Origin of the sequence: Pseudomonas sp. GL-RE-26, assembly GCF_019956275.1 — a bacterium.
In the GTDB taxonomy this organism is placed as follows: domain Bacteria; phylum Pseudomonadota; class Gammaproteobacteria; order Pseudomonadales; family Pseudomonadaceae; genus Aquipseudomonas; species Aquipseudomonas grandcourensis.
Window position 1 is genome coordinate 110758 of the sequence record NZ_JAHBDI010000003.1, and the last position, 57671, is coordinate 168428.

A 57671-nucleotide genomic window follows, 5' to 3' on the forward strand; every position below is an offset into this window, starting at 1 on the left:
CCACTGACGACCGGTGGCGGGAAAGTTGGAACGGCAACCAGAACCGGCACCTCGAATGCTCAGAGACCGATGTTACGGCTCTCAACGAGGTGCCTCATGACCCAGCCAAAATATCCCGGTGAACAACAGCGGTGAACTCAGGAAGGGGGACCGCTCATTGCAATGCCTTGCTTAACGGCAATCGCACCATGTTCTGCGCTTTCAGCGAACCGAAATACAACCAGTCCCCATACTCGCGCACCGTAGTGATCGGTGAGTAATTGTCGCTGCTGCCGTCCTGCAGGTTTGCAATTACTTTGCCCTCAAGGTCCAGGCCCAGGGCAAATCCGCGTTTTTCCACTGGCTTGGGCAAGACGGTCATGGCCCGCACGATCATCTTGCGCACGAATGGATGCGCCGCCGTGCCATCAAGCAAGGCGTTCCGCGGGGCATAGAGTGCCACCCAGAAGCGGTCGTGACCATTGAACGACAGATTGTCCGGCAGCCCCGGCAGGTTGTCGATGAACAGGTCATGGGTGCCGGCCTTCGGACCGCTGAGCCAGTAGCGGCTGATGCGGTAGGCACCGGTTTCATTGACCAGCACATAGGCATCGTCCGGTCCCAGAGTCACACCGTTGGCAAACTCCAGCTTATCCAGCACAACCGATGTCTTGCCGGTCTGGAAGTCGTAGCGCAGCAGTCGACCGTCGCCGCCGTGTTCGATCACGGCCTCACCGTCGTGGCCATAGCCGAAGCGGCTCGAAGCATCGCTGAAATAGGCGTAGTGACCCGGTTTATCGATGGCCACATCGTCGGTAAAACCGAAGGGAACGCCATCGACCTCTGTGGTCAAGGCCACCAGACGCCCCTGGGCATCGAGGGACAACAAGCCTTTGACGGCATCGGCGATCACCAGCAGACCATTGGGATGCCGGGCCAGGCCCAGTGGCCGGCCACCGGTATCGGTCAGGACTTTGGTGGTCTTGCCATCCAGGCTCGTGCGGATCAGGCGACCGTCGTGCAGGCCGGTGATGAGCGTGTCGTTTTCCAGCAACAAGGCTTCCGGCCCGTCGATGTTGGCGGCACCGACGCGTTCCACCTCCTTGAGCCGCTGATTGTCGGCGTAGATTCCGCTGGTGAGGGACGGCGCAGGTTGTGGCGTCCAGGCCACCGGTCGCACCTTGGTCGGCATCAGCAGCAGGAAGGCGCCGACGGCGACGATGGCCAGCAACAGACATTTGGAGGTTCTGCTCACGCGCCGACTCCTGTCGCCGCCAGAGACTTCTGCGCCATGTCGCGCAACGCCAGCATCGATACCGCCGATTCCCGATCGATGCGCCGCTTGAGCAACAAACGGTTGGCAATGCGCATTGCCAGGCCGCTGAATTGATATTCCAGGGTGCGGACGAAGCGTGTGTCCTCGCCTGTGGCATCGCATTCATAGGTCACCACCAGCGACAGGCCGTGATCACCCCGGGCCTCGGCGCTCCAGCGCCTTCCGGGCAGGTACTCCGCGACCTCCCAGCGCAAGTGCCCGTCGCGCCCGCCGGCACGGATGTCCTCCTTGAAACGTGCGCCGGCATGCAACGGCCCTTTTGGCCCATCGATGCGCAGCGACGACGGATGCCATTGCGGCCAAAGGGTCACGGTGCTGGCGTAGGCAAGTACCTGGACCGGGTTTCCGGCAATGACAATCTGATGCTGCATGCGGGTCATGGGCGTTCTCGTCGGGTTGAGCGGCGCAGGTTCCGGCTCCCAATAGAGGGTGCCGAACAGGTAGTCCATCAGCGGGAAAACGATGTTGAAATTACGCTCCTGCATCAGTTCGCGGCGGTGGTGCAGTTCGTGCAGCCGGCGCATCTGGCGGATCCACGGCAGCCGTGTGAGCGGGTTGTGCGGCGGCAGATGCTCGCAGGCATGAAACACTTCGTAAGTCAGGTAACCGAGGACAAGAAGGCCGCCGACCAATCCGGCGACGTTGGTATTGATATGCTTGAGCAGCCACCAGAGGGGCAGGGCGACGGCGAGGGTGTGCAGCACGATCAGCCACGCCGGAAACAGAATCACCCGCCAGTCGCGGGCGTTGTCGTAGGTCATGTGGCCGGGGGTGAAAAAGCTGTGGTGGTCGACTGCGTGACGGGCATAAAACAGCCGGGCGAAGGTCTTTTTATGATGCCCCAGGTGGCGATGCACCATGTACACACCGAGGTTGAACAACAGCAGCGTGACGGGCACCGCCAGCCATTCCGCTGGCCGCACCTGATGTACGTTGCTCCAGAAGACGCTGATCGCCAGTGCCCCGAACACCAGGACAAACGCGCCGTGCAGCCAGGGGTTGTAGAGCGGATGAATGTCGGCGCGGTAACGGCTGCGGAATCCTTCGGTGGTCTGCCTCACTGCAATCACCTGTCGTTTTTGTTATCTCTTTCAGATTAGCCGATCCCGGTGACTTGACGGACCGAACCTTGAGGACACAACGGCCATGATCCGGTGCAAACCGGTCTCAGGTCAGCGGATCCCAGCGCTGCGACCAGTCTTCGTCGGAATCGATGACCTTGCGCAGCAGATCGAAGGCGCGTTGCAGCGTCGGCGAGTCACGATCGCGCGAGTAGACCAGATAGGTCGGGTAGTTGAATTCCGGCGCCTTGGGCACCCGTTCCAGGGCGCCGCTTTGCAGATAACTCTGTACGACGCGGGTGCGGAAGTAGCCACTGCCGCCGTTTTCAAGAAGGTACTGCAAGCCCAGCGGACCGAGATTGAAACTCAGCGCGGCCTTGGCTTTTTCCGGCAGCGCGGCGTCGTGCTGGCGTCGGAATTCGCTGCCCCAATCGATGTACACATAAGGGTCGGGCTTTTCGGCCTGGCGCACGAGAATCAGTTTTTCTTCGAGAACCTGCTCGACTTGCAGACGCGGCCAATACTCGGGCTGATACACCAGCGCGGCATCCAGAACGCCCAACTCCAGTTGGCGCAGCAGGTTTTCGCCATCGCGGATTTCCATGCGCAGGGCGTGGCTGGGGATATTCTTGCGGATTTCACCGGCCCAGCCGAGCATCAGCGGGTTGCACAGGCTCACCTCGCCACCGATGTGCAGCACATCGTGTAAACCCTCGGGCAACGGCAAATCACGCCGCGCGGCTTCCCAGGTTTGCACCAGCTGATTGGCGTACACCACGAACGCTTCGCCGTTGGGCGTCAGGCGGGCACCGGCACGATTGCGCACGAACAGGGTGCTGCCCAGCTGGCTCTCGAGTTTTTGCACCCGTGCGGTGATCGCGGTCTGGGTGACATGGAGTTTTTCCGCGGCGGCAGCCAGGCTGCCATGGCGGACGATTTCGAGGAAGGTGCGGGCGAGGTCGATGTCCATGGGGTGGCCGGTGTGAGAGGTTCAGGCATTGTAAGAGCGGATACCTCACTGGCACCACTCATACCCTGTGGCGAGGGGGCTTGCCCCCGTTGGGGCGCGAAGCGGCCCTTGGCGTCCTTCCGATAAGTCGAAATCAATGGTGGGACGACTGCTTCGCAGCCGAACGGGGGCAAGCCCCCTCGCCACAGGACCAGCAAAAACGACGAATCCCGCCACTAAGGGCGGGATTCGTTTGTAGCAGGCACGCTCCCGAAGTTCGGAAGCCCAGTGCTTACGACGGGAACAGCTCGGACAGTTTCATCGCCAGCATCATGTCGCCTTCAGCGCGCAGTTTGCCGCCCATGAACGCTTGCATGCCGTCAGTCGAACCGTCGACGATGCCTTCCAGGGTTTCGCCGTCCATCACCAGGGTCACCTGGGCGTCCGGGTTCTCGCCTTCCTGCAGTTCGCAGGTGCTGTTCTTGACGATCAGCGAGAAGTTCTTGGTGTCGTCGATGCGGAAACCGAAGACCAGGTCCAGACCGGCAGCAGCGGCTGGGTTGAACTTGGCTTTCATTGCTTGTACGGCATCAGCTACGGAGGTCATGGTTCGATCCTTTCTTGGGTAATAAGAGCTGGGTGATTACAGCCAGGGTCACAATAGTCCGGACTCAGCGAAACGTGATGAGTTCCGGGGCCTTCAACAGTTGCAGGTGCGCATGACTGTTGAAGGAAGCCAGGGACACCTCGCGACCACGAAACTTAAGCTGGTTGAGCGAGGTGTTGACGATTTGCCAGTTCAATTCAAAGGCCTGCCGGGCAGGCATTTGCGTAATCAGGTGGAGCAGGGCGGTGATGGTGCCGCCGGAGGTGAACACGGCGATTTTCTGGGTGTTGTCGGCCTGGTCGAGGATGCGATGCAAGCCGGCCTGCACCCGCTCGACAAACCCCAGCCAGCTTTCCAGGCCCGGTGTGTCGTAGGTGCCGGCCAGCCAGCGCTCGATGATCAGGGCGAAGATACGCTGGAACTCACCACGGTTTTGCGCGGCGTTGCGCAGGATGTCCAGGGCTTCGGGTTCGTCCGGCAGCATGGCCGGCAACAGCGCGCGGATTACCGCATCGGCGTCGAACTCGTTGAAGGCGGCGTCGGTTTCCAGCAGCGGCACCGGCAGGCCCGCCGCGGCGAATTGCTCCAGCGCGCTGTTGGCCGTGTGCTGCTGGCGGCGCAGGTCGCCCGCCAGGCAGCGGTCGAAGCTGATCCCGAGTTCGGCCAGGTGGCGGCCAAGGATTTCAGCCTGAAGAATACCGGTCGGCGACAGGACGTCGTAGTCGTCTGCACCAAAGGAGGCCTGGCCATGTCGAATCAAATAGATGCTGCCCACGTCCGCGTCTTCCCGGTACGTTGAAGGTTTGGCGAGGTTATGAGGATGGCGGTGTGCTGTCAATGAAAAAACATACGCTTGTTTGAAATGCCCGTTGCAGGCCTGTTGCCAGCGCTTTCACGGCTGGTCGCAAGGTCGGCGCATGGGTATGCTGGAGGTATCCCGCGCGCGTTCAAGCCGCGCATCGTTTGAGGAGTCCCTGTGGAGTTTTTTTCCGAGTACGCCATTTTTCTGGCCAAGACCGTGACCCTGGTGATCGCCATTCTGGTGGTCCTGGCCAGTTTTGCGGCCTTGCGCAGCAAGGGGCGGCGCAAGTCGTCGGGCCAGTTGCAGGTCAGCAAGCTCAATGATTTCTACAAAGGGCTGCGCGAACGCCTGGAGCAGACCTTGCTCGACAAGGACCAGCTCAAGGCCCTGCGCAAGACCCAGGCTAAAACCGACAAGAAACAGAAGAAAAAGCCCGAGGCCAAGCCCCGGGTGTTCGTGCTGGATTTCAACGGCGATATCAAGGCATCGGCCACCGAAAGCCTGCGCCACGAAATCACCGCCTTGCTGACCCTGGCCACACCGAAGGACGAAGTGGTGCTGCGCCTGGAAAGCGGCGGCGGCATGGTTCACAGCTACGGCCTGGCCTCCTCGCAACTGGCGCGTATCCGTGAGGCCGGCGTGCCCTTGACCGTGTGCATCGACAAGGTCGCGGCCAGCGGTGGCTACATGATGGCGTGCATCGGGCAGAAGATCATCAGCGCACCGTTCGCGATCCTTGGCTCGATTGGCGTGGTGGCGCAGTTGCCCAACGTCAACCGCTTGCTGAAAAAGCACGACATTGACTTCGAAGTGCTGACCGCCGGTGAATACAAACGCACCCTGACCGTGTTTGGCGAAAACACCGAGAAGGGCCGGGAGAAGTTCCAGCAAGACCTGGACATCACCCATCAACTGTTCAAGAACTTCGTCTCGCGCTATCGCCCGCAACTGGCGATCGATGAAGTGGCCACCGGCGAAATCTGGCTCGGCGTCGCGGCGCTGGACAAACACCTGGTCGACGAACTCAAGACCAGCGATGAATACCTCGCCGAGCGCGCCAGCAAGTCCGAGCTCTATCACTTGCATTACGCCGAACGCAAAAGCCTGCCGGAACGCATCGGCATGGCCGCCAGCGGCTCGGTCGATCGCGTGCTGCTGAGCTGGTGGAGCCGTTTGACCCAGCAACGCTTCTGGTAACGGGCCAGGAGATACAACAAAACATCCAGCCGGGGCATATGCCCCGGTTTTCTTTTTGCCTGCGAATGCTTGCCCGATGTCCTCCACGGCCCGGCGAAATCTCTGTAGGCAGCAGGCGACCGTTCCTGCTTTCGGCAAGGCAGTGGCTGGTTATGTTGGTGTTCCAAAAAACAGTTGCCATGGAACGCACATGAATGACCATCGGACACCGCTTCATGCCGAACATATGCCGCTGCGCGTAACACTGGAGTCTGTGGTGAGCGCGGCTTTGCCGCAGTCTCCCGCGCAGTTCGCTGCACAGTTGATCAAGGAAAAGTGGGGGCAAGACATCGACCCGCAAAACGCCCTGTTGGTCACCCTGGATTACCGCTACCGCGGGCACCCGCCGCAGGACGGTATCGAGCAAGGCCAGGTGGCAAACACGCAAACCCTGGTGCAGGCGTTGCTGGCAAACTACCAGAGCGTCGGTGACGGGCGTTTTGCCGAAAGCCTATTGGGCTTGTTCACACCGCCCGATGTCGGCCCGTCCATACGTATCGTGGAGCATGTCGATGAATTCGCCGACCACGGCAACGGCAACCACCATACCTACGAAGGCATCTATCGCCAGACCACGCCTCAGGTGTATGGGCCGGCAACGCAAATTGCCCTGAGGCCGGCGGCGTTCAAACAGTGGGTATGGGATCTGGATCTGCAGACCCACTATCAGGCTTACCTTGATCGCGCCTGGCCGTCCGATAAGCGAATCGTCCAGGCGCAGCCTTACGATCTGAGAACCTCGGCCAAGGCCGCCTTTATCATGAGCGCCTGCCTGCAACATCAGGAGGGCAGCTTGAGTCAGGAGGGCCTGGCCCTGGCCATGCAGGCCGCCGGTTTGCCAGCGGAGCAGGTCTGGGGTGCGTTGACCATCGATCAGGTGCAGGCGCCCACTCGTGTCAGTGCGCCGATCGAGGTCGGTCGGCTGACGATCTATCGCTACACATCGGACGATATCTGGTGTTACCGCCACCGTCACAGTGGCCGGGTCTTGCTGAATATTCCCGGCAACTCCTCACCCTTGCATGAATTCGCCGATTTGCCGCACCTGCGCCAATGGATCGTGGCCCAAGCCAGGGGTGCCGCCACACGGCAAGCGCTGGTCGCGCATTTTGCCGAGGACGATCGTGAAGACGGCACCTTCCATGCGGGCGTGTTGACGGCGTTGCAGGGCATGGCGGTTTACCCGAAGGAGCACTGGCTGAAAAAGAACGCAGGGTTCTTCAATAACGACGGTTTCTGGGACTCGCAGGACTATATCGACCTTGAGCGTGTGTCGACCGACACCGATCCGTTCGCGCAACTGGTACTGACCATGAAGCAGGCCTCCATGGCCAGCGTCAAAACCATCCGTGACGATGCCCAGGTCAATCGCGACAACCTGAGCGCGGTGGTGCAGCCGCTCGTGCAGTGGATCAACCGGCTGGGGCCTTTGGCATTGTTCATTCCGGGAGGTGAGGGCGTGCTGGTGCTGGCCGGCCTGATCGACGCCGGTTACGGCCTCGATCAGGCCATCAACGGCAAAGCGCCGGAGCAGCGCTCCGAGGGCGTGACGCGCACGGTGTTCGGCTTGCTCAATGCGCTCCCGCTGGCCGGGGCGGTGGCGGCACTCAAGGGTGAAGAAAAAATCGCCGGAACGCTGCACGATTCGGGGGAGCCGGGGAGCGAGCCGCATCCCGAAACGCCGGTCGAACCCATACCCGGATCGGTATCGGCGCCGGTGTCGACACGTGTGGAGCTGATGCGACGCGTTTGCGCACCGCTTGCTGTCTTCAGCGATGAGGTATTGGCGCAGATCGCCCGGATCAGCACGGTCGACGACGACATGTTGCGCCTTATGCAGGCCGGCCGCGCCCCGACACCTTTGCTTGCCGACACCATCACTCGCTTCAAGCTCGATCAGGAACTGGAAACCGTCACCGATCCGCAAGCACGGGCCGGATTGTTCAACGCCCGCTATCAGGCGCTTCAGCACTCGGACCAGGACTGGATTCGCCTGTTTCAGCGCGAATACCAGGGTTTGCCGAAAAATGCCGTGGAGCAGATCCTCGACCGTTCCGGGGTCGACATCAATCGGCCTGTCGATGCTGACGAGGCGCTGCAACTGTTCAAGCGTCTGGACAGCAAGGCACGCGAGTATCAGCAGCATGTACGACTCAACCGGGCCTATGAGGGCCTGCACTTGCGTTCGGTCAGTCATCCCGATTCCGATGTCCTGGCGTTGCACTCCCTGGAACGCCTGCCCGGTTGGCCGAAAGACCTACGCATTGAGGTGCTCGACGGGTCAATCAGTGGCCGGGTCCTGGACCGTTGCGGCCCGTTCGATTCCGCGGATTGCCGGCGCTTGATCAAGGTCGGTGATCGCTATCGGTATGCCACAGTGGCGGCTACCGACGGCGAAGGTTCGGATCTGTTTGCCGCGCTGGTCGATCTGTTGTCTGGGGAGGAACGCGCGGCGATGTCGCTTAACTCGCCAGACGCGGCCAGCCAGTTGCGCCTGCGCATTGGCGGGCGCGCCTTGTCTCGCTCCGAGCTGATACTCGGCTTGAATCGAATGGATTCGCGGTTGCCCTTCGAAGCCAGGGGGTTGCGCGGCGGCGGCTTTCCGAACACGCCACAGGGCGCTGTGCTGGCTCACGAAATCATGCGCTTGCAGGTCAAGGATCTGTATCCGGAATTCACCGATGCCCAGGTGGACGAGTTGCTCCTGACGGCGGGTGCCCGGGCGCAAGCGCTGGTGGATCGCCTGACGCTCGAGGCGCAGCAGTTGCATGCCGATCTGTGCCACTGGGCCGACCAGGCCTCGCTGGATGCCGATGACATGGATGTGGATTTTCTGGCGGTGGGCGATGATGCCGCCGCAGGCATGAGTCCTCAGCAGGTGGCGGCGTACAATGTCGAACTGCTGCAAACCGTGATCGATTGCGAGCGTGAAGCGCGAAATGAATTGGGCGACGAGCTGATGAGCATCTGGCAAAAATGCCCGCCCCAGATCAATCGAGTCATGTCCGGCGAGGTGTGCAGCGGTTACAGACTGGACCTGGGGTACGAGGACTTCCATCGCTTGCCGACAATGAACGTTCGCTTCAATGAAGTCGTCGAGCTATCGATGCAGGGCCTGCATCTTGTCGAGCGCGAGAGCCTGAACGCTTTTCTCGAAAGTTTCCCCAATCTGCACTCCCTGAACCTGGAACGCGTGGATCTGCGTCGACTCAATGCAGACGACGTGCTGGAGGGGGTATTGCCTGCACCGGTTCGGCAAATGACTCGACTCACAACGCTCAACCTGAGGTCCACCTTTCTTCAGCTCCGGGAGAACACGGCTTCGCAGTTTCGTGATCTGGTGAGCTTGCAAACGCTGGACCTGAGTGACAACCCGTTGACTGTCCCGCCCGTGGTACTGGGGATGAATGAGTTGCGTGTGTTGAATCTGAGAAACACCGGGATCAGCCGTTGCCCGATTGGCATCGCCGATCAGCCGTACCTCACCGCGCTCGACTTGCGAGGCAACCGGATCAGCCGGGTTCCCTTCGCGATACTGATTCAGGCGGTCTCCCGGGACCGGGTGAAACTGTGGGGTAATCCGCTGACGGATGAAGAGACCTTGTTGCGTCTGGTGGATCATCGCGAACGCACCGGTATCAATCTGTGGCTGAGTGAGCCGGGTGCCGATTATGGCAGTGCGACGCCCTGGCTGGAGGAGGGCGATGAAAGCGTGCGCCTGGCGCGACAACAGATCTGGCAACGATTGGCCGTCCTGCCATCGGGCAGTACGTTGCTGCGGGTCATGGATGGATTGAGCCTGACGGCGGATTTCCAGGTCGGCTATCGGTCGCTGCAGGCGCGTGTGTGGCGCTTGCTGCAGGAAGCAGATGCGTCAGAAGAGTTGTGGGGCTGGTTGCGTCAGTGTGTCGAAACGCGGATGGCGGATGCCGAGAATCCGTTTCGGTTGTTCGTGGTGCTGGAGGATCGAGTCCGGCTGTACCGCGATTGGGTCGCCTTGGGGCGGCCGATGCCGCTGGCCGACTATCCGTTGTTTTAGCGGGGAGGGTGAAAACGCCTTGAACCCCGCGCCGGGGTTCAAGGCGTGACGGTCAGCGACGACGGAACAGCGGCAGCGGTTCGTCAGTAGCGGCCTGGTAGGTCACCGAGAAGTCCTTGAGGCCTTCAAGGGCTTCGTGCGGGTCTTTGTCGGCGCGAATGGCGAACGCGTCGAAACCACAGCGATGCATGTAGAACAACTGGTCACGCAGCACGTCGCCAATGGCCCGCAATTCGCCCTTGAAACCGTAACGGTCACGCAGCAAGCGGGCGTTGGAGTAGTTGCGGCCGTCGGTGAATGCCGGGAAGTTCAGGGCAATGACCTGGAACTGAGCCACGTCTTCGCCGATTTCCTCGGCTTCTTCATCGGCGTCCAGCCAGATGCCCAGGCCGCCGTCGCGGGCCAGGAGCATACGGCTGTGTTCGCGCCACAGCTGCAACGGCACGATGAGGTCGTCGCAGTTGCTGATCTCGTCGATGTTGAAATCCTTGGGCAGCAGGTGCCAGGTTTCGTCGACGACTTCGTTGTTTTTAATTATTCGCTGCATAGACGCGCTCCTTGAAGAGGTCGATACCAATACGCTGATAGGTGTCGATGAAGCGTTCGTCTTCGGTACGTTGTTCGATGTACACGTCGATCAGCTTTTCGATCACGTCAGGCATGGCTTCCTGGGCAAAGGACGGGCCGAGGATCTTGCCCAGGCTGGCGTCACGGCTGGCGCTGCCGCCGAGGGAAACCTGATAGAACTCTTCGCCTTTCTTGTCCACCCCGAGGATACCGATGTGGCCGACGTGGTGGTGACCACAGGCGTTCATGCAACCGGAGATGTTCAGGTCCAGTTCGCCGATGTCGAACAGGTAGTCCAGGTCGTCGAAACGGCGTTGGATCGATTCGGCGATCGGGATCGACTTGGCGTTGGCCAGGGAGCAGAAATCGCCGCCCGGGCAGCAGATGATGTCGGTCAGCAGGCCGATGTTCGGCGTGGCGAAGCCTTGCTCGCGCAATTCGCCCCACATGGCGAACAGCTTGTCCTGCTCGACGTCGGCCAGGATGATGTTCTGCTCGTGGGAGGTACGCAGTTGACCGAAGCTGTAGCGGTCGGCCAGATCGGCCACGGCGTCGAGCTGTTTGTCGGTGATGTCGCCCGGTGCAACGCCGGTCGGTTTCAGGGACAAGGTCACGGCCACATAGCCCGGCTTCTTGTGGGCCAGGGTGTTGCGCACGCGCCAACGGGCGAAGCCCGGGTGCTGCTGGTCGAGCTCGGCCAGTGCGGCTGCCTGGTTTTCCAGGGCCTTGTAGTCCGGGTCGACGAAGTGCTTGGCGACGCGCTGCACTTCGGCTTCGGTCAATGTGGTCTGGCCACCGCGCAGGTGCTCCATTTCCGCATCGACTTTCTGTGCGAAGACTTCAGGCGTCAGCGCTTTTACCAGGATCTTGATCCGCGCCTTGTACTTGTTGTCGCGACGGCCATAGCGGTTGTAGACCCGCAGGATGGCGTCGAGGTAGCTCAACAGGTCTTGCCACGGCAGGAATTCATTGATGAATGCCCCGACCACCGGCGTACGGCCCAGGCCGCCGCCGACCAACACACGGAAGCCCAGTTCGCCAGCGGCGTTGTGCACCGGCTCAAGGCCAATGTCATGGACTTCGATGGCGGCGCGGTCGGAAGTCGAACCGTTGACGGCGATCTTGAATTTGCGCGGCAGGTAGGCGAATTCCGGGTGGAACGTGGTCCACTGGCGGACAATCTCGCACCATGGGCGCGGGTCGATCAGTTCGTCGGCGGCGACACCGGCAAACTGGTCAGTGGTGACGTTGCGCAGGCAGTTGCCGCTGGTCTGGATCGCGTGCATCTGCACGGTGGCCAGTTCGGCAAGAATGTCCGGAATGTCTTCCACGGCCGGCCAGTTGAACTGCACGTTCTGCCGGGTACTGATGTGGGCGTAGCCCTTGTCGTAGTCGCGGGCAATTTTGGCCATCATTCGCGTCTGGCGCGAAGTCAGTTGGCCGTAAGGCACGGCGACTCGCAACATCGGCGCGAAACGCTGGATATAAAGGCCATTTTGCAGGCGCAGGGGGCGGAATTCTTCTTCGCTCAGCTCGCCTGCCAGATAGCGTCGGGTCTGATCACGGAACTGCTTGACGCGGTCCTCGATGATCCGCTGATCGTATTCGTCGTATACGTACATATAAGTCCTGTTCTCAGGCTTGGGCCGGTCGGAAACAGCGGCATTTTTTGGCTTGCTGGCGTCCGATAAAACCTCGGCAATTCTGCGCGCACGGCCGCGCACTCCCTACGGAGCCGGGGCAAGATACCAGTTTGCAGTTATGCGTAAAAGTGATGTTTGAGCATATGTAAAGAACCAAATCGCCTAATGAGAATCGTTGTTGCAAAGACCCTGTTTGTGATGCGGGCAATCGTCGTCTTTACTCTGCTCGTGTCTTTATGCAATCACCGATAAAACCGACAAGAGGCGATGCAATGAGCAACCCAACCAAAGCAAGGAAAAGCGATAGCACCGTTGATGCATGGGCAATTTTGTTCCTGATCATTCTGGTCGTGGGGACGGCGGTATTCTGGGTCAGTCATCAGTAAGCGACCCCGTCCGGGCCCGGTTCCGACGATTGTCTGACAAATACCGGAAAAATCGCCGTTTTACGGTCGTCCGCTGGCTATAATGCGCGGCGAATTTCCGGGGGCTCGGACGACCAATGTTGAAGTTTCTGTGTGGCGTATTGCTGACGCTGGGCATGGTCGTGGGACCCTGTGCCCAGGCGGCGTCAGTGCTGTTCCTGAATCCGGGAACCCCCACGGAAGCTTTTTGGGTGAGTTATTCGCAGTTCATGCAGGCCGCGGCGACCGACCTGGGGATGGACTTGAGCATCCAGTATTCCGACCGCGTCTCCGAAAACACCCTCCGCCAGGCTCGCGAAGCCCTTCAGGGCCACCATCGTCCTGACTACCTGGTCTTCGTCAACGAGCAATACATCGCCCCCGAAATCCTGCGGCTGGCCAAGGGCAGTGGGGTAAAACTGTTCATGGTCAACAACGCCCTGACCCCGGATCAGACGAAACTGATCGGTGCCCAACCTGACAAGTACCCCGATTTGCTCGGCAGCCTGGTACCCAATGACGAGGAGGGCGGCTACCTGATGCTCAAGGAACTGATCCGACAGCATGGCCCGGTGGCCCCCGGCCAGACCATCGACTTGCTGGCTTTTTCCGGTTTGAAGATCACCCCGTCCGCGCAGTTTCGCGAGAAGGGCTTGCGGCGTGCCTTGGCCGAGCACCCCGAAGTGCGTTTGCGGCAACTGGTGTACGGCGGTTGGACCCGGCAGCGTGCCTATGAGCAGGCCCGGTTGTTGTTCAAGCGCTACCCGCAGACGTCGCTGGTCTGGGCCGCGAATGACGAAATGGCGTTCGGTGTGATGCAGGCGTATGTCGAAGCGGGAGGTGTGCCAGGCAAAGGCGCGTTGTTCGGCGCGATCAACACTTCACCCGCGGCGTTGCAGGCACTGCTGGACAATCGCCTGAGTGTGTTGCTGGGCGGGCACTTCAGTCTGGGTGGTTGGGCGCTGGTGCAATTGCATGATTACGATGAAGGCGTGGACTTCAGCCAATACGGTGGTCGTGACCGCCAGATCCCGTTATTGCAGCTGATCGATCGGACACAGGCCAAGCGGCTGCTGGCGATGGGCACCGCGCAGGACTTCGGCGTGGATTTCCACAAACTCTCGGCCAAGGGGCGTTCCGCGTCCTGGCGTTACCCGTTCACCCTGCAAACCCTGATGCACTGAGCCCCGTCAAACCCCGACCAGAAGCAGCACCAGCTTGACGATGCCGAACAGCGTCAATGCAAACACCGCGGTGAACACAATCCCCAGAATCACGAAATGACTCGGTTTGCCGTGAGTGAAATCACGGGCCCGGTTCTTCCCGCTCTGCACCCCGAACGCTGCCGCCAAGACGCTGTGCAGCATTTGCCAGAAGGTCGGCGGCTTGTTGTCGGCCGGATCGTTCATAAATCCCTCGCCTGAAGGTTGGTCCTCACAGCATAGCCAATCTGCCGATTCGTGCCGTGGCTGGCTGAAACGCGTTGTCTCGCCTTTTTGAACTTGCGGTAACTATGTACCGCAGGTGTCCAGCCTTCGGGTGGTGTCCTGTCGCTCCATTTATCAGGAGAGACAGTATGAGCATTTCATCCCGCACTTCGTCCCCGACGTCGAAGCCGTTGCTGCCAGGCAAAAGCAGCATGCACAGTGAATCGCTTGAACGCATGACCCCCGATTGGCTGATCAGCGCGACGACCTCAAGGCGCGCCGCGATCAAAGATAGCGCAATACGCCTGCCTGACTGGTACGTGCACGCATCCGGCGCGCAACAGCAGGCACTGAGGGCAAGTTTCAACGCCAGTTTTATTTCGCAGACCCGGCTGGACCAGGCAATGTCCGCGCTGCACGATGCCGAAACATTTGCCGGGCCGATATTGGCCAAGGCTCTCAAGGACAGGTTCTCGATCGACGTCGACGTCAGCAAGACCTGGGTGTGCCTGCGGCGCCCCCTGGAGGCTGGCATGTTCGATATCGAAGTCTCGTCTTTCGAGGTGTTGAAGCTTTCCTTGCTCCAGGCGGCATTGCACAACTTCGAGGCGTCGGAGTGTGAAGACGGGGCCTTTCACCGTGGTTCAGGGTTCGTCGTCGAAACGCCGACCCCCGGCACGTTCAAAGATGTTGCGCTGGGCATGACGGTCAGGCAGTTCTTGTCGCTGTGCCGAACGCTGGACATCGGAGCGCAATATCAAACCTTCGTGAACGGTTTTTTCCAGCCAGCCGATACGCGGGCGGAAGCCAACCTGCGCGAGCAATTTATCGACAGCCAGAAAACCGCAATGAGGGCGGCAGCCGACCTGGCGTTGTTGAAAAAGGATATCGAGCCGCAAGACTACTCGATGATCCTTTCGGTCATTGGCGGGGAAGTCCATCCCCGGCTGGGCGACAGACAGGTCTGGTTTCGCGATCTCATCCTGATGAAGCGCCGGATGACCGGCTGCGTGGTGTTCAGCATCAGCGAGCAATATCGCTACACCAGCGATTTCATCGTCTACATCCCCCATGATCCCGAGCATCCGCTCAAGCGCTACACCTCGGCGCAGCTGAGTGACGAATTCAAGCGCCAGTTCACGGCCGGCAATTCACGGTCTGCAAGCGATGGCAGGCCGACCGCACACCAGCGCTTTTTCAGTCAGTTCGTGGCTTACGCCGATCGCCCTTACTACTTCAGCCAGTTCACCCGCAAGGCGGCGGACGCTCCAGGCGATCCGTTGCATTCCATCTGGGTCAAGGTCGCCCGGTACATTCCGCCGATCTCCACGTTCGTCGGTATCAAGGAGCTGCCCCCTGAAGCCCAGGGCAAGCGCGAACCCGTGGAAGATCCTTACCTCGACCCAATGGGTACGACGCGTAATGGCGTAGCCGGAATCTGGTCCGCCAACACCGATCTGTGGACTTATCTCTACGAGCAAAACCGCGCCAAGGTCATCGCCGATGCGCGCAGCCATGCGGTCCCGACCGCCGAAGTCGATGCGAGGGTTCGGGCGGCAAAGCTCAATCACCTGCTGGAAATCGGCATGCTGGGCTTGAACATGGTGTCGATGTTCGTACCGGTGCTGGGCGAGATCATGCTGACGGTAATGGCCGGGCAATTGCTGTACGAATCGTTCGAAGGGGTTGTCGAATGGAGTGAGGGTGATCAGAACGCGGCCAAGGCGCACCTGATCGATGTTGCGGAAAACCTGGCGCTGATCGCGGCGATGGCTGGGGCCGGCAAGGTGCTGGGCAAGATGGCGCCGGTTGCACCCGAACCTGTGGTTGAAGGGCTGGACGCCATCAAGCACCCCGATGGCGCGACACGGCTGTGGAAACCCGACCTGAAGGCCTATGAGTGCAACGTTGAACTGGGCGATGACATCGCCCCCAATGCTTTGGGCCAGTTTCGTGCGAACCGCAAGACTTACATCCGCCAGGTGGGCAAGGTGTATGAGATCACCTTTGATTCCTCGCTGAAAAAATGGCGCATCAAGCATCCGTCCGATGTCAGGGCCTGGCGGCCGATTCTCGAACACAACGGCCACGGTGCCTGGCGCCATACGCTGGAGCGTCCTCTAGAGTGGGATCGCCTGACCCTGTTGCGGCGCATGGGCCATGGGACCGAGGCCCTGACTGACGAACAACTGCTCACCATCGCCGATGCCAGCGGCACCCATGACAATGCCTTGCGCAAGATGCACCTCGATCGCCTGCCTCCACCTCCCGGGCTGGCTGAGTTGTTGGTGGCGTTCGAGGCTGGCCCGGGGAACACCAAGGCGGTCAAGGGGCCGGTGGCGATGTTGCAGCGAGCTTGCCCGGGGCTGAGTGAATCCGCTGCCAACAGGGTGTTGCTCGATGGCAATGCCGAGGAACTGGAGCGGTGGCAAACGACGCGGCGGATTCCCTTGAACATGCTTGAAGAGGGCCGCTGGTATGCACGGCAAGGGCGCGTCAACCAGGCCTTTGCCGGGTTGCTTCTGGAGCGTATGGCATCGGCGGACAGCCGATGGCTCGCCCTGCATTCCCTGGAAAAGCTGCCGGGCTGGTCCGACGGCGTGCGCCTGGAAGTGCGCGACAGTCACGTCGAGGGGCCGCTGATCGATGGCATTGGCAGTCAGGCTGCCGACACGCGCAAATATGTGGTCAAGAAAGGGCCGGCTTACCAGGCGTTCGATGAGCGCGGCGAGGAGCTCAATGGCATTCCTCGAAATGGTGACAATTTTTATCCGTCGATCATGCACGCCTTGCCCGACGCGGCGCGCCAGGCGCTGGGTGTTCCCCATGTGGCTCAGGGCAGCCAGTTGCGTACGGCAATCATCGACTATGCCGTCACCCATCGTGGCGAGCTGGCACAAAGCCTGGAGACACGCACTGGCAAGCATGCGACGTTCAAGCCTCCGGTTCGGGTCAACGAGCGGTTGGTGGGGTACTACGCCAGCGGGCGCGGGCAAGGGATCAACCCTTCGCTGGCGATACGGGTTCGCAATGTCTATCCGGCGCTGACCGAACAGCAGGCCAACGGATTTGTCCTGGCGCAGTTGCGGGCAGGAAAAACCGACGCGCAGATTTACGGTTTGTTGCAGACCCGCCTGCGGGAGTGGGAGACGCTTGAGGCGACGCTCGATCAATGGGTTGGCGAGCCATCGCCGAACTCTGCCCTGGAGCGCATGCTGGGCGGTAAGGCCTCGGTCGCGCAGAGTCTCAAGGATAGCTGGCGCAACTCGCCGTTGGCCGCAGAGCAGGCGCGCTTCACATTGCTTGACCTGACCTGTGACGAAGCGCTTCCTTCGTTGTCGGCGGATTTCTCCCATGTGCGTGATCTGTACGTGCGGGGCAGGTGCATCACCGATGCCAATGCCGATGCGCTGTTGGCGAATTTCCCCAGATTGAGAAAACTACGGATCAACGCCACGGGCAACCAGTTCAGCAATGTGCCCGAAATCATCGGCACGATGCCGGAACTCACCGATCTGAGCCTGTACTCATCCGCTCCCTACGCCGCCGACATGCCGACGAGGTTGAGCGCGCTGACCAGGCTCGAGTACCTCAATGTCTATTGCTCGGGATTCGCGCCGATTGCGCTGGATGTCAGCCAGTTGCGCAATCTGCGCCTGCTGGAAGTGCTTGCACCTTCGTTGTTCGAATGGCCCAGCGGGGTGCTAGAACTGCCGCGACTCGAGCGATTGAACCTCAAGGGCACCGGGATCAGGACCTTGCCCGACGGCATGTTCAACGGGCATGAAAAGCTCTGGTCCGGACTGTCGCTGGACTGGTCGAATTTCCTTCGTGAAAATTTCAGGCCGGCGTATGAGTACGCCAAAAGGCAACCCCCACACCTTGTCGATCTCGAGGAAATGGTCAGGGATTACAGCAAGGGTGAGTTGAGACGCGTTGGCGAGGGCATCAACGAGAATCACGAGGCCTTGTTCAATCAGTTTGTCGAGCAGTGGCAGGACGCCGAGGCGAGGTACGGGGCGATCGAAGCCTTGAGTGAGCAACACCATGCACTCAACCGCAACCTCAATGACTGGTCCTATCGTGTGCGTGAAATGCCGACAGCGATCAACGAAATGACAGGTCGGACATTAGCGGCCAATTCCCTGAGAGCCTGCTGGCGCAACGGCGTGTTCAAGCGCTACGGCGCTACGGTCAATGCCTCGGTGCTCGACTTGCCAAATCTGGGGTTGAGTGATTTTCCCGAGCTGCAGGCCGGTGCTTTCCCGGAGGTGCAAACGCTGTATTTGAGGGGGAGTAAAGCGCCTGCAGCACAGATTCGCGATTTCATCAGCGGGTTTTCCGAACTTCAAACACTCGACTTGCGCAGTTGCGGCCTGACCGAAATCCCCATCGGCCCCGACAAACTCGGAAAACTGACTCAGCTGGATCTCTCCAGTAACGCGATTGTTGTCGATCCAGGGGTTCAGCAAGGTCTCGACGGGCTGCAGACGCTCGAATATCTGGACCTGAGCAGCAATCCCCTGAACAGCCTGGACGTCAGCGCAATGACTCGTCTCAAGGCCTTGAATCTGCGCGCGACTGAGCTGCGGGATTGGCCGGCGGGTGCCCAGGATTTGCCGGATCTGACCTGGCTGGATTTACGCGACAGCAAGATTTCCGAGCTACCGGTGGCGGTACTGGAAAATGAGGTAATGCTCAAAACCAATCTCGGCGGTTCGCCCTTGACCCATCAGGCTGGCGCCATGCTCCGGACCGCCTGGCAGCGAACAGAAGTTGCCAGAGTGCTGCCAGAGGGTGCCCTGCAACGGTTCGCCATGGAGCCGATACCGCTTGGTTTCCCGCCGTCCGAGAGTGGGCTTTCTATTGCGCAGCATTTGCTGACGCTGCCTGAGGTTGCGGCGGGAGAAGGGGCCGAGGTTTTCACAAGGCGTCTGCAACGTTTGAAGCCGGGACTGGCGGATGATGAAGCCTTGCAAGCGCTGGAACAGATGCGCGAGCGCGGGGCGAGCGAGGTGCAAATCAGCGAACGCCTTGCCGGTTGGGAACAGACCTTCGAAGCGCTTACGCGTCAGTTGAACGGCTGGATCTTTACACGGGGCGTGCGCGGCACAGGCTGGATGGTGTCTTCGAGCATTCGCAGGCTGGGCGCCTTGCGCATCCTCGAATGCTGGCGTCAGGGCCTGACCGGCGTGGAGGGCGTCGCCAATGCCGTTTTGGATCTGAGCGGTCTGCAACTGGGCGATCTTCCAGAGATGCCGGCAACATTCGAGCACGTCGGCAGGTTGAACCTGACCGGTGTAAAGCTGACCCCGACAGGCTCCGACGGATTCCTCAACGCTTTTACCCGGCTCAAGACCCTGGAACTCAACGGCAATGGGCTGGAAGCCATACCCGAGCCGGTCCAGCACATGGGTACGCTCGAGCGACTGGAACTGTCTTCGAACCGGCTGAGTGATGCCGAACACCTGTACGCCTCGTTGAGCAATCTGGAACGCCTGAACCGGCTTGACCTGGGCTACAACGAACTGGAGTCCTTCGATCTCGACGTTTTCGAAGCATTGGTGACACTCGATCTGCGCAATAACAATCTGACGCAATGGCCGGACGGCGTGCTGGATGCCGCCCACCTCAGAGTCCTGAATCTGAGTGGTAACGACATCACATCGGTTCCAGCGCAGGCTCTGGATGGCAATCACAACGTCCTGATGATCGGCATCGATCTGAGCGACAACAACCTGGCGCTTGAGAGTCTCGAACGCTTGAGGGCTTACCGTGACTCGGGAGCACGGGACACCGTGCTGGGGCTATCGCGGGCCGAACTCGACGAGTTACTTGATGATGCTCACGACGAAGGCGAAAGTGACAGCGTCGAGTCGGATGAAGAACTCCCTGACGTTGAGCCTGATTCCGCGCAAAAGACCCCATGGCTAGTCAATACGCCCCCGGAGGAACTGGCCGGTAAAAGCGAAATCTGGAATCGGCTGGCGGCCGAGCCGGACAATGCTGCGTTCTTTCATTTGCTCTCGCGATTGCAGGACACCCAGGAGTTTCGGGTGGCCAATGCCGATTTGACGCGACGGGTCTGGACAGTGATGGAAGCCGCGGCCAGCAACAGCGAACTTCGGGAAGTGCTGTTCGCCAGCTCGAGTACCCATGGCACCTGTGTCGACGGGCGAATTCTCACGTTCAGCGGGCTGGAAAGCAAAGTGTTCACCCACAATGCCTTGCTCGACATTCCGCCTGGAGGCTTGAGCGTGAAGGGCCAGGCACTGCTGAAACTGTCCAGGCAGTTGTTCCGACTGGACAAGATCGATGATCTGGCGACCAAGGCCGCAGCTAATACCGGTGAGGATGAGGCCGAGGTGCGCCTGGGTTATCGAATCGGCCTGACGGAGGGCTGGGATGACGGCCTGATCCTGCCGGGTCAGCCGAAACACATGACCTATGCCTCGGGCGTCACGCGGCAACAACTGGCTGACGCGCGCGTGGAAATCGTCAATGCGGAGCGCTCCGACGGTTTTTTCGAAGACTTGATCCAGCGTGACTATTGGGTGAGTTATCTCAAGGAGAAATACCCTGAAGAGTTCAGGGCGCTTGATGAGGTGGATAGTCAGGCAGGGGAGGATGACGGTGTTGATATCGCCGATGACGCTGCCCTTTTGACTCAGATGTTCGAGCAGGCGGCGGCGCGCAACGCGAAGATGATCGAGTTGTCCCGCAAGGAGGTCGCGGGTGGGGAGCCGCAACCGGGGACCTCGGCCAGAAGCAGCTGAATCAGCCGCCGGATAACTAATGTGGGAGCGAGCCTGCTCACGATTGCGGAATAACATTCAACATCGATGTTGACTGAAAGACCGCTATCGCGAGCAGGCTCGCTCCTACAGAGGGCCTTGCCAACCACAATGCAGTGGTTGGCAAGGCTGTTTAGTTGTCGTAACCCAGGTTCGGCGCCAACCAGCGTTCGGTCACGCTCAACTCCTGGCTTTTACGCGAGGTGTAGCTCTGCACCTGGTCCTTGTCGACCTTGCCCACGGCAAAGTATTGCGCCTGCGGGTGAGCGAAGTACCAGCCGCTGACCGCGGCTGCCGGGAACATCGCGTAGTGTTCGGTGAGGAACACACCGCTGCGGCCTGCGCGCATTTCCTGGGCCTCTGGATCGAGCAGGGCGAACAGCTGGGCTTTCTCGGTGTGGTCCGGGCAGGCCGGGTAGCCCGGTGCCGGACGGATACCGCTGTACTGCTCCTTGATCAGTGCCTCGTTATCCAGCGTTTCATCCTTGGCATAACCCCAGTAGTCTTTACGCACCTGCTGGTGCAGCCACTCGGCGCAGGCCTCGGCCAGGCGGTCGGCCAGGGCCTTGACCATGATCGAGTTGTAATCGTCGCCGGCGTCCTGGTAGGCCTTGGCCACTTCTTCGGCGCCAATCCCCGCAGTGGTGATGAAACCACCCACGTAGTCAGTCACTTCACTGTCCTTGGGCGCGACGAAGTCGGCCAGGGAGAAGTTCGGCTTGCCGTCGGTCTTGATGATCTGCTGGCGCAGGTGATGCAGCTTGGCCATCGGCTTGCCGTCATCGCCATAGAGCTCGATGTCGTCGTCATGCACCTGGTTGGCCGGCCAGAAACCGAACACCGCGCGGGCGCTGATCAGCTTCTCGTCGATCAGTTTGCTGAGCATTTCCCGGGCATCTTTGTACAGCGAGGTGGCGGCTTCACCGACCACTTCATCCTGGAGGATGCGCGGGAACTTGCCGGCCAGGTCCCAGGAGATGAAGAACGGCGTCCAGTCGATGTATTCGGCCAGGACATTGAGGTCGATGTTGTCCAGCACCCGGGTGCCGGTGAAGGTCGGCTTGACCGGCGTGTAGCTCGCCCAGTCGAATTGCGGCTTCTTGGCGATGGCCGCGCCATAGCTCAGGCGCTCGGTACGGGCACTGCGGTTGGCGGTGCGTTCGCGAACGTCGATGTAGTCCAGGCGGGTTTTCTCGACGAAACCGGCCTTGAGCTCCTTGGACAGCAACTGCGTCGCCACGCCCACGGCGCGGGAGGCGTCGGTGACGTAGATCACCGCATCGTTGCTGTACTTGGGCTCGATCTTCACCGCCGTGTGCGCCTTGGAGGTGGTGGCGCCACCGATCATCAACGGCAGGTGGAAGTCCTGGCGCTGCATTTCGCGGGCAACGTGGACCATCTCGTCCAGCGACGGGGTGATCAGGCCGGACAGGCCGATGATGTCGCACTTCTGTTCCTTGGCCACCTGCAGGATTTTCTCTGCCGGCACCATCACGCCGAGGTCGACGATGTCATAGCCGTTGCAGCCCAGCACCACGCCAACGATGTTCTTGCCGATGTCGTGCACGTCGCCTTTCACCGTGGCCATCAGGATCTTGCCCTTGGCTTGCGGTTTGTCGCCTTTTTCCAGTTCGATGAACGGGATCAGGTGCGCCACGGCCTGTTTCATCACGCGGGCGGATTTCACTACCTGAGGCAGGAACATTTTGCCGGCGCCGAACAGGTCGCCGACGATGTTCATGCCGGACATCAGCGGGCCTTCGATCACTTCGATCGGGCGGGCGAAGGACTGGCGCGATTCTTCGGTGTCTTCGACGATGTGGGTGGTGATGCCCTTGACCAGAGCGTGCTCCAGACGCTTGTTGACGTCCCAGTTGCGCCACTCCTCGGTCTCGGCTTCCTTGACACTGCCGTCGCCCTTGTACTTGTCGGCGATGGCGAGAAGGGCGTCGGTGCCTTCCGGTGTGCGGTTGAGGATCACGTCTTCCACGGCGTCGCGCAGTTCTGCAGGGATCTGGTCGTAGATCTCCAGTTGACCGGCGTTGACGATGCCCATGGTCAGGCCGGAACGGATCGCGTACAGCAGGAATACCGAGTGGATCGCCTCGCGCACCGGGTTGTTGCCACGGAACGAGAACGACACGTTGGACACGCCGCCGGAGGTCAGCGCATACGGCAGCTCGTCACGGATGTAGGCACAGGCATTGATGAAATCGACGGCGTAGTTGTTGTGTTCTTCGATACCGGTGGCGACGGCAAAGATGTTCGGGTCGAAGATGATGTCTTCCGGCGGGAAGCCCACTTCGTTGACCAGAATGTCGTAGGAACGTTTGCAGATTTCTTTCTTGCGCGCTTCGGTGTCGGCCTGGCCGGCTTCGTCGAAGGCCATCACCACCACGGCGGCGCCGTAGCGCTTGCACAGCTTGGCGTGATGGATGAACTGCTCGACGCCTTCTTTCATGCTGATCGAGTTGACGATGCCCTTGCCCTGGATGCATTTGAGGCCGGCTTCGATCACTTCCCACTTGGAGGAGTCGATCATGATCGGTACGCGGGAGATGTCCGGTTCGCCGGCAATCAGATTGAGGAAAGTCACCATGGCCTTCTTCGAATCGAGCATCCCTTCGTCCATGTTGATGTCGATCACCTGGGCGCCGGCTTCGACCTGCTGCAGGGCGACTTCCAGGGCTTCGGTGTAGTTGTCTTCGCGGATCAGACGGGCGAACTTGGCGGAACCGGTGATGTTGGTGCGCTCGCCGACGTTGACGAACAGCGAGTTGCGATCGATGGTGAACGGTTCGAGGCCCGAGAGGCGGCATGCCTTCGGAATGTCCGGAATCTCGCGCGGCGCATAACCGGCCACGGCCTTGGCGATGGCTTCGATGTGGCCCGGCGTGGTGCCGCAGCAACCACCGACGATGTTGAGGAAGCCGCTCTGGGCGAACTCTTCGATGACCTTGGCGGTTTCCGACGGCAATTCGTCGTACTCACCGAATTCGTTCGGCAGGCCGGCGTTCGGGTGCGCGGAAACGTGGGTGCCTGCCTTGTTCGACAGTTCTTCGAGGTACGGGCGCAATTCGCGGGCGCCGAGGGCGCAGTTCAGGCCGACGGAAATCGGCTTGGCGTGGGCCACGGAGTTCCAGAACGCTTCGGTGGTCTGGCCCGACAGGGTGCGGCCCGAGGCGTCGGTGATGGTGCCGGAAATCATGATCGGCAGCTCGATCCCCAGTTCCTCGAACACGCCTTGTACGGCGAAGATCGCGGCCTTGGCGTTGAGGGTGTCGAAAATGGTTTCGATCAGGATCAGGTCGGCACCGCCTTCGATCAGGCCTTTGGTGGACTCGGTGTAGTTTTCCACCAGTTCATCGAAGGTCACGTTGCGGTAGCCGGGGTTGTTCACGTCCGGGGACAACGAGCAGGTGCGACTTGTAGGACCGAGCACGCCGGCGACGAAGCGTGGTCGGTCCGGGGTTTCCAAGGTCTTGGCGTCGGCAACCTTGCGCGCCAGGCGTGCGCCTTCTACGTTTAACTCATACGCCAGGCCCTGCATGCCGTAGTCAGCCAGGGAGATCTGGGTGGCGTTGAAGGTGTTGGTTTCCAGAATGTCGGCGCCGGCGTCCAGGTAGGCTTTTTCAATGCCGCCAATCACGTCCGGGCGAGTCAGTACCAACAGGTCGTTGTTGCCTTTGACATCGCTTGGCCAGTCAGCGAAGCGTTTGCCACGGTAATCCTGCTCTTCGAGCTTGTAGCTCTGGATCATCGTGCCCATACCGCCATCGAGAATCAGGATGCGCTCTTTGAGGGCGTGCTTGAGAGCTTGAAGGCGAACGCTGCGATCGGACATTTGGACTACTCGGTAAGGCCATGACGAAGGGCCGGGATGATAGCAAACCTGTGCGCTTTTGGAGCATGGCTCGAATTTGCATGAATATCGTTCATGTTGGTAAGGATGACAGACCGGTAGAATCGCGGCGTTTTTTCAGGATTCAGGACCAGGGACATGTCGTATCGCTTCGTCATCAGCACATTGTTGTTGTTTTTAAGCTGGGGCGCTCTGGCGCAAAGTCCGGCGAATTCCACTGCCATTTCATCTTCTATTTCCTACAGCCGTGACATTCAACCGATCTTCACTGAAAAGTGCGTGGCCTGCCACGCCTGCAACGACGCCGCCTGTCAGCTCAACCTGGGCAGCGGCGAGGGCGCGGCACGGGGCGCAACCAAAGTCCCGGTCTACGACGGTGACCGCCGCCAGGCCGTTGCGCCGACCCGACTGTTCTATGACGCCTCCGGCAAACAGGCCTGGCAGCAAAAAGGCTTCTATTCGGTGCTCGATGCCCAGGGCAGCCAGGCTGCATTGATGGCGCGGATGCTGGAGCTTGGCCACAAAACTCCGTTGCAACCCAACGCGAAGCTGCCGGAAGACATCGTCCTGGGCCTGAACCGGGAAAACATGTGTGCCATGCCCACGGAGTTCGACGACTACGCCGCCAAGCATCCGAAGGAGGGCATGCCACTGGCAGTGACCGGCCTGACCGACCAGCAGTACCAGACGCTGCAACGCTGGTTGGCGGCAGGCGCGCCGATCGATCAGCAAGCGCTGGCGCCGAGTGCCAGGGAAGCCCTGGAGGTGGTGCAATGGGAAAACCTGCTCAATTCGCCGGGCGCCCGGGAAAGTCTGGTGGGGCGCTGGCTGTTCGAGCACTGGTTCCTCGCCCATCTCTACTTCAAGGACGGCGAGCCTGGGCATTTCTTCCAGTGGGTGCGTTCGCGCACCCCGACCGGCCAGCCAATTGACCTGATCAACACCCGTCGCCCGAACGATGATCCGGGTACGCAGTTCTACTATCGCTTGTGGCCGGTTCAGGGCGTGATCGTGCACAAGACCCACATCACCTATCCGCTGAGTCCGGCGAAGCTGGCGCGGGTCAAGAGTCTGTTCTACAGCGGCAACTGGCAGGTCGACGCATTGCCGGGCTATGGACCGCAGAGCCGGGCCAACCCGTTTGCCACTTTCGAAGCGATTCCGGCCCAGGCGCGCTATCAGTTCATGCTCGATAACGCCGAGTACTTTGTGCGCACCTTTATCCGTGGGCCGGTGTGTCGTGGTCAGATCGCCACGGACGTGATCCGCGATAATTTCTGGGCGCTGTTCCAGGCGCCCGAGCACGACCTGTATGTCACCGATCCGAACTATCGCGGGCAGGCCACGCCGTTGCTGGCGATGCCGGGGCAGAATGACGACGTCGGCAGCGTCCTGAGCCTGTGGCACGACTACCGCGACAAGCGTAATGAATACGAAGCCTTGCGCCGGGACAGCTACGCCGATCAGCCTGCGCCGAGCTGGTCGACCCTGTGGGCCGGCAACGACAACGCGTTGCTGAGTATCTTCCGCCATTTCGACAGCGCTTCGGTGACCAAAGGCCTGATCGGCGAGGTGCCGCAAACGATATGGCTGTTCGACTATCCGCTGCTGGAGCGCACCTACTATCAACTGGCGGTGAACTTCGATGTGTTCGGCAACCTGTCCCACCAAGCCCAGACGCGCTTGTATTTCGACCTGATCCGCAACGGCGCCGAGCAGAATTTCCTGCGCCTGATGCCCGCCGATTCCCGGGATGGCTACCTTGACGACTGGTATCAGAACAGTGGCAAATTCAAGATGTGGCTCGACTACGAGACCATCGATGACGACTCGCCGACCGCGCTGAAACTCAACCCGGCTGATCCCAAGCGTGACTTTGCCAATCAGTTGCTGGCCCGATACGGCGACCTTAATGCCAGGCCCGACCCGATCAATCGCTGCGACGGCGCTTACTGTTCGCGGCCGAACATCGATCCGGACCTGCAAAATGCCGAGCAGGCGCTGAGCCGTCTGACTTCGCGTCCGGCCGCCGGGCTGAAGGTCATCGATCAGTTGCCGGAAGCCACTATGTTGCGTATCGAAACCAGCAGCGGCAAGCGTGAGGTCTACAGCCTGTTGCGTAACCGTGCCCACAGTAACGTGGCGTTTTTGCTCGGTGAATCGCTGCGCTATCAGCCGGGACTCGACACCCTGACGATTTTCCCTGGCGTGCTGAGCAGCTACCCGAACTTCATGTTCAACATCCCGGCCGGGCAAGTGCCGGCGTTCGTGGATGCGATGGAAAGCGCCAAGGATACCGACAGCTTCGAGAAAATCGTCGAACGTTGGGGCATACGCCGCAGTCATCCGCAATTCTGGCCTTATTTCCATGACCTGAGTCGCTACATCCACGAAAACGATCCGGTGGAAGAGGGCGTGCTGGACATGAACCGCTACGAGAACCTCTGACAGGACGCAGATCCCCTGTGGGTGTGGAGCCTCTGTGGCGTTCCGACAAGCCCCCTCGCCACAAAAGCCCGCTCACACAGGGTGATTGGTGTTTCTTTTCCCGACAAAAATACTAGGACTTTGTCCGGCGCGTTGATTGGCGTAAACTGCGCCCAAGCCTGCGAGGAGTTTCCATGACCGCTATTACCATCACTGACGCCGCCCACGATTACCTGGCTGATCTGCTCTCCAAGCAGAACACCCCGGGCATCGGCATCCGCGTCTTCATCACCCAGCCTGGCACCCAGTACGCCGAAACCTGCATTGCCTACTGCAAGCCGGGCGAAGAAAAACCCGAAGACACCGCGCTGGGGCTCAAAAGCTTCACCGCGTACATCGACCACTTCAGCGAAGCCTTCCTGGACGATGCCGTTGTCGACTACGCCACCGACCGCATGGGCGGCCAGCTGACCATCAAGGCGCCAAACGCCAAGGTACCGATGGTCAACGCCGACAGCCCGGTCAACGAGCGCATCAACTACTACCTGCAAACCGAGATCAACCCGGGGCTGGCCAGCCACGGTGGTCAGGTCAGCCTGATCGATGTGGTCGAAGACGGCATCGCTGTCCTGCAGTTCGGCGGTGGTTGCCAGGGCTGCGGCCAGGCCGACGTGACGCTGAAGGAAGGCATTGAGCGCACTCTGCTCGAGCGCATCCCGGAGCTGAAAGGTGTTCGCGACGTGACCGACCACACGCAGAAAGAAAACGCCTACTACTAAGGTGTTCGCTGCGAAACGAAAAAACGGCGCTGTGGCGAGGGAGCTTGCTCCCGCTTGATGGCATAGCCATCACAAAATCAGTCAATGCATTTTCCCGTGATGAATGCGTTGGCTGATGTTGGGACCGCTTTGCGGTCCAGCGGGAGCAAGCTCCCTCGCCACAGGTGCTTTCAGGGTCTGTAGAGATGCGCATGCCCCGCGCGATACAGTGACGACTCGCTGAAGTTATCGCTGCCCAGCACCCGACCCACCAGAATCAACGCCGTACGGCGAAAGCCCTTGGCTTCAACCTTCCCTGCAATATCCTCAAGCGTGCCCACCACCCAATCCTGATCCGGCCAGCTCGCACGGTGAACCACCGCAATCGGGCAATCGGCGCCGTAATGGGGTAGCAGTTCTTCAACGATCTTCGCCAGGTGATTAACCCCCAAATGAATCGCCATGGTCGCGCCGTGCTGCGCCAGGCTGGAGAATTCCTCTCCGGGTGGCATGGCGGTCTTGTCGGCGTAGCGCGTCAGGATCACGCTTTGCGAAATGTCCGGCAGTGTCAGTTCCGCGCCCAAAAGCGCTGCGCAAGCGGCTGTGGCCGTCACGCCGGGTACGATTTCGAACGCAATGCCCAGCTCACGCAGATGGCGAATCTGCTCGCCAATGGCGCCATACAGGCTCGGGTCGCCGGAGTGCACCCGGGCCACATCCTGGTCTTTGGCGTGGGCGCTCTTGATCAGGTCGATGATCTGTTCCAGGTGCAGTTCGGCGCTGTTGACCACTTGTTCGGCACAGTGACCTTCCAGTACGGCGGCCGGCACCAGGGAACCGGCATAAATGATCACCGGGCAGCTGCGAATCAGCCGCTGGCCCTTGACGGTAATCAGTTCGGGGTCGCCGGGACCTGCGCCAATGAAGTAGACGGTCATCGTCGGTTCCTGTGGGGAAAAAAGGGGCTGAACAGGGCTTCAGATGAAGAATGTTCATGATCAAAGGCGGGGATTATCGGGGTTTTTATGCCGCGCCGGCCAATGCCAGGGTTGCCTGGGCGTATTTTTGTCGTGGAATCAGCAGTTTTGCCGGGGCCTGGGCCAGTTGTTCGGCCAGGGCCAGTGCGGCGCTTTCCGCCACGCCGTAGCAACCGGTGCGTTCAAAGGCTATTTGCGATTGATGACTGAGTTGCGGTTCATAAACGGCCAGTTGTTCACTGCTGAAATACATCAATTCCAGGCCAAGCTGCTGAGCCAGTTCGATTAACGCAGGTTCGTCGCGCTTCGAATCGATGCTGGCCAGCGCCTTGATTTCATGACGAGCAATCTGGTGTGCCTCCAGCGCCTGATCGAGCAGCGCCAGCAACGTGCTGACAGGGCAGCCGCGCTGGCAGCCCAGGCCGACCACCAGGGTCGGCGCTGTGCTGATATCCGTCATGCGTGGTACTGGCCATCGCTTTTGCGACGGAACAACCAGGCGCTGATCAGGCCCAGGGTCAGCCAGAACGCCACGTTGGTCAGTTGCGAAGCGATTTTGAACTGGGCTTCCAGCGCCTCTGGAGCGAGCATCGAATGCACCTCCGGTTGCGGCGCGCCAATCACATGGGGAACGGCGAGGATCGCCGCGCCGAGGACTTTCATCAGCCAGTGACGGCTGAATACGATCAGGGCGATACCGACGGCAGTGGACGCGGCCGTACCGATCCACCACAGTTGCCGCTGTGCCAGATCGGCGGCGGCAGTACCTGGCAGTTCCGGTGGCAGGCCGAGGGTCGGTGCGAGCACGAAGGTCGCGTAACCGGCCAGGCCCCAGAGCAGGCCCTGCGAGGTTTTGGTCGGCGCACGCAAGGTGTACAGGCCGGCCAGCATCAGGGCGAAACCGACGGCCACCACCAGGTTACCGCCGGTGGTCGACAGCACGCGCTGCCAGCCGTCTTCCGGCTCCCAGGCTTGCGCATCGTGGGTGTGGGCAGCCATCGCACCGTCGGCGTGTTCATGCATTTCAACAGCGGCCGGTTCGGCTTTTTCGTAGGTCTCGGCCTGCAAAATCAGCGGGGCGACCCAGAAGCTTTGCAGCAGGGTCAGCAACAGGGCGGCCAGCAGCCCGGTGAAACCTGCGGTTTGCGCAATACGCTTGATCATGTCGACAGCTCTCAATGGCACGGGAACGCGGAGCTGTGACGGGTATCGTGGGCGGCGTTGTGCACCGCTTCGATGTGCGAGAAACCGGCAAAATACACAAGGCACGCGCCCAGGATCGACGCGCAGATGGCGGTGGCCAGACGTTGGGTCAGGGTTGAGGTGGTGCTCGCGGCTGTGTGTTCGGCGCTGCTGATGATCGACATGGCGTTTCCCTCTGGTCTGTCAGCGGGGAATAAGAGCGCATGCAAAAACCCGCACGACCAGGCGCGCAAGGTTTCGAACAGCGCCCGCCCACCGCGGGTTTGTTGGTTCAGTGATCGTACTGGTCACTTTGTGTTGCGGGCCGGTCTCCGGGCTCACGAGGGGCAAAGGCTTGGGCCTGAACCTGAAAGCGTCACCTTCCCATGCCGTAGTGGCGCAGTGGATCTGATGCTTCGCTCGCTTACCGTTGCGGGGGCAGCACCGGACTGACATGGCTTAAGAGTAAAGCACATGATTCACCGGTTTCCCGTTTCACCCTGTGAAGGGCACCCGTAACAAGGTGTGTAGGAGAGCATGGCCGGGGGTTGGGCGTCAATTGGCAAGGGTTCGCATTTAAGGTTCGCCACAGGGATCGCAAGCATTGACCCGCCCCAAGACCATGCGTAGCCTTGCGCTTTCGAGGTTCTTCGGCGTTTGTCGAAGCTAAGAAGGGAACGCGGTCGATGCCGCGGCTGCCCCCGCAACTGTGAACGGTGATGTTCGTTGCCACGCCACTGCAGGCTCAATCCATGAGGCCGGCGGGAAGGCGCAGCGAATGCCAGGCTCAAGGCCGGCACACCGTCAGCCAGGAGACCTGCCTCGTCACAGATTCTCACTTTCAACCGGGCGGGGTGATCCGGTGGCGAACTCTTCAGGCATGCGCGTCCGCGTTGCCGGTCGTCGTCCCGTATGCCCGCCACATTAGCCATAGGGCATCCGATGAAAACACTGGCCAAACTCCCCGTCACCATCGTTACAGGCTTTCTCGGCTCGGGTAAAACCACGCTGCTGCGGCACATGCTCGACAACGCCCAGGGTCGCCGCATCGCGGTGATCGTCAACGAATTTGGCGAGTTGGGCATTGACGGCGAAATCCTCAAGCAGTGCTCCATCGGTTGCACCGAAGAAGAAGCCAAGGGCCGTGTCTATGAACTGGCCAACGGTTGCCTGTGCTGCACCGTCCAGGAAGAATTCTTCCCGGTGATGCGCGAACTGGTGGCCCGTCGTGGCGATCTTGACCACATCCTCATCGAAACCTCCGGTCTGGCCCTGCCCAAGCCGCTGGTGCAGGCCTTCCAGTGGCCGGAAATCCGCAGTGCCTGCACGGTGGATGCGGTGATCACTGTGGTCGACAGCCCGGCCGTGGCCGCCGGCACCTTCGCTGCGTTCCCGGATCAGGTCGACGCCCAGCGCAAACTCGACCCGAACCTGGACCACGAGTCGCCGCTGCACGAACTGTTCGCCGACCAACTGGCCAGCGCTGACCTGGTGATTCTCAACAAAACCGACCTGATCAACCCGGCGGACCTGGCCCGCGTGCGTCTGGAAGTCGCCGAGGAATTGCCGCCAGCGGTGAAAATCATCGAAGCCAGCAGCGGTCGCCTGCCGCTGGACGTGCTGATCGGCCTGGGTGCCGGCTCCGAAGAACACATCGACAGCCGTCACAGCCACCACGACCATCATCACGATGGCGACGACGATCATGATGACCACGATCACGACGCCTTCGATTCGATCTCCATCGAACTGCCGCAAGCCGACGAAAGCCTGCTGCTGGATGCGCTGACCCAACTGGTGGTCCAGCACGGCATCCTGCGGGTCAAGGGTTTTGCGGCGATCCCGAACAAACCGATGCGCCTGCTGATCCAGGGCGTGGGCACGCGTTTCGACAAGCATTTCGACCGCCAGTGGGGCGCCGAAGAAGCGCGAGTCACCCGCTTGGTGCTGATCGGCCAGGAACTGGACGCCACTGTTCTCGAAGCGCAATTGCGCGCCGCGCTCAGCGTGTAAGCCATGCACCTGCTCAGGACCCAGCCCGGCGGTTTCGTGTCGGATGACAACATTGCCGACCTAGGACAAACCCCCGCCGAGCTGGTGGTCCTGTGCAGCGGCGACTCCAGCCTGGCGCTGCTCGCCGAAGCGGCGCAGCAGTTGCCCGACGATTACCCGAGCGTGCGCCTGGCCAACCCGATGCAGGTGCAGAACCATGCCTCGGTCGATTTGTACGTCGATGAAGTGCTGCGTCACGCCAGGGTGATCCTGATTTCGCTGCACGGCGGCATCGCCTATTGGCGTTACGGCATCGAGCGTCTGGTCGAACTGTCGCAGCGCGGCGTGCAGGTGATTCTGGTGCCGGGCGATGATCGCCCGGATCCGGAACTCAGTGACCTGAGCACCGTCGGCGCCGAGGATCGCGACCGGCTTTGGCAGTTTCTGCGCCAGGGGGGCATGGGCAACGCCCTCGATTTCTTCCGCTGTCTGGCCAACCGCTGGCTGGCCCGTGATTACACCTGGGGCGAGCCGCAAACCCTGCCACGCACGGCGATTTACCATCCGCACAAACACTCCGCCGCACTGAGCGACTGGCAAGCCGATTGGCACGCCGATCAACCGGTGGCGGCGGTGCTGTTTTACCGCTCGCATTTGCAGGCGGCGAACACCGCGTTCATTGATGTTTTTTGCCAGCGCTTGCAGGCGGCGGGGTTGAATCCGCTGCCGATTGCGCTGGCCAGCCTGAAAGAGCCCGGTTGTCTTTGCGCGGTCGAGGACTGGCTGGATGAGGCCAGCGTCTCGGTGATCCTGAACACCACCGGCTTCGCCCAATCCAGTCCCGAAGCGCCGCATCTGCGCCCGTTTCGCCGCAATATTCCGGTGATCCAGGCGATTTGCGCCCAGGATAACGAACCCGGCTGGCGCGCCAGCGAACAGGGGCTTGGCCCTCGGGATCTGGCGATGCACATTGCCTTGCCGGAGCTGGACGGACGCATCATCAGCCGCCCGATCAGTTTCAAGGACCTGGCGTGGCGCAGTGAGCGCAGTCAGTCGGATGTGGTTTGCTACCGGCCACAACCGGAACGCATGGATTTCGTCGCCGAACTGGCCCGGCGCTGGGTCGATCTGGCACGGGTGCCCAATGCTGAAAAACGCATTGCCTTGATTCTCGCCAATTACCCGACCCGCGACGGCCGCATCGGCAACGGCGTCGGCCTCGACACCCCGGCAGCGGCGCTGAATATCCTGCGGGCGCTGCATGCCGAAGGTTATCCATTGCCGGCTGAGTTACCGGACAGCGGCACCGCGTTGATCCAGCAGTTGCTGGGCGGCGTCAGCAACGATCTCGAGACTCTCGACCAGCGTCCGTGCCAGCAAAGCCTGGGCATGGATGACTATCTGGTGATGTTCAATGCACTGCCCGAAGCCAACCGCGCGGCGGTGCTCGAACGTTGGGGCGCGCCGGAAAGCGACCCGATGTGCCGCAGCGGACGGATGATGATCGCCGGCCTGCGTTTTGGCTTGACCTTCGTCGGCATTCAGCCGGCCCGGGGTTATCAGGTCGACCCGAGCGCGGTGTATCACGACCCGGACCTGGTGCCGCCCCACGGTTACCTGGCGTTCTACTTCTGGCTGCGCAACACGTATGGCGCCCACGGCGTGATCCACGTCGGCAAGCACGGCAACCTCGAATGGCTGCCGGGCAAGGGCGTGGGGCTGTCGGAACATTGCTGGCCAGATGCTTTGCTCGGGCCGCTGCCGAACATCTATCCGTTCATCGTCAACGACCCGGGCGAGGGCGCCCAGGCCAAGCGGCGCACCCAGGCCGTGATCATCGATCACCTGATGCCACCGCTGACCCGCGCCGAAACCTACGGCCCGCTACGTAATCTCGAACTGTTGGCGGACGAATATTACGAAGCGCAGTTGCTCGACCCGCGTCGTGCCCGAGAGTTGCAGCGCGATATCTTGCAACTGGTACGCGACACCCACATCGACCGTGAACTGCAACTGGATGAACAGCTCGACAGCGATGCCGACGCGGCGATCTGGTTGCCACGGCTCGACACTTACCTGTGCGATTTGAAAGAGTCGCAGATCCGCGACGGCCTGCATGTGTTCGGCGAATCGCCCACCGGTCGTTTGCGTATCGATACCTTGCTGGCGCTGTTGCGCATTCCACGGGGCGATGGCCGGGGCGCGCAGTCGAGTCTGCTGCGGGCACTGGCCAAGGCTTTCGGGCTGGGGTTCGATCCGCTCGATTGCGCCTTGGCCGAGCCGTGGACGGGGCCGCGCCCTGAGCTTCTTGTGGGCATCAGCGAAGAGACCTGGCGCACGGCGGGCGATACTCGCGAACGCTTGGAGCTGTTTGCCGCGCAGTTGATTTCGGACGCGTTGAATCCAGAGGCTCAAACCACACCAATCTCCTCTGGGAACGGGCTTGTGTGGCGAGGGGGCTTGCTCCTACAGGAGGCCGACTGGATTGAGGTACAAGCCATTATCGATGGTTTGCGTGACGTCATTGCCCCGCGTCTGGACGCCTGCGGCCCGGCGGAAATGCGCGGATTGCTCGATGCCCTGAGCGGTCGCTTCGTCCCGGCCGGTCCCAGCGGCGCACCGAGTCGTGGCCGCCTGGACGTGCTGCCCACCGGTCGTAACTTCTATTCGGTGGACGTGCGCAATCTGCCGACTACCACGGCGTGGCGCATCGGGTTCCAGTCGGCCAACCTGATTCTCGAACGGCACCTGCAAGACCACGGCGATCATTTGCGCCAGCTCGGTCTGTCGGTGTGGGGCACCGCGACCATGCGCACCGGCGGTGATGACATCGCCCAGGCCATGGCGCTGATGGGCGTGCGCCCGGTCTGGGCCACCGGCAGCCAGCGGGTCGATGATTTCGAGATCCTGCCGTTGAGTTTGCTTGACCGTCCTCGGGTCGACGTGACCTTGCGCGTATCCGGTTTCTTCCGCGATGCCTTTGCCAATCTGATTCGCTTGTTCGACGCGGCGGTGCAAGCGGTGGCCGACCTCGATGAGCCGGATGACCTCAATCCGTTGGCGGCCAAGGTACGCGGAGAGCGCGCAGCCTTGTTGCTGTCAGGGCTCGATGAAGACGCTGCGCGGCGTCAGGCTGGCTGGCGGATTTTCGGGGCCAAGCCCGGTGCCTACGGCGCAGGCGTGCAGGGCGCTATCGATGGTCGCCTGTGGCAGAGCCGCGAGGACTTGGCCGAGGTTTACCTCAACTGGGGCGGCTACGCTTATGGCGGTTCCGACGAGGGCACCGCCGCCCGCGAACAGTTCAGCCAGCGCCTGAGCCAGGTGCAGGCAGTGCTGCAAAACCAGGATAACCACGAGCACGATTTGCTCGACTCCAACGATTACTACCAGTTCCAGGGCGGTATGCTCGCGGCGGTGGAAAGCCTGAAAGGCGAGGCGGCGGCCAGCTATCATGGCGACCACAGCCAGCCGGACCTGCCGAAGATTCGCACCCTGAAAGAAGAACTGAACCGGGTGATCCGCTCCCGGGCGGCCAATCCGAAGTGGCTCGAAGGTGTTAAACGTCACGGCTACAAAGGTGCGTTCGAAATGGCCGCGACGGTCGACAACCTGTTTGCCTTCGACGCCACCACGCAGTTGATCGACGATCACCAGTACGCGTTGCTGGCGGATGCCTATTTGCTTGATCCGGACACCCGGGATTTTGTCCGTGAGCACAATCCCCATGCCTTGCGCGACATGACCGAGCGCATGCTCGAGGCGCAACAACGGGGGATGTGGAAGGAACCCGGCGAGTACCGCGAGGCGCTGGAGAATTTGTTGCTGGATATAGAAGAAGACAGCTGACACAGAAGCCCGAGGCCAACACAAACCTGTGGCGAGGGAGCTTGTCGGAACGCCGCACCGTCCCGCTCGGCTGCGAAGCGGCCGTAAAACCGGATAACCCGATTTTCCTGGACATGCGAGGGCCGCTTCGCGCCCCAGCGGGAGCAAGCTCCCTCGCCACAGAGTTCAAGTTTGTCCTTTGGATTGTTGATCGACACAACCGACCATAATGAGACGCCTGACATGACCGACACCCCGCATTTCCCGCTCTCCGCCGTGGTCGGCGCCGACGATTTGAAGCTGGCCCTGTACCTGACCGCCATCGACCCGAAAATCGGCGGTGTGCTGATCGAAGGCCCGCGAGGCATGGCCAAGTCGACCCTGGCCCGCGGTCTGGCGGACCTGCTGGCCAGCGGTCAGTTCGTCACCTTGCCGTTGGGCGCCACCGAAGAGCGCCTGGTCGGCACCCTCGATCTCGACGCGGCACTGGGCGAAGGTCGCGCGCAGTTTTCCCCTGGCGTACTGGCCAAGGCTGACGGTGGCGTGCTCTATGTCGACGAGGTCAATCTGTTGCCAGATCACCTCGTTGACCTGCTGCTCGATGTGGCCGCCAGTGGCACCAATTTGGTGGAGCGTGACGGCATTTCCCATCGGCATTCGGCGAAGTTCGTGCTGATTGGCACCATGAACCCAGAGGAGGGTGAACTGCGTCCGCAATTGCTTGACCGTTTCGGCTTGAACGTCGCCCTCGGTGGCCACACCGCGCCGGCCGAGCGCGGCCAGATCATCCGCCGTCGCCTGGATTTCGACAGCGATCCGCAAGGCTTCTGCGCCGAATGGGAATCCGCGCAAGCGTCTCTGCGCGAACGTTGCCAGAACGCACGCAATGCACTGGCAAACATTCCCCTCGACGACCAGGCACTGGCACACATCACCGAACGCTGCTTTACCGCTGGCGTCGATGGTTTGCGCGCCGACCTGGTCTGGCTGCGCGCCGCCCGGGCGCACGCCGCCTGGCGCGGGGCGAACGCGATCGCCGAGGAAGATATTGACGCCGTTGCCGAGTTCGCCTTGCGCCATCGTCGTCGCGAACATTCTCCACCGGCACCTCAGCCATCCCAGGCTGCGCAACAATCGGTGCCGCAAAACGCCAACCCGAGCGAAGGGCAGGGCCAGTGGGGCGAGATGCCTGCCCAGGCGCTGGCGGTCGGCGCACGACGTGAAGTGCCGAGCTGGCCAAAAAAGCCCTAGGCATTCGCCCTCGCTCAGACGTGGGGGCGAATGCCAGACCCCGTGCCGGGCGGCTGGACCACGGCAAGCAAGGCAAGCGTTACACAGCCCGCAGCGGTTCGGTCAACTGGCCTGGCACATTGCTCAACGGCCGACCGCGTCAGCGCGACGACCTGTTGTTTCACCTGCGCACTCGCTCGCCCCATGAACTGTGGCTAGTGATCGTTGACGCCTCCGCTTCGACCCGCCGTCATCAGGCCTTGAGCGATGCCAAGGGCTTGCTGGCGCAGTTGTTCGACGATGCCTATCGCCAGCGTGCGCGACTGGCGTTGCTCACGGCCAGTGGTGCTGCACCCAAGTGGCAGGTGCAGGGGTTGAAGGCTTCCAGCGGATTACGCCAGTGGCTCGATGGCCTTGGCGCCGGTGGCGGTACGCCGTTGCTGGCCGCGTTGAGCGAAGCGGGGCGATGGCTTGCGGCACGGCAAAAGCGTTTTCCGGCAGAGCAGCAGCGGTTGCTGCTGGTGACCGATGGCCGGCTGAAGGACTGGCCGTTGTTGCCCGTGCTGGAGTGCCCGGGGGTGCTGATCGACATCGAACGCGGGCCGATTCGGCTCGGGCGCAGCAGGGTGTTGGCGGCGCAGTTGCAGGCTGAGTATCGTCATATTGACGAGCTGCTTCCTGGCTGAATTCTGGGCTGTTCATGCCCGCGAAGGCGATGTATTAGCCACCACAGGTTTCGGGTTACTTACCCATCGCCTGCCGGTACTGCCGGGTACGCTTGCCAATGTACAACTGATCGAGAATCAACGCCCACAACGCCGAGACTTCAGGCCGGGGCTTGCGCCCACGGCTCAAGCGATTCAGCTGAAACTTGACCACCGCCATGCTCGCCAGCGCTGCCAGAGGCTTGCGCTTCCAGCGGATCGGCGGCAGTTGCGGATGGCTGTCCTGGCCTTCGCGCCAGTGCTTGACCAGGTGCGGCTCCACGGCCAGCGCAGTGCCGATGCCGGCCATGGCGATGCCGCTGTCGAGCACCTGTTCGACGATTGCCAAACGCCGGATTCCGCCCGTCACCATCACCGGCATGCGCGCCACGCTGGCCAGTTCACCGGCCATTTCCAGAAAGTACGCTTCCCGTGCCAGGGTCCGGCCGTCGCGGGCTTCGCCTTGCATGGCCGGTGCTTCGTAACTGCCGCCGGAGAGTTCCAGCAGGTCGATCGCTTGTTCGTTGAGCCACTGGATCACTTGCCGTGCATCATCGGCATCGAAACCACCGCGCTGGAAATCCGCCGAGTTGAGTTTTACCGAAACACAAAATTGCGGCGACACCGCTTGGCGAACCGCTTCGACAACCGACAACAGCAGGCGCGCACGATTTTCCAGGGATCCGCCCCATTGATCGGTACGCCGATTGGTGAGCGGCGATAGGAACTGGCTGATCAGGTAGCCGTGGGCGGCGTGGATCTGCACACCGGTAAAACCGGCTTTCTCGGCCAGTGCGGCACTGGTGGCGAAGCGCCGGATCACCTCCTGGATGTCGTCTTCACTCATGGGTTTGGGTTCGGCGAACATCTTCGAGAACTGGCCCAGATCCAGCGCAACCGCCGACGGCGCCAAGGCTTGCTGGCCCAGGTTGGCCATAGTCTGGCGGCCAGGATGGTTGAGCTGTACCCAGAAATGCGCACCGCCGGCCCGACCGGCGCTGGCCCACTGGCGGAAGCGCTCCAGGTGGCGTTCGTCTTCCAGTGCTACACCGCCGGGGCCGGTCATGGCGCGGCGGTCGATCATTACATTACCGGACAGCAACAAGCCGGCCTCGCCCTCGGCCCAGGCCTGGTACAGGCGAAACAGCGCCTGGTCGGGCACTTGGTCGGTATTGGCGAGGTTCTCTTCCATCGCGGCTTTGGCAATGCGATTGCCGATGGTCTGGCCGTTGGGCAAATTCAACGCTTGAAAGGGCGACATGCTTGACTCCTCGTAGTGATGAGTAGAGGCTAAGCTTAAAGTTAACTTTAATGTCAAGCAGGTAAACGAGGCTGCAATGAAGATTGGTGAATTGGCGCAGTTGAGCGGGTTGACCGCATCGCGGATCCGTTTTTACGAGTCTCAAGGGTTGATCCGCCAGGTCGAGCGCTCTGCCAACGGTTATCGGCGTTACTCGCAACAGGCGCTGCAGACCCTGCAAATCATCCAGTGCGCGCAGCAAGCGGGTTTCAGTCTGGAAGAACTCAAGCAGTTACTGCCAGATAATGTGACGGGATCGTTCAAGCACGATGAGTTGATGGCCGGCCTGCATCGCAAGATCGAGCAGATCGAAGAGATGCAACGACACCTGGCCCATAGCAAGGCGCAGTTGCTGGGCTGGATCGACACCATCCAGGCCCGGCCCGAAGGCATGAGTTGCGATGAAAATGCCGAGAGGGTGATGACGTCATTCAAGCATTAGGTCAGAACGGATTGCTCATCGGCGTACCGGCCCTCCAAACGCCCGGTTGTGAACCAGATACCCGCCCTTTGTAGCCAACGGTAGCGTCTGTCTGCCCGTGCGTTTGGTAACGGTTTTTCCTGTTTGTACGCATCCCTCTGATTCAAAACAAATTTCAATCTCCCTCACATTCCCTCCATATCCTGTGGCACACTTTCTGCTGTCTATTCCGTTGTTACATACCATGTTCCGGTATAGCGGAATAAACATCACCCTGGAGTGCTTGCCATGCATCGCCGTCCTTCCTTGTTCAAAGCGTGTGTTTTTCTATTCGCGGCTACCGCCGCTGCCGTGGGCGTGGCCCAGGCGGCGGACAGTAAGCTCGATAGCGTTCTGGCCCGCGGCAAACTGATTGTAGGCACCGGCAGCACTAACGCTCCGTGGCACTTCCAGGGCGCGGACGGCAAGTTGCAGGGGTTCGATATCGATATCGGACACATGATCGCCAAGGGTTTGTTCAACGACCCGACCAAGGTCGAGTACGTGGTGCAGTCGTCCGATGCGCGGATTCCCAACCTGCTGACCGACAAGGTCGACATCAGTTGCCAGTTCATCACCGTGACGGCCAGCCGCGCGCAGCAAGTGGCGTTCACCCTGCCGTACTACCGCGAAGGTGTCGGCCTGCTGCTGCCGGCGAACAGCAAGTACAAGGAAATCGATGACATGAAAGCCGCCGGTGACAGTCTCACCGTGGCGGTGCTGCAAAACGTCTATGCCGAGGAATTGGTGCACCAGGCGCTGCCCAAGGCCAAGGTCGATCAGTACGACAGCGTGGATCTGATGTACCAGGCCGTGAACTCCGGCCGCGCCGACGCGGCGGCCACTGACCAGTCTTCGGTGAAGTACCTGATGGTGCAGAACCCTGGCCGTTATCGCAGCCCGGCCTACGCCTGGAGCCCGCAGACCTATGCCTGCGCGGTCAAACGCGGCGATCAGGACTGGCTGAACTTCGTCAACACCACCCTGCATGAAGCCATGACCGGCGTTGAGTTCCCGACTTACGCGGCGTCGTTCAAGCAATGGTTCGGTGTAGACCTGCCGACCCCGGCCATCGGTTTCCCAGTCGAATTCAAATGATCCCGTGAGAGCAGGGCGCCCAAATGCGCCCCGCTCAAGGTACTGCTGACCATGAACTATCAGTTGAACTTTGCCGCCGTGTGGCGCGATTTCGACACTTTGCTGGCGGGGCTCGGTATGGGCCTTGAACTGGCCCTGGTGTCGATCGCCATCGGCTGCGTGATCGGCCTGATGATGGCGTTTGCTTTGCTGTCCAAGCACCGCGCATTGCGGGTGCTGGCGTCGGTGTATGTCACGGTGATTCGTAACACGCCGATCCTGGTATTGATCCTGTTGATCTACTTTGCGTTGCCGAGCCTGGGGATCCGGCTGGACAAGATCCCCTCGTTCATCATCACCCTGTCGCTGTATGCCGGGGCGTACCTGACCGAAGTGTTCCGTGGCGGTTTGCTGAGCATTCCCAAGGGCCTGCGTGAAGCCGGGTTGGCCATTGGCCTGGGCGAGTGGCAGGTCAAGGCCTACGTCACCGTGCCGGTGATGCTGCGCAATGTATTGCCGGCGCTGTCGAACAACTTCATTTCGCTGTTCAAGGACACCTCGCTGGCGGCCGCGATTGCGGTACCGGAGCTGACCTATTACGCGCGCAAGATCAATGTCGAGAGCTACCGGGTGATAGAAACCTGGCTGGTGACCACGGCGCTGTATGTGGCGGCCTGTTACCTCATTGCCATGATGCTGCGTTACCTCGAACAGCGTCTGGCGATTCGCCGATAGGAGGCCCCCATGTACGAATCCCCCAGTTGGTTGCATGAGTTGTGGGTGGCGCGGGAAGTGCTGTGGCAGGGCTTTCTGACCAGTGTCCAGGTGTCGGTGCTGGCGATTCTGCTCGGCACGCTCGTTGGCGTCGTCACCGGTCTGGTGTTGACCTACGGCAAATTCTGGATGCGCGCACCGTTTCGTTTTTATGTCGATGTGATTCGCGGTACGCCGGTGTTCGTGCTGGTGCTGGCGTGCTTTTACATGGCGCCGGCACTGGGCTGGCAGATCAGCGCGTTCCAGGCCGGTGCACTGGGTTTGACGCTGTTCTGCGGCTCCCATGTCGCCGAGATCGTGCGCGGTGCGTTGCAGGCATTGCCGCGCGGGCAGATGGAGGCGAGCAAGGCCATCGGCCTGACGTTCTACCAGGCTCTCGGCTACGTGCTGTTGCCCCAGGCGTTGCGGCAGATCCTGCCGACCTGGGTCAACTCGTCCACCGAGATCGTCAAGGCCTCGACCCTGTTGTCGGTGATCGGCGTGGCGGAATTGCTGCTCAGCACCCAGCAGATCATTGCCCGGACGTTCATGACCCTGGAGTTTTACCTGTTCGCCGGTTTCCTGTTCTTCGTCATCAACTACGGCATCGAGTTACTCGGCCGGCACATTGAAAAGCGGGTGGCTTTGCCATGACTCAGACTCAAACCCATGCACAAAACGGCCAACCGCTGCTGGACATTCGCGGCCTGCACAAGCGTTACGACCAGCTCGAAGTGCTCAAGGGCGTCGACCTGAGCATGCAGCGCGGCAATGTGGTGACGCTGATCGGCTCCAGCGGCTCGGGCAAGACCACGCTGCTGCGTTGCGTGAACATGCTCGAGGAGTTTCAGGGCGGGCAGATCCTGCTCGACGGTGAATCCATCGGCTATGACGAGGTCAACGGCAAACGCATTCGCCACGCGGAAAGAGTCATTGCCCGCCATCGCGCCATGACCGGCATGGCGTTCCAGCAGTTCAACCTGTTCCCGCACCTGACCGCATTGCAGAACGTCACCCTGGGCCTGCTCAAGGTCAAAAAGCTGCACAAGGACGAGGCCGTGGCCCTGGCCGAGAAATGGCTGGAGCGCGTTGGCCTGCTGGAGCGTCGCGATCACTTTCCCGGTCAATTGTCGGGCGGTCAGCAGCAGCGCGTGGCGATCGCCCGGGCGATTGCGATGAACCCGAGCCTGATGCTGTTCGACGAAGTGACCTCGGCCCTCGATCCGGAACTGGTGGGCGAAGTGTTGAGCGTGATCAAGGGTCTGGCCGAAGACGGCATGACCATGCTGCTGGTGACCCACGAAATGCGCTTTGCATTCGAGGTCTCGGACAAGATCGTTTTCATGAATCAGGGGCGTATCGAAGAGCAGGGGCCACCCAAGGACCTGTTCGAACGCCCGCAATCGCCACGACTGGCGGAATTTCTCAAAAGCACCCGTTTTTAACCTTCAATTTTCAATCAGGAGAAACACCCATGAGCATTACTCGTTACGGCACCGGCAGCACCGCCGCTGGCGGTCAGCCTCGCCCTTTCGCCCGCGCCGTTGAAGCCGATGGCTGGCTGCACGTTTCCGGGCAGGTGCCGGCGGTGGACGGCGAGATCATTACTGGCGGCATTGTCGAACAGACCCACCAGACCATGAAGAACCTGATCGCGATTCTCGAAGAGGCAGGTTTCGGCCTGGAAGACGTGGTGCGTGCTGGCGTGTGGCTGGAGGATCCGCGGGATTTCACGAGTTTCAACAAGGTCTTCTCCGAGTACTTCAAACCCGAACACGCCCCGGCCCGGGCCTGCGTGCAGGCGAACATGATGGTCGACTGCAAGGTCGAGATCGACTGTATTGCGTACAAGAAAAAGGCCTGAGTCAGCGCGACACTCTGGGTAAACTCCCGGCGACTATGAATGGGAAGCACTGAAATGACCGAAGACACCATCAAGCGCCGGGCACGCGGTCTGGACCGGGCGTTCGATATCCTCGATTTCCTCAAGGAAATCGGCCAGCCCCTGCGCCCGAACGACATCGCCAACGGCATCGGCAGCCCCAAATCCACGGTCTACGAACTGGTGGCCTCGCTGCTGGAGCGTCGGATCCTGGAGCCGGTGGGCAAGGACGGTCATGTCTACCTCGGTCGCCAGTTGTATTTTCTCGGGCAGGCTCACTTGCGCCATTTCGACCTGACCCGCGAGGCCGATCACGCCTTGCAGGACATCGTCAGCCAGACCCATGAAACCGCGCAGATGTGCCTGCTCAACGGGCGCAAATACACCGTGGCGCTGATGAAGGAAGGTGAGCGGCATTTCCGCATTTCCTCGGACATCGGCGAAAACGCGCCCATCCCCTGGACCGCGTCCGGGCGCCTGTTGCTGGCGCACTTGAGCGACCAGGCAATCGTCGACCTGATCGACCACGACGACTTCATCCTGCCCGACGGCGAACGCTTGCCGCTGGAGCAATTCCTCAAGGAAATCCGTCAGGCCGGTATCGATGGTTTCTTTTCCTTCGATAGCGTCGCCGACACCTTTACCCATTGCTTCGCCGCACCGGTCAAAGACCCCAACGGCGTGGCCATCGCGACCCTGTGCATCGTCGCGCCACGGGCCGATGCGAAGAAAAACTACAACGACTACCGCCGGGTGCTGATCGAAAGCGCCAACAGCCTGGCCCGTCGCATCAACGAATAACAGCGGCTGCCTGCGGCCGCGTGAACGAGGAGTTCGACCATGTCTTCTGCCCCCAATACTGCCGCCGTGGAAAAAGGCACCGCGCCCAAGGGCGCCAGCCTGGTGCGTGACGTCAGCCTGCCTGCGCTGGTACTGCACCGCGAGGCGCTGGAACACAACATCCGCTGGATGCAGGCGTTCGTCAGCGACAGCGGCGCCGAACTGGCGCCCCATGGCAAAACCAGCATGACTCCGGCGTTGTTCCGCCGCCAACTGGACGCCGGTGCCTGGGGCATCACCCTGGCCAGCGCCACGCAAACCCGTGCGGCCTACGCCCATGGTGTACACCGGGTACTGATGGCCAACCAGTTGGTCGGCACGCCGAACATGGCGCTGATCGCCGACCTGCTGGCCGACCCGACGTTCGACTTCTATTGCATGGTCGATCACCCGGACAACGTCGCCGACCTCGGCGCCTATTTCGCCTCCCGCGGCGTGCGCCTGAACGTCATGATCGAATACGGCGTGGTCGGTGGTCGTTGCGGTTGCCGCAGCGAACAGGAAGTGCTCGATCTGGCCAAGGCCATCGGCGCGCAACCGGCGCTGGCCCTGACCGGGATCGAAGGCTACGAAGGCGTGATCCATGGCGATCATGCGGTGACCGGCATTCGCGATTTCGCCGCATCACTGGTGCGCCTGGCGGTGCAGTTGCAGGACAGCGGAGCCTTCGCCATTGCCAAGCCGATCATCACCGCGTCGGGTTCGGCCTGGTATGACCTGATTGCCGAGTCCTTCGAAGCGCAGAACGCCGCAGGGCGTTTCCTCAGCGTGCTGCGTCCCGGCAGCTATGTGGCTCACGACCATGGCATCTACAAGGAAGCGCAGTGCTGCGTGCTCGACCGTCGCAGCGACCTGCACGAAGGCCTGCGTCCTGCGCTGGAAGTGTGGGCGCACGTGCAGTCGTTGCCGGAGCCGGGGTTTGCGGTGATTGCCCTGGGCAAGCGCGATGTGGCCTACGACGCCGGTTTGCCGGTGCCGTTGTTGCGCTACAAGGCGGGCGTGGTGCCAGCCAACGGCGATGATGTGAGCGCCTGCAAGGTGACCGCGGTGATGGACCAGCATGCATTCATGACCGTGGCGCCGGGGGTTGATCTGCGGGTGGGCGACATCATTTCGTTCGGCACTTCGCACCCGTGCCTGACGTTCGACAAGTGGCGTGTCGGTTGCCTGGTGGATGAGCAACTGAATGTCATCGAGACCATGGAAACCTGTTTCTAAGGCTCAGGACCGAGGCGCGGCCATCGCGAGCAGACTCACTCCCACAGGGGAACGCATTCCAATGTGGGAGCGAGCTTGCTCGCGATGAGGCCCAACCAGACAACAAAGAAACACCAGAGACCCCACAACAATGAACACCATCAACACCCTGGGCCCCAACACTCCACGCATCGCCCTGATCGGCGAGTGCATGATCGAGTTGCAGCATCGCGCCGACGGCAGCCTGCAACAAAGCTTCGGCGGCGACACCTTGAATACGGCGGTGTACCTGTCCCGGGAACTGGGAGAGGACGGCTCCGTGGACTACGTCACCGCCCTGGGCGATGACAGTTTCAGCGACGCGATGTGCCAGAGTTGGGCTGCGGAAAATATCGGGCTCGGCATGGTTCAGCGTCTGCCCGGACGCCTGCCGGGTTTGTATTGCATCCAGACTGACGCCGCCGGTGAGCGACGCTTTCTGTACTGGCGCAACGAAGCGGCGGTACGCGATTGCTTCACCACCCCGGCCGCCGCGCCGATCCTCGCTGCGCTGCCGGATTACGACGTGCTGTACTTCAGCGGCATCACTCTGGCGGTACTCGGTGTGCAAGGTCGGGAAAAATTGCTGGAAACCCTGATCGAAGCTCGTCAGCGCGATGCGCGGATCGTCTTCGACAACAACTACCGGCCACGGCTGTGGGCATCGGTCGAGGATGCCCGGGCGGCATATCGCAGCGTGCTGCCACATGTCGACATGGCGTTGCTGACGGTGGAGGACGAACAGGCGTTGTTTGGCTATGCCGATTGTGACGCAGTGTTTGCCGCGTATGAGCAGATCGGTACGCCGGAAGTGGTGCTCAAGCGCGGCGCCCAGGCGTGCCTGATTCGTTGTGATGGCGAGTCATTCGAGGTGCCGGCGCAGAAGGTCGAGCGGGTGGTGGACACCACGGCGGCGGGGGATTCTTTCAGTGCGGCGTATCTGGCTTCGCGGCTCAAGGGCGGCAGCCCTGCGGACGCCGCCGAGGCTGGGCATCGGTTGGCCAGCCGGGTGATTCAGGTGCCGGGGGCGCTGATTCCAAGGGATTGAATCCATTATCTGTGGCGAAGGAGCTTTTGTGGCGAGGGGGCTTGCCCCCGTTGGGTTGCGAAGCAGCCCCAAAACCTGCTGGATCTGATTTTGATGACACACCGACTGTGCAAGGTTTGCGACTGTTGCGCAGCCGAGCGGGGGCAAGCCCCCTCGCCACAGGGGCCTGACCAGCCACTCAATCCCGGTAAAACACCTGCACCAGGTGATACCCGAACTTGCTCTTGATCGGCCCATGCACCACCCGCAGTGGTTTCTTGAAGATCACCGCATCGATCACGCCAACCATCTGCCCCGGTCGCACTTCGCCGAGATCGCCGCCGCGCTTGCCCGATGGGCAGGTCGAATACTTCTTGGCCAGCACATCGAACGCTTCGCCCTTGGCGATGCGTTGTTTGAGCTGCTCGGCTTCTTCCGAGGTTTTCACCAGAATATGGCGGGCTTGAGCTTTCATCGGCGGTACCTTGCAACGGTGGTGGCTATGAGGGTGGCTATGTGTGTGGCAGCGGGGGGGCGCGGGATTATGCCTCAACTCAGTCCGGTTGACTGATCATCGTGCGAATCTTGTTGGCCAACAGGTCGATGGAAAACGGCTTGGCCACCATGTCCATGCCTTCTTCGAGGAAACCCTGGCGTTCGGCGGCGATCTCGGCGTAACCGGTCATGAACAGCACTTTCAGTTCGGGACGATGCTGACGGGCGATTTCCGCCAGTTGGCGGCCGTTCATGCCCGGCAACCCGACGTCGGTCACCAGCAGGTCCACCCGCAGGTCCGACTCCAGCAGCGGCAGGGCGCCCTTGGCATCTTCGGCTTCATGGGCGCGGTAACCGAGCTCCTTGAGCAGGTCCAGCACCAGCATGCGTACCGCCGCATCGTCCTCGACCAGCATCACGGTTTCGCCGGCAATCGCCGCCGGTGCTTCGCCGACGACGGGCGACAGGACTTGATCCGGTTCGGTTGAATGCAGGCGCGGCAGGTACAAGCGCACGCTGGTGCCCCGTCCGGGCAGGCTGAACAGACTGACGTGGCCCCCCGTTTGCTGGGCAAAACCGTAAATCATCGACAAGCCCAAACCGGTGCCCTGGCCGATGGGCTTGGTGGTGAAGAACGGGTCGAATGCCTTGGCCAGAACCGAGGGCGTCATGCCGGTGCCGTTGTCGCTGACGGCAATCATCACGTAGTCACCGGCCTTGACCGGCTCCAGGGTGGTGATGTCGCTGCCGTCGAGGTACAGGTTGGCGGTTTCGATCTGCAACTCGCCACCATCGGGCATGGCGTCCCGGGCGTTGATCACCAGGTTTAGCAAGGCGTTTTCCAGCTGGCTGACATCGGTACTGACCCGCCAGATGTCCTCGGCCAGTTGCACGTTGAGTTCGATGTGGTCGCCCTTGGTACGCCTGAACAAGTCTACGAGCGAGTGAATCAACTCGTTGGGGTTCAGCGGCTTGCGGTTGAGCGACTGACGCCGGGAGAACGCCAGCAAGCGATGGGTGAGGGCGGCGGCACGGTTGGCCGAGGACACGGCCGCTTCGGTGAAACGACCGATCTCGCTGGCGCGGCCGTCGGCAATGTAGCGTTGCATCAGGTCGAGGCTGCCGATGATGCCGGTGAGCATGTTGTTGAAGTCATGGGCGATGCCACCGGTAAGCTGGCCGACCGCTTCCATTTTCTGCGCATGGCGCAAGGCCTCTTCGGCACGCTCGCGCTCGCACATCTCGTTCTGCAGGCGCTCGTTGGCTTCGGCGAGTTGGCGGGTGCGCGCGACAACCCGTTCCTCAAGGGTTTCGTTGAGGTTGAGCAGGGCTTCTTCGGTCTTTTTGCGTTCGGTTTCGTCGATCACGAAGATGTAGAAACCGTTCACCGCGCCATCCGCACCATGGCGTGGCAAGTAATTCGTTAGGGCCTGGCGGACGCTGCCGTCGCGGTGTGGCGTGCTGATGCTGAAGCAGCAGGGCCGGCCGGACAGCGCCTCAGTGATGTGCGGGGCGCGCAGTGCATAGGCTTCTTCGCCGAGCACTTCAAGAATGGTTCGCCCGTAAAGCTCTTGCGGCGTCAGCCCGTACCAGTCCAGGTACGCCGCATTGTTCAGGCGAAAGCGTTCTTCGCGGTCGACGTAGCTGATCAGGATCGGCATGGCGTTGATGATCAGTTGCAGCTCGGTCTGGCTTTGGCGCAAGGCCTGTTCGGTGTGTTTGCGCTCGGTCAGGTCCAGGGCCGCGCCGAGGAAGCGCATCGGCCGGCCATGGTGATCCTTGTAGCAGCGACCGCGGGCAAACACCCAGCGCATCTGGCCGTCGGTTTGCAGCAGGCGATACTCCTCGGCGTATTCGCTGCCGTGGGTGATGCAATGCTTGATGCTGCGGGCGATCAGGGCGCGGTCTTCGGGGTGTACACCGTGCAGGTATTCAGTGATCGGTAACTGACTGGCCATGGCCGGGTCGATGCCGTGCAGCTGGGCAAAATGCGCATCGGCGATGAAACGGTCCTCACTGATGTCCCAGTCCCAGGTACCGACCGCATCGGTGGCGGCGAGGGCCAGTTGCAGGCGCTCCTCGGTTTCACGCTGAGCCTTGAGGCTGGCCGCCGAGCGCTGTTCGAGTTCGAGGGCGATGCGCCGGCGTTCGTTGGTTTCGATGGCGGTGACCAGGATCCCGGACACCTCGGCACTTTCGTCGCGGATCGGGCTGTAGGTCAGGTCGAGCCAGAAGTCGGATTCCCGGCCCCCGCGTTGCAGGGTAAAGCGCTGCTCGCTGTAGGTTCGCACCTGACCTTGCAGGACGGCGTCGTAGATCGGGTCGGTAAAGTCTTGCAACTCTGGCCAGATCAGGTGTGCCGGTTGTCCAAAGGCGTGTGGATGCTTGCTTCCGGCGAGCAGGGCAAAGCCGTCGTTATAGATCTGCGTCAGTTGCGGACCCCATAGCAGCAGCATCGGCATCGGTGAGTGAATGACGATGTCCACGGCGGTTCGCAGGCTTTGTGGCCAAGTGCTGGCAGCGCCCAGCGGGCTGCTGGCCCAGTCGATTCGGGCGATCAAGGCCTGGGCATCGCTGGCGGTTGGTGTTGCGTTCATCTGGGAGTCCTGCGCCAATTCGCTATAGCTGGCGTCTATTCTTGCACAGGTGGTCGATTGTGGAGGACCCGTCAGGGTGAGCGGTAGGCGACACGGTACCCTGTGGGAGCAAGCTCGCTCCCACCGGTAATCCCATTTCAATCCTGGAGTTCGGGTCTGTTTCGGTACTGCTCCAGCGCTTCGGGGTTGGCCAGCGCATCGGTGTTTTTCACCTTCTGCCCATGCACCACATTGCGCACCGCCAACTCAACGACCTTGCCGCTGATGGTCCGGGGGATGTCCGTCACCGCGACAATCTTCGCCGGCACATGACGGGGCGTGGTGTTGGCGCGAATCGTCTCGCGGATCTGCTGTTGCAGTGCCTCGTCCAGTTCGAACCCGTCGCGCAAGCGTACGAACAGCACCACCCGCACGTCATCCTGCCACTGTTGGCCGATCGCCACGCTGTCGAGCACCTGGGGGACTTTCTCCACCTGGCGATAGATTTCCGCCGTGCCGATGCGCACGCCACCGGGGTTGAGCACGGCATCGGAGCGGCCGTGGATCATCATTGCGCCATGGGGCAGTTGTTCGGCGTAGTCACCCTGGGCCCAGACGCCGGGGAACAGACTGAAATAGGATTGGCGCAGTTTCTCGCCGTCGGGGTCGTTCCACAGGCCAATGGGCATCGCCGGGAAATGCCGGGTGCAGACCAGCTCACCTTTTTCGCCGATCACCGGGTGGCCTTCGTCGTTCCACACTTCGACGGCCATGCCCAGGCTCTTGCCCATGATTTCACCGCGCCGCACGGGCGACATCGGGTTGCCGTTGACGAAGCACGAGACGATGTCGGTACCGCCAGACATCGAGGCCAGGCACACGTCAGCCTTGAAGTCGCGATAGACGTAGTCGTAACTCTGCGGCGACAGTGCCGAGCCGGTGCAGAGCAACGTCTTGAGGCTGCCCAGGTCATGACTTTCACGCGGCTTGATACCGCTGCTTTCCAGGGTCGCGAGGTATTTGGGGCTGGTGCCGAAGACGCTGACGCGCTCGTCGTCGATCAGGTCGATCAGGCGTTGCGGCTCGGGTTGGAACGGCGAGCCGTCGTACAGCACCACGGAGCTGCCTGTCGCCAGCGCCGACACCAGCCAGTTCCACATCATCCAGCCACAGGTGGTGTAGTAGAACAGCCGTTCACCGGGGCCGAGATCGCCATGCAGGCCGTGCTCCTTGACGTGTTGCAGCAACACGCCGCCGGTACTGTGGATGATGCATTTGGGCACGCCGGTGGTACCGCTGGAATAGAGGATGTACAGCGGATGGGCGAAGGGCACCGGGACGAAATCCGGTTCGCCGCCGGGTTCGTAGAAATCGTCCCACAGCGTCACATTGGCCTGGGTGCGGAATTCTTCGATGTGTGCATGTAGACGTGCGTAAGGCACGACGATCAACTGTTGCAGGGAAGGCAGGCGCTCGAGGATTTCGTTGACCTTGGCGGTCTGGTTGATCTCCTTGCCGGCGTAGCGATAACCGGCGCAGGTCACCAGCACTTTCGGTTCGATCTGGCCGAACCGGTCAACCACCCCTTGGGTGCCGAAGTCCGGTGAGGAGCAGGACCAGATAGCGCCAAGGCTGGTGGTGGCGAGCATGGCCACCAGGGTTTGCCAGGTGTTGGGCATGCAGGCGGCGACCCGGTCGCCCACACCGACGCCGGCGGCGATCAAGCCATTCTGAAAACCGGCGACCTGTTCGGCCAGTTCGGCCCAGGTCAAGTGTTCACGCTGACCGTTTTCGCCAACGGCTATCACGGCGATCGCATCGTCGCGACGCTGTAGCAGGTGTTCGGCAAAGTTCAGCGTTGCACCGGGGAACCACTGGGCGCTGGGCATCTGCGGGCCTTCGAGCAGCACGGCGTCGGGTTGCTCGTGGAAGCGGATGTCGAAGAAATCGACGATGGCCTGCCAGAAGTCCGGGCGTTGCTCGATGGACCATTGGTGCAGGGCCGGGTAGTCGTCGATCTTGAGGTGGTATCGCTGATTGACGAAGCGCCGAAAGGCCTCCATGCGGGTCTTGCCAATGCGTTTGGCGTCGGGTTGCCAGAGGATGTCGGACATGGTTTGCCTCTTCTTTTTTATGCCTTCACACAGGCTGATGTGGAACAGGCTCTTGTGGCGAGGGAGCTTGCTCCCGCTCGGCTGCGTAGCAGTCGCAAATCCAGACAACCGGTTTTTGTCTGTGAGACTTATGGGGCGGCTTCGCCACCCAGCGGGAGCAAGCTCCCTCGCCACAAAAGCAAACGACAGTCACTGCGCCAACCACCCACCATCAACATTCCACGCCGCACCCCGCACCTGGCTGCCGGCTTCGCTGCACAGGAACAACACCAGTTCACCCAGCTGCGGCGGTGTCACGAATTCCAGCGATGGCTGCTTTTCCGCGAGCAAATCATGTTGCGCCTGCTGCGGGTCAACCCCGTTGGCGGCACGATCATCAATCTGCTTCTGCACCAGCGGCGTCAATACCCAGCCTGGGCAAATTGCGTTGCAGGTGACCTGGGTGGTCGCGGTTTCCAGCGCGACCACTTTGGTCAAGCCGATCACCCCGTGCTTGGCGGCGACATAGGCTGACTTGCCCACCGAACCGACCAGACCATGCACCGAGGCAATGTTGATCACCCGGCCCCAGCCCTTGGCGCGCATGCCCGGCAAGCTCAAGCGGGTGCTGTGGAACACCGACGACAGGTTGATGGCGATGATCGAGTCCCAGCGCTCCACCGGGAACTCATCCACCGCTGCAACGTGTTGAATGCCTGCGTTGTTGACCAGAATGTCGACGCCACCGAACTCGCGCTCGGCGTAGGCGATCATGTCGGCAATTTGTGCCGGATCGCTGACATCGGCCGGGTGATGGCCGACCTTGCCGCCGAACTGTTGCACTTGGGTGATCACTTGGGAGGCATCGCCAAAGCCGTTGAGGATCAGGTCGGCCCCGGCCTTGGCCAGGCTGAGGGCGATCCCCAGACCGATGCCGCTGGTGGAGCCGGTGACCAGTGCGGTCTTGCCGGAAAGAGTCGTCATGAATACCTCACACAATGCCAGTGGCGTAGAAGGTGCCGATCACCACGAAAACCGCCAGGGTCTTGATCAGCGTAATACAGAAAATGTCTTTGTAAGCCTCGCGGTGGGTCAACCCGGTGACCGCCAGCAGGGTAATCACCGCGCCGTTGTGCGGCAGGGTGTCCATGCCGCCGCTGGCCATCGCAGCGACCCGGTGCAGCACTTCCAGGGGAATGTTCGCCGCATGGGCGGCGCTGATGAACTGCTCGGACATTGCCGCCAGCGCGATGCTCATGCCGCCCGAGGCGGAGCCGGTAATGCCGGCCAGCAGGGTCACGGTAATCGCTTCGTTGACCAGTGGGTTGGGAATGCTCTTGAGCCAGTCGGCCAGCACCAGAAAGCCCGGCAAGGACGCGATCACGGCACCGAAACCATATTCCGAAGCGGTGTTCATCGCCGCCAGCAGCGCACCGCTGACCGCACTTTTACTGCCTTCGGCCAGCTTGCGGCTGATCGCCTTGTAGCCGAACGCCAGCACCATGAGGATGCCTACCAACAGCGCAGCCTGTACGGCCCAGATCGCCGTGAGCTTGGCGATGTCCGTGGTCACCGGCGCGGCCATGCCCGGCAGCGCGAGGCTGTGGGTCTTGCCGTATACCTGCGGAATCCAGTGGGTGAACAAAAGGTTCATGATGCCCACCGCCAGCAGCGGCGAGAGCGCCAGCCACGGGTTGGGCAGCTTGAGGTCGGCGGCGGTTTCCGGTTCGTTGCGCAGGTCCGAACCATAGCCTTCACCGGAGCGCTGAGCCTTGTTGCGCTGGCGCTGGAGAAACAGCATACCGGCGCAGAACACGAAGATCGTGCCGATCACACCTAGCCACGGCGCCGCCCAGGCGGTGGTGTTGAAGAAGGTACTGGGGATGATGTTCTGGATCTGCGGGGTGCCGGGCAGGGCGTCCATGGTGAACGAGAAGGCGCCCAGGGCAATGGTCGCCGGGATCAGCCGCTTGGGGATGTTGCTCTGGCGGAACATTTCAGCGGCAAACGGATAGACCGCGAACACCACCACAAACAACGATACGCCGCCGTAGGTCAGCAGGGCGCAGACCAGCACGATCACCAGCATCGCCTGGCGGGTGCCGAGCAGGCGAATCGCTGCCGCGACGATGGAGCGCGAGAAACCGGACAGTTCGATCAGCTTGCCGAACACCGCGCCGAGCAGGAATACCGGGAAATACAGCTTGATGAAACCGACCATTTTTTCCATGAACACCCCGGTGAAAGCGGGGGCGACGGCAGACGGGTCAGTCAGCAGGACAGCGCCGAGGGCGGCAATCGGAGCAAAAAGGATAACGCTGTAGCCACGGTAGGCAGCCAGCATCAGCAGCGCGAGGGCTGCCAAGGCAATGATCACACTCATGGTGTGTCTCCTGGGTTGTTATTTTTGTTGGGTGAAGCCTGGTAGGAGAGGCGTATAGCTAGTTTTGTGCCATATGCTTAAGTTATTGAAATATAAGGATATATTTAAAGTTCTGTGAGCTGGTCAGGTGTTTTTGTCTCTAGTTTGAGACTTTCTTTGGCAGTGCTGGCCTCTTCGCGAGCAGGCTCGCTCCTACAGTTGACCGAGCTGATCAGTAGAGTGTGGTCTCTTGCAGGAGCGAGCCTGATCGCGATGGTCTGTCTAACAATGGAGATATGTGTCTCTTTATGGAGATTAGGCAATCCCCAACGCCACCATCTTCTTGTACAACGTCGACCGGCCCAGCCCCAGCCGCGTCGCTGCATCAACCACCTTGCCCCCGCATTGCGCGAGGGCGGTTTCGATCAATTGCCGGTCAAATCGCTCCCGCGCTGCACTGAACGTTTCATGGGCAAGCGGTTCGATGGTCAATGGCGCCACGCGTTCCACCGGCGTGAACGTACCAATCGCCGCGCGGATATCCGCGGTCGTCAGGCGCAAGTCATCACTGAGCAGCGCGGCCCGCTCCAGCACATTGCGTAGCTCCCGGATGTTCCCCGGCCAGGCGTGTTGGCCCAACAGTTCCAGGGCTTCGTGGTGCAGTTCATGCTGGCTGCGCAGTTCTTCGAGAATCGCTTCACTGAGCGCCGGCACGTCATCGAGGCGGTCGCGCAGGGGCGGAACCTGGATCGGCAGCACGTTGAGCCGGTAGTACAAGTCGGCACGGAATTCGCCGCGTTTGATCGCGGCCTCAAGGTCCGTTGAGGTCGCGGCGATCACTCGCACATCGCTCTGGATCACTTCGTTGGAGCCCACCGGTTCGAATTCCTTTTCCTGCAACACCCGCAACAGTTTGCTTTGCAGGGGCAGTGGCATGTCGCCGATTTCGTCCAAGAACAGTGTGCCGCCTTGGGCGATCTGCAATTTGCCGGCGCGGCCCCTGCGGTCGGCACCGGTAAACGCACCCGGGGCGGTGCCGAAGAACTCGGCTTCCAGCAACGATTCAGGGATCGCCGCGCTGTTGATGCTCACGAATGCCTTGTGCGCGCGGGGCGAGGCATTGTGGATCGCCTGGGCCAGCAGTTCCTTGCCGGTGCCGGTTTCGCCGAGCAGCAGCACCGGCGATTCGGTGCTTGCGCTGCGTCGGGCGCGGCGTTTGACTTCCAGGCTGGCGGCGCTGGTGCCGATGAAGTGGGCGAAGTTGTATTTGGTCTGCCGCGCCCGCAGCAGCGAGCGGGTGGAGGCCAGTTCTTCCTGCATGCTCATGTAGCGCTTGAGCATTGGCGACAGGCTGCGCAACTCGTCGAACAGGGCGAACCCGATAGCGCCGATCACCACGCCGGCATCGTCGTGAATCGGCAGGCGCATGACCACCAGCGGCTCTTTAGAGGTGTCTTGCATATCCAGCAGAATCGGTCGGCCGGTGCGCACCACCTCACGCAGCAGGCTTCCGGGGATCACGCTTTCGCAGGGCTTGCCGATCGCGACCTCGGCCGATTGCAGGCCGAAGCGCCGGGCGTAGCGCTCATTCATCCAGACGATGTTGGCATCGCGGTCGACAATCACCGTGCCTTCACTCGATTGCTCGATGATTTCGAACAACGAACGGATCGCCAGCAGGCGAACGCGCTGGTAGTCCTTGAGGCTTTCGGTGGTGTTCATGGGGGCTGATCCTGATTATGTTTTGCCTGTGCCGGCCTCTTCGCGATCAGGCTCGCTCCTACAGGGGATTTGTGAACGACACAGATCAACTGTGGGAGCGAGCCTGCTCGCGATGGCCGCGCCTCGGTCCAACTTCATGCAACGGATTATGCCTGCCCCAACATCGCCGCCGCCAACAGCTCCTTGGTGTACGGATGCTGTGGTGAGTCAAACACCTCGTGGCTGGCGCCGCGTTCCACCACTTTGCCGTCCTTGATCACGATCATGTCGTGGGCCAGGGCGCGGACCACTGCCAGGTCATGGCTGATGAACAGATAGGTCAGTCCGTATTTTTCCTGAAGCTGGCGGAGCAGGGCGACCACTTGTTTCTGCACCGTGCGGTCCAGCGCCGAGGTCGGTTCGTCGAGCAGGATCAGCGCTGGCTTCAGCACCAGCGCCCGGGCGATGGCGATGCGCTGACGCTGGCCACCGGAAAATTCGTGGGGATAGCGATGGCGACTTTGGGGGTCAAGGCCGACTTCGGTCAGTGCCCGGATCACTTCGGCATTGCACTCTTCAGTGCTCAACTGGCTGTGCACTTCCAGGCCTTCGCTGATGATCTGCGCGACCGACATTCGCGGGCTGAGGCTGCCGAAGGGATCCTGGAACACCACCTGCATCTTCTTGCGCCATGGCCGTAGCTGTTTTTGCGTCAGGCCATCCAGGGCCTGGCCCTGAAAGCGGATGCCGCCTTCGGAGTCGAGCAAGCGCAGGATCGCCTGGCCGAGCGTGGACTTGCCCGAGCCGGACTCGCCAACGATGCCCAGGGTCTTGCCGCGCTGAATATTCAGGCTGATGCCATCGACGGCACGCAGCCATGTCTTGCGCTGGAACAGACCACCACCGACGGGAAATCGCACCTGCAGGTTGTCCACCTCCAGTACGTTTTCGCGCTCGTCCCGGGGCAAGGCTTCACCCTCGGGTTCGGCATGCAGCAATACGCAACTGTAAGGGTGCTTGGGTTCGGTGAAGAGCGTTTCGCAAGGCGCCTGCTCGACGATTTCCCCGGCCTTCATCACGCACACGCGCTGGGCGATGCTGCGCACCAGATTGAGGTCATGGCTGATCAGCAACAGCGACATGCCCAACCGCTGTTGCAGGGACTTGAGCAGCAGCAGGATCTTGCGCTGCACCGTCACATCCAGTGCGGTGGTCGGTTCGTCGGCAATCAACAGCTCCGGTTCGCACGCCAGGGCCATGGCGATCATCACCCGCTGGCGCTGCCCGCCGGATAACTGATGGGGGTAGGCCTTGAGGCGTTCCTCGGGTTTCTGGATGCCCACCAGGTGCAGCAATTCGAGGATCCGCGCTTGTGCCGCCTTGCCCGCCAGGCCTTTGTGCACCAGCAAGGTTTCACCGATCTGTTTTTCGATGCTGTGCAGCGGGTTGAGGGAGGTCATCGGCTCCTGGAAAATCATCGTGATGCGATTGCCGCGCAGTTGTCGCAACTTGCCGGCATCGGCACCCACCAGTTCCTGGCCGCGATAGCGGATGCTGCCCGTCGTCTCGGTATCGGATTGCGGCAGCAGTTGCAGGATCGAGTGGGCCGTCACCGACTTGCCCGAGCCTGATTCGCCCACCAGCGCCAGGCACTCGCCGGGGCGGATGTCCAGGCACAGATTGCGCACTACGGTCTGGCCGCTGAAGGCCACGCTGAGGTCACGGATTTCGATCAGGTTGGTCATCTCTACATTCCGAATCAAGAGCGCGGATCAAAGGCGTCGCGCAAGGCTTCGCCAATGAACACCAGTAAAGAAAGAATCAGCGCCAGGGTGAAGAACGCCGTCAGCCCCAGCCATGGCGCTTGCAGGTTCTGCTTGCCCTGGCCGATCAGTTCGCCCAGGGACGCACTACCGGCAGGCATGCCGAAGCCGAGGAAGTCCAGTGCCGTCAGGGTGGAGATCGCCCCGGTCAGAATGAACGGCAGGTAGCTCAAGGTTGCGTTCATGGCGTTGGGCAGAATGTGCCGCACGATGACCTTGCGGTCGGTCAGGCCCAACGCGCGGGC

41 protein-coding genes and 2 riboswitches (1 of these 43 running past the window's edge) are annotated in these 57671 nt (G+C 61.2%); of the genes, 19 read left to right on the top strand and 22 right to left on the bottom strand.

Annotation, left to right across the window (positions count from 1 at the left end; all coding sequences use genetic code 11):
* Window positions 1-154: 154 nt before the first annotated feature.
* From KGB07_RS02355 to KGB07_RS02375, 5 genes are all read right to left on the bottom strand, one after another.
* Complete coding sequence (locus KGB07_RS02355; RefSeq protein ID WP_223464397.1) at window positions 155-1234, bottom strand: SMP-30/gluconolactonase/LRE family protein; 1080 nt, start codon at window positions 1232-1234, stop codon at window positions 155-157.
* Window positions 1231-2376, bottom strand: a complete 1146-nt coding sequence (locus tag KGB07_RS02360; protein ID WP_223464398.1) for a sterol desaturase/SRPBCC family protein — start codon at window positions 2374-2376, stop codon at window positions 1231-1233. The genes KGB07_RS02355 and KGB07_RS02360 overlap by 4 nt, the downstream gene beginning before the upstream one ends.
* A gap of 106 nt (window positions 2377-2482) precedes the next feature.
* Window positions 2483-3346 carry a LysR family transcriptional regulator gene (locus KGB07_RS02365; RefSeq protein ID WP_046038506.1) on the bottom strand — a complete coding sequence of 288 codons (864 nt, stop codon included), beginning with the start codon at window positions 3344-3346 and terminating at the stop codon, window positions 2483-2485.
* Between the two features lie 271 nt (window positions 3347-3617).
* Entirely contained in the window at window positions 3618-3932 is a 315-nt protein-coding gene (locus tag KGB07_RS02370) for an SCP2 sterol-binding domain-containing protein (RefSeq protein WP_007976511.1), read from the bottom strand.
* Window positions 3933-3996: 64 nt separating this feature from the next.
* On the bottom strand, window positions 3997-4707 hold the full coding sequence (locus KGB07_RS02375; RefSeq protein ID WP_046038503.1) for a histidine phosphatase family protein: 711 nt from the start codon (window positions 4705-4707) through the stop codon (window positions 3997-3999).
* A 201-nt stretch (window positions 4708-4908) separates the two neighbouring features.
* Here KGB07_RS02375 and sohB point away from each other — a divergent pair, with 201 nt between their 5' ends.
* Window positions 4909-5931 carry a protease SohB gene (gene sohB / locus KGB07_RS02380; RefSeq protein WP_046038501.1) on the top strand — a complete coding sequence of 341 codons (1023 nt, stop codon included), beginning with the start codon at window positions 4909-4911 and terminating at the stop codon, window positions 5929-5931.
* Window positions 5932-6121: 190 nt separating this feature from the next.
* A complete protein-coding gene (locus KGB07_RS02385) occupies window positions 6122-10009 on the top strand; it encodes a dermonecrotic toxin domain-containing protein (RefSeq protein ID WP_223464400.1) in 3888 nt (1295 codons plus the stop codon).
* Between the two features lie 52 nt (window positions 10010-10061).
* Here KGB07_RS02385 and KGB07_RS02390 read toward each other — a convergent pair whose 3' ends face one another.
* Both KGB07_RS02390 and KGB07_RS02395 read right to left on the bottom strand, forming a co-directional pair.
* Entirely contained in the window at window positions 10062-10556 is a 495-nt protein-coding gene (locus KGB07_RS02390) for a DUF934 domain-containing protein (protein ID WP_223464402.1), read from the bottom strand.
* Entirely contained in the window at window positions 10540-12198 is a 1659-nt protein-coding gene (locus tag KGB07_RS02395) for a nitrite/sulfite reductase (protein ID WP_150723619.1), read from the bottom strand. The genes KGB07_RS02390 and KGB07_RS02395 overlap by 17 nt, the downstream gene beginning before the upstream one ends.
* A gap of 523 nt (window positions 12199-12721) precedes the next feature.
* Here KGB07_RS02395 and KGB07_RS02400 point away from each other — a divergent pair.
* The gene (locus KGB07_RS02400) at window positions 12722-13807 is read left to right on the top strand and encodes an ABC transporter substrate-binding protein (RefSeq protein ID WP_223464404.1); all 1086 of its coding nucleotides are present in this window, start codon (window positions 12722-12724) and stop codon (window positions 13805-13807) included.
* A 6-nt stretch (window positions 13808-13813) separates the two neighbouring features.
* Here KGB07_RS02400 and KGB07_RS02405 read toward each other — a convergent pair whose 3' ends face one another.
* Entirely contained in the window at window positions 13814-14032 is a 219-nt protein-coding gene (locus tag KGB07_RS02405; protein WP_046038493.1) for a DUF2970 domain-containing protein, read from the bottom strand.
* Between the two features lie 167 nt (window positions 14033-14199).
* On the opposite strand from KGB07_RS02405, the gene KGB07_RS02410 reads away from it, so the two are divergent.
* Window positions 14200-20826: an NEL-type E3 ubiquitin ligase domain-containing protein gene (locus KGB07_RS02410; protein ID WP_223464406.1), complete on the top strand. Its 6627-nt coding sequence runs from the start codon at window positions 14200-14202 to the stop codon at window positions 20824-20826.
* A 151-nt stretch (window positions 20827-20977) separates the two neighbouring features.
* On the opposite strand, the gene metH is transcribed toward KGB07_RS02410, so the two are convergent.
* On the bottom strand, window positions 20978-24688 hold the full coding sequence (gene metH, locus KGB07_RS02415) for a methionine synthase (protein WP_223464407.1): 3711 nt from the start codon (window positions 24686-24688) through the stop codon (window positions 20978-20980).
* Window positions 24689-24844: 156 nt separating this feature from the next.
* Here metH and KGB07_RS02420 point away from each other — a divergent pair, with 156 nt between their 5' ends.
* Both KGB07_RS02420 and nfuA read left to right on the top strand, forming a co-directional pair.
* The gene (locus KGB07_RS02420; RefSeq protein WP_223464408.1) at window positions 24845-27154 is read left to right on the top strand and encodes a fatty acid cis/trans isomerase; all 2310 of its coding nucleotides are present in this window, start codon (window positions 24845-24847) and stop codon (window positions 27152-27154) included.
* Between the two features lie 173 nt (window positions 27155-27327).
* On the top strand, window positions 27328-27912 hold the full coding sequence (gene nfuA, locus KGB07_RS02425) for a Fe-S biogenesis protein NfuA (protein WP_007912592.1): 585 nt from the start codon (window positions 27328-27330) through the stop codon (window positions 27910-27912).
* 170 nt (window positions 27913-28082) lie between these two features.
* Here the strand turns inward: nfuA and cobM are convergent, their stop codons facing one another.
* The 4 genes from cobM to KGB07_RS02445 form a co-directional block, all read right to left on the bottom strand.
* A complete protein-coding gene (gene cobM, locus KGB07_RS02430) occupies window positions 28083-28829 on the bottom strand; it encodes a precorrin-4 C(11)-methyltransferase (protein WP_223464409.1) in 747 nt (248 codons plus the stop codon).
* Between the two features lie 85 nt (window positions 28830-28914).
* Window positions 28915-29328, bottom strand: a complete 414-nt coding sequence (locus KGB07_RS02435) for a cobalamin biosynthesis protein (protein WP_046038484.1) — start codon at window positions 29326-29328, stop codon at window positions 28915-28917.
* Complete coding sequence (locus KGB07_RS02440) at window positions 29325-30032, bottom strand: CbtA family protein (protein ID WP_046038482.1); 708 nt, start codon at window positions 30030-30032, stop codon at window positions 29325-29327. The genes KGB07_RS02435 and KGB07_RS02440 overlap by 4 nt, the downstream gene beginning before the upstream one ends.
* A gap of 11 nt (window positions 30033-30043) precedes the next feature.
* Window positions 30044-30235 carry a CbtB domain-containing protein gene (locus KGB07_RS02445; protein WP_046038480.1) on the bottom strand — a complete coding sequence of 64 codons (192 nt, stop codon included), beginning with the start codon at window positions 30233-30235 and terminating at the stop codon, window positions 30044-30046.
* A 120-nt stretch (window positions 30236-30355) separates the two neighbouring features.
* A riboswitch (cobalamin riboswitch) is annotated at window positions 30356-30582 on the bottom strand.
* Between the two features lie 94 nt (window positions 30583-30676).
* Window positions 30677-30890: riboswitch (cobalamin riboswitch) on the top strand.
* Between the two features lie 102 nt (window positions 30891-30992).
* Between KGB07_RS02445 and cobW the strand changes: the two genes are divergently transcribed.
* The 4 genes from cobW (at window position 30993) to KGB07_RS02465 (ending at window position 37783) form a co-directional block, all read left to right on the top strand.
* Complete coding sequence (cobW, locus tag KGB07_RS02450; RefSeq protein WP_317850402.1) at window positions 30993-32063, top strand: cobalamin biosynthesis protein CobW; 1071 nt, start codon at window positions 30993-30995, stop codon at window positions 32061-32063.
* A 3-nt stretch (window positions 32064-32066) separates the two neighbouring features.
* Window positions 32067-35888 (top strand): cobaltochelatase subunit CobN, encoded by a 3822-nt coding sequence (gene cobN / locus KGB07_RS02455; protein WP_223464410.1) that lies wholly within the window; start codon window positions 32067-32069, stop codon window positions 35886-35888.
* A 222-nt stretch (window positions 35889-36110) separates the two neighbouring features.
* Window positions 36111-37118 (top strand): ATP-binding protein, encoded by a 1008-nt coding sequence (locus KGB07_RS02460; protein ID WP_223464411.1) that lies wholly within the window; start codon window positions 36111-36113, stop codon window positions 37116-37118.
* A gap of 119 nt (window positions 37119-37237) precedes the next feature.
* Window positions 37238-37783 (top strand): vWA domain-containing protein, encoded by a 546-nt coding sequence (locus tag KGB07_RS02465; protein ID WP_317850352.1) that lies wholly within the window; start codon window positions 37238-37240, stop codon window positions 37781-37783.
* 55 nt (window positions 37784-37838) lie between these two features.
* On the opposite strand, the gene KGB07_RS02470 is transcribed toward KGB07_RS02465, so the two are convergent.
* Window positions 37839-39062, bottom strand: coding sequence for an NADH:flavin oxidoreductase/NADH oxidase family protein (locus KGB07_RS02470; RefSeq protein WP_223464417.1), 1224 nt, complete (start codon window positions 39060-39062; stop codon window positions 37839-37841).
* Window positions 39063-39138: 76 nt separating this feature from the next.
* On the opposite strand from KGB07_RS02470, the gene KGB07_RS02475 reads away from it, so the two are divergent.
* The 9 genes from KGB07_RS02475 to KGB07_RS02515 all read left to right on the top strand — a co-directional run bounded on the left by KGB07_RS02475 (window position 39139) and on the right by KGB07_RS02515 (window position 46397).
* Entirely contained in the window at window positions 39139-39543 is a 405-nt protein-coding gene (locus KGB07_RS02475) for a MerR family transcriptional regulator (RefSeq protein WP_046038473.1), read from the top strand.
* Window positions 39544-39810: 267 nt separating this feature from the next.
* Window positions 39811-40659 carry a transporter substrate-binding domain-containing protein gene (locus KGB07_RS02480; RefSeq protein WP_046038472.1) on the top strand — a complete coding sequence of 283 codons (849 nt, stop codon included), beginning with the start codon at window positions 39811-39813 and terminating at the stop codon, window positions 40657-40659.
* A 51-nt stretch (window positions 40660-40710) separates the two neighbouring features.
* Window positions 40711-41373 carry an amino acid ABC transporter permease gene (locus KGB07_RS02485; protein ID WP_032829783.1) on the top strand — a complete coding sequence of 221 codons (663 nt, stop codon included), beginning with the start codon at window positions 40711-40713 and terminating at the stop codon, window positions 41371-41373.
* Window positions 41374-41382: 9 nt separating this feature from the next.
* Window positions 41383-42045 carry an amino acid ABC transporter permease gene (locus tag KGB07_RS02490; protein WP_046038470.1) on the top strand — a complete coding sequence of 221 codons (663 nt, stop codon included), beginning with the start codon at window positions 41383-41385 and terminating at the stop codon, window positions 42043-42045.
* Window positions 42042-42836: an amino acid ABC transporter ATP-binding protein gene (locus KGB07_RS02495; protein WP_046038469.1), complete on the top strand. Its 795-nt coding sequence runs from the start codon at window positions 42042-42044 to the stop codon at window positions 42834-42836. Before KGB07_RS02490 ends, KGB07_RS02495 begins: the two co-directional genes overlap by 4 nt.
* 29 nt (window positions 42837-42865) lie before the next feature.
* A complete protein-coding gene (locus KGB07_RS02500) occupies window positions 42866-43255 on the top strand; it encodes a RidA family protein (protein WP_046038467.1) in 390 nt (129 codons plus the stop codon).
* Between the two features lie 54 nt (window positions 43256-43309).
* Entirely contained in the window at window positions 43310-44074 is a 765-nt protein-coding gene (locus KGB07_RS02505) for an IclR family transcriptional regulator (RefSeq protein ID WP_223464418.1), read from the top strand.
* 39 nt (window positions 44075-44113) lie between these two features.
* On the top strand, window positions 44114-45331 hold the full coding sequence (locus KGB07_RS02510) for an amino acid deaminase (protein ID WP_223464419.1): 1218 nt from the start codon (window positions 44114-44116) through the stop codon (window positions 45329-45331).
* Between the two features lie 130 nt (window positions 45332-45461).
* Window positions 45462-46397, top strand: coding sequence for a sugar kinase (locus tag KGB07_RS02515; protein ID WP_223464420.1), 936 nt, complete (start codon window positions 45462-45464; stop codon window positions 46395-46397).
* A gap of 178 nt (window positions 46398-46575) precedes the next feature.
* On the opposite strand, the gene KGB07_RS02520 is transcribed toward KGB07_RS02515, so the two are convergent.
* The 8 genes from KGB07_RS02520 to KGB07_RS02555 form a co-directional block, all read right to left on the bottom strand.
* Window positions 46576-46851, bottom strand: coding sequence for a peptidylprolyl isomerase (locus tag KGB07_RS02520; protein WP_007898282.1), 276 nt, complete (start codon window positions 46849-46851; stop codon window positions 46576-46578).
* 79 nt (window positions 46852-46930) lie between these two features.
* Window positions 46931-49468 carry a PAS domain-containing sensor histidine kinase gene (locus KGB07_RS02525; protein WP_046038459.1) on the bottom strand — a complete coding sequence of 846 codons (2538 nt, stop codon included), beginning with the start codon at window positions 49466-49468 and terminating at the stop codon, window positions 46931-46933.
* Window positions 49469-49605: 137 nt separating this feature from the next.
* A complete protein-coding gene (locus KGB07_RS02530; RefSeq protein ID WP_223464421.1) occupies window positions 49606-51561 on the bottom strand; it encodes an acetoacetate--CoA ligase in 1956 nt (651 codons plus the stop codon).
* Between the two features lie 189 nt (window positions 51562-51750).
* Entirely contained in the window at window positions 51751-52524 is a 774-nt protein-coding gene (locus tag KGB07_RS02535) for a 3-hydroxybutyrate dehydrogenase (RefSeq protein ID WP_046038456.1), read from the bottom strand.
* A 7-nt stretch (window positions 52525-52531) separates the two neighbouring features.
* Window positions 52532-53923: a GntP family permease gene (locus KGB07_RS02540; RefSeq protein ID WP_223464422.1), complete on the bottom strand. Its 1392-nt coding sequence runs from the start codon at window positions 53921-53923 to the stop codon at window positions 52532-52534.
* A 294-nt stretch (window positions 53924-54217) separates the two neighbouring features.
* Entirely contained in the window at window positions 54218-55624 is a 1407-nt protein-coding gene (locus KGB07_RS02545) for a sigma-54 interaction domain-containing protein (RefSeq protein WP_223464423.1), read from the bottom strand.
* Between the two features lie 146 nt (window positions 55625-55770).
* A complete protein-coding gene (locus KGB07_RS02550) occupies window positions 55771-57348 on the bottom strand; it encodes an ABC transporter ATP-binding protein (protein WP_046038453.1) in 1578 nt (525 codons plus the stop codon).
* A 14-nt stretch (window positions 57349-57362) separates the two neighbouring features.
* Window positions 57363-57671, bottom strand: the 3' portion of a protein-coding gene (locus tag KGB07_RS02555; RefSeq protein WP_223464424.1) for an ABC transporter permease. Its footprint extends 714 nt past the window's final position; the window shows 309 of its 1023 coding nt (coding positions 715-1023); the start codon falls outside the window, past its right edge; the stop codon is at window positions 57363-57365.

What these genes read in the sequence shown, in the direction of transcription:
- KGB07_RS02365 (WP_046038506.1), bottom strand. Translation starts at nt 3,346, where the DNA reads ATGGACATCGACCTCGCCCGCACCTTCCTCGAAATCGTCCGCCATGGC.
- KGB07_RS02370 (WP_007976511.1), bottom strand. Translation starts at nt 3,932, where the DNA reads ATGACCTCCGTAGCTGATGCCGTACAAGCAATGAAAGCCAAGTTCAAC.
- KGB07_RS02385 (WP_223464400.1), top strand. Translation starts at nt 6,122, where the DNA reads ATGAATGACCATCGGACACCGCTTCATGCCGAACATATGCCGCTGCGC.
- KGB07_RS02390 (WP_223464402.1), bottom strand. Translation starts at nt 10,556, where the DNA reads ATGCAGCGAATAATTAAAAACAACGAAGTCGTCGACGAAACCTGGCAC.
- KGB07_RS02395 (WP_150723619.1), bottom strand. Translation starts at nt 12,198, where the DNA reads ATGTACGTATACGACGAATACGATCAGCGGATCATCGAGGACCGCGTC.
- KGB07_RS02400 (WP_223464404.1), top strand. Translation starts at nt 12,722, where the DNA reads ATGTTGAAGTTTCTGTGTGGCGTATTGCTGACGCTGGGCATGGTCGTG.
- KGB07_RS02405 (WP_046038493.1), bottom strand. Translation starts at nt 14,032, where the DNA reads ATGAACGATCCGGCCGACAACAAGCCGCCGACCTTCTGGCAAATGCTG.
- KGB07_RS02410 (WP_223464406.1), top strand. Translation starts at nt 14,200, where the DNA reads ATGAGCATTTCATCCCGCACTTCGTCCCCGACGTCGAAGCCGTTGCTG.
- metH (WP_223464407.1), bottom strand. Translation starts at nt 24,688, where the DNA reads ATGTCCGATCGCAGCGTTCGCCTTCAAGCTCTCAAGCACGCCCTCAAA.
- KGB07_RS02420 (WP_223464408.1), top strand. Translation starts at nt 24,845, where the DNA reads ATGTCGTATCGCTTCGTCATCAGCACATTGTTGTTGTTTTTAAGCTGG.
- nfuA (WP_007912592.1), top strand. Translation starts at nt 27,328, where the DNA reads ATGACCGCTATTACCATCACTGACGCCGCCCACGATTACCTGGCTGAT.
- cobM (WP_223464409.1), bottom strand. Translation starts at nt 28,829, where the DNA reads ATGACCGTCTACTTCATTGGCGCAGGTCCCGGCGACCCCGAACTGATT.
- KGB07_RS02435 (WP_046038484.1), bottom strand. Translation starts at nt 29,328, where the DNA reads ATGACGGATATCAGCACAGCGCCGACCCTGGTGGTCGGCCTGGGCTGC.
- KGB07_RS02440 (WP_046038482.1), bottom strand. Translation starts at nt 30,032, where the DNA reads ATGATCAAGCGTATTGCGCAAACCGCAGGTTTCACCGGGCTGCTGGCC.
- KGB07_RS02445 (WP_046038480.1), bottom strand. Translation starts at nt 30,235, where the DNA reads ATGTCGATCATCAGCAGCGCCGAACACACAGCCGCGAGCACCACCTCA.
- cobW (WP_317850402.1), top strand. Translation starts at nt 30,993, where the DNA reads ATGAAAACACTGGCCAAACTCCCCGTCACCATCGTTACAGGCTTTCTC.
- cobN (WP_223464410.1), top strand. Translation starts at nt 32,067, where the DNA reads ATGCACCTGCTCAGGACCCAGCCCGGCGGTTTCGTGTCGGATGACAAC.
- KGB07_RS02460 (WP_223464411.1), top strand. Translation starts at nt 36,111, where the DNA reads ATGACCGACACCCCGCATTTCCCGCTCTCCGCCGTGGTCGGCGCCGAC.
- KGB07_RS02470 (WP_223464417.1), bottom strand. Translation starts at nt 39,062, where the DNA reads ATGTCGCCCTTTCAAGCGTTGAATTTGCCCAACGGCCAGACCATCGGC.
- KGB07_RS02475 (WP_046038473.1), top strand. Translation starts at nt 39,139, where the DNA reads ATGAAGATTGGTGAATTGGCGCAGTTGAGCGGGTTGACCGCATCGCGG.
- KGB07_RS02480 (WP_046038472.1), top strand. Translation starts at nt 39,811, where the DNA reads ATGCATCGCCGTCCTTCCTTGTTCAAAGCGTGTGTTTTTCTATTCGCG.
- KGB07_RS02485 (WP_032829783.1), top strand. Translation starts at nt 40,711, where the DNA reads ATGAACTATCAGTTGAACTTTGCCGCCGTGTGGCGCGATTTCGACACT.
- KGB07_RS02490 (WP_046038470.1), top strand. Translation starts at nt 41,383, where the DNA reads ATGTACGAATCCCCCAGTTGGTTGCATGAGTTGTGGGTGGCGCGGGAA.
- KGB07_RS02495 (WP_046038469.1), top strand. Translation starts at nt 42,042, where the DNA reads ATGACTCAGACTCAAACCCATGCACAAAACGGCCAACCGCTGCTGGAC.
- KGB07_RS02500 (WP_046038467.1), top strand. Translation starts at nt 42,866, where the DNA reads ATGAGCATTACTCGTTACGGCACCGGCAGCACCGCCGCTGGCGGTCAG.
- KGB07_RS02505 (WP_223464418.1), top strand. Translation starts at nt 43,310, where the DNA reads ATGACCGAAGACACCATCAAGCGCCGGGCACGCGGTCTGGACCGGGCG.
- KGB07_RS02510 (WP_223464419.1), top strand. Translation starts at nt 44,114, where the DNA reads ATGTCTTCTGCCCCCAATACTGCCGCCGTGGAAAAAGGCACCGCGCCC.
- KGB07_RS02515 (WP_223464420.1), top strand. Translation starts at nt 45,462, where the DNA reads ATGAACACCATCAACACCCTGGGCCCCAACACTCCACGCATCGCCCTG.
- KGB07_RS02520 (WP_007898282.1), bottom strand. Translation starts at nt 46,851, where the DNA reads ATGAAAGCTCAAGCCCGCCATATTCTGGTGAAAACCTCGGAAGAAGCC.
- KGB07_RS02525 (WP_046038459.1), bottom strand. Translation starts at nt 49,468, where the DNA reads ATGAACGCAACACCAACCGCCAGCGATGCCCAGGCCTTGATCGCCCGA.
- KGB07_RS02530 (WP_223464421.1), bottom strand. Translation starts at nt 51,561, where the DNA reads ATGTCCGACATCCTCTGGCAACCCGACGCCAAACGCATTGGCAAGACC.
- KGB07_RS02535 (WP_046038456.1), bottom strand. Translation starts at nt 52,524, where the DNA reads ATGACGACTCTTTCCGGCAAGACCGCACTGGTCACCGGCTCCACCAGC.
- KGB07_RS02540 (WP_223464422.1), bottom strand. Translation starts at nt 53,923, where the DNA reads ATGAGTGTGATCATTGCCTTGGCAGCCCTCGCGCTGCTGATGCTGGCT.
- KGB07_RS02545 (WP_223464423.1), bottom strand. Translation starts at nt 55,624, where the DNA reads ATGAACACCACCGAAAGCCTCAAGGACTACCAGCGCGTTCGCCTGCTG.
- KGB07_RS02550 (WP_046038453.1), bottom strand. Translation starts at nt 57,348, where the DNA reads ATGACCAACCTGATCGAAATCCGTGACCTCAGCGTGGCCTTCAGCGGC.